Consider the following 55,045-nt stretch of genomic DNA (forward strand, 5'->3'; position numbering starts at 1 on the left):
TCGACCGATACGCCCGAGATGCGCGCCATGTGCTCGACCTCGGAGGCGCCCAGCGAGTGGATCACCAGCTGCGGGAACGCCTGCTTGATGGCCGAGAAGTGCTTCTCGTAGTACTCGACGCCGTAGTCCGGGTGGTGCCCGCCCTGGAACATGATCTGGGTGCCGCCCAGTTCGACGGTCTCGGCGCAGCGCCGCAGGATGTCGTCGAGGTCGCGGGTCCAGCCCTTGGCGGTGTCCTTGGGCGCGGCGTAGAACGCGCAGAACCGGCACGCCGTCACGCACACGTTGGTGTAGTTGATGTTCCGCTCGATGATGTACGTCGCGATGTGCTCGGTGCCCGCGTAGCGACGGCGGCGTACGGCGTCGGCGGCGGCGCCCAGGGCGTGCAACGGCGCGGACCGGTAGAGGTCGAGCGCCTCCTCCGGGGTGATGCGCCCCCCGGCGGCGGCGCGGTCGAGGACTGCCTGCAGCGTGGCGTGTGCGGTCACCGGGGCGTCCCTTTCGGAGGTGTACGGGCGGACCCGCCCAGGGTACGCCCCCGCCGGTCAGCGCAGTTTGCGCAGGGTGCCGGTCGGATCGCCCGCCTTCCGGTCCTTCGCGCGGTACTTCAGGGTGCCGTCGGAGGCGAGGGTGTACTGCTCGTCCGTCGAACTGTCGCTGCACCCCGCCTGGGGCTGGTCTCCCCGGAACTTGGCGTCGAGGTGCAGCTCCTTGGGCTTGGCGGAGAGCAGCTTCCAGGTGAAGTCGCAGCGCACCACGGAGAGCTTCACCCGGCCGCTCGCGACCTGCTGGCCGGTGGAGCCGCGCTGGAAGGTGATGGTCATGGTGCCGACGGGGATGCCGTTCTGGGAGGTGAGGTCGCCCTGCCAGGTGCCGAGGAACCCCTTGGGCACATCCGACGCGCCGGACGAGTCGGACGCCCCCGGGCTGGCCGGACCGGTGTGGGCGGGGCCGCCGTCGGCCGCCGAGTCGCCGCCCGAGTCGCCGGACATGTTCTGGACGAGCACCACGGCGGTCGTGGCGACCGCGAGCGCGCCCGCGACGGAGAGCACCAGGGAGCAACTCAGCGCCTTGGGCCGCTTCTTGCCGCTCTTGTCGCTCTTGCCGCCGAGAGCGGCGGAGAGCGAGAAGCCGCGGCCGCCCTGCTCGTTATCGCTCGATGGCTGACTGGGGGGCGGGGTCGCGGGGTCGCCCGGCCCGTGGCCCGACTGGTTGACGTACGACGGGGGCGGCGGGCCGAACGCGCCGAGCGCGGGGGCGGGCGTTCCCGGTACGGGCGTACTGGACGCGGGGGTTCCGGGTATCGGCGTACCGGACGCGGGGGTTCCGGGTACGGGCGTTCCGGACGCGGGCGTTCCCGGCACGGGCGTTCCCAGCACGGCCGGGGCGGCGGTGGGCGGAGTGACCGCCTCCGCCTCCAGGTCGAGCAGTTCGACCGCCTGTCGGCTCACCCGCTCGACCAGCGCCCCCGGCAGCCAGCCGGACCGTACGAGCCCCGAGGCCCCGTCCGCGGGGGCCATCCGGCGCGCGATCTGCTCGGGGGTGGGGCGGTCCGCCGGGTCCTTGGCCAGGCACTCGGCGACCAGGTCGCGCAGCTCACCGGTCAGTTCCGGGCCGAGCTTCGGCTCCTCGTGGACCACCTTGTAGAGCAGCGAGGCCGAGCTGTCGCCCGGGAAGGGCTGCTCACCGGTGGCCGCGTACGTCAGCACGGCGCCCAGCGAGAAGATGTCGGCCGGACCGCCCACCGGGTGGCCGAGGATCTGCTCGGGCGACATATAGCCGGGCGAGCCGACGGAGACGCCGGTGGTGGTCAGGGAGACGGTGCCCTCGGTGGCCCGGGCGATCCCGAAGTCGATCAGGCGCGGGCCGTCGAGGGCGAGCAGCACGTTGGACGGCTTGACGTCGCGGTGGACCAGGCCCAGCCCGTGGACGGCGCCCAGCGCCTCCGCCAGCCCGGCGGCCAGGGCCCGTACCGGGGACTCGGGCAGCGGGCCCTCGTCGCCGACGGCCTCGCTGAGCGAGGGGCCCGCCACATACCCGGTGGCCACCCACGGAACGCGTGCCTCCGGGTCGGCGTCGAGGACCGGCGCGGTCCAGGAGCCACCGACCCGGCGCGCGGCGTCCACCTCGCGCCGGAAGCGCGCGCGGAACTGCTCGTCGAGCGCGAACTGCGCGTGCACCACCTTCACCGCAACCGTGCGCCCGCCCGCGCTGCGGCCCAGATACACCACGCCCATGCCGCCGGAACCAAGCCGTCCGAGTAGCCGGTACGCCCCGATGACCTGCGGGTCCTCCGCTCCCAGCGGCTGCATGTGCCTCCCCCTCGACTGCGCCGCCCCAGCTTAGGCGGGCATGACAGCCGCAGCCCAGCCCGGTCCGCCAGCCGTTCCGGTCCGGTCCGCTAGCCGTTCACCGTGGGGCGTCCAGCAGATCCACCCGGACGTCCGCCGGGAAGCCGGTCGTCGGGCCGGTCAGCCGGGCGAACTCGGCGATGCCCGCCAGCTGCTTCGCCCCCAGGGAGAAGTCGAGGGTGGTGAAGTAGCGCTCCAGCACCGACGCCTCCAGGTCCTCCCAGCGCGCGGCGTGCTCGGCGACCTTGCCCGCCTCCTCAAGGGACAGGTTCCGGGACTCCAGGAACGCCCGGTGCACCTCGCGCACGATCTCCGGCTCGCGCTCCAGGTACTCACGGCGGGCGGCCCAGACGGCGAAGACGAACGGGAGCCCGGTCCACTCCTTCCACATCTGCCCCAGGTCATGGACCTGGAGGCCCAGCTTCGGGGCGTGGTGGAGGTTGGCCCGCAGCGCGGCGTCGCCGATCAGCACCCCCGCGTCGGCCTCCTGCATCATCAGGCTGAGGTCGGGCGGGCAGGTGTAGTAGTCGGGTTCGATCCCGTACCGCTCGGCGAGCAGCAGCTGGGCCAGGCGTACGGAGGTCCGCGAGGCCGAACCGAGCGCGACGCGCTCCTTGTCCAGCTGCTCCAGCGGCACCTTCGAGACGATCACGCACGACATCACGGGCCCGTCGCAGCCCACCGCGATATCGGGCAGCGCCACCAGGTCGTCGGCGTTGCGCAGATACTCGACGAGGCTGATCGGGCCGATGTCGAGGTCACCCGCGACCAACTGGTCGTTGAGCGCGTCGGGCGAGGCCTTGGTCAGCTCGAAGTCGAGGAGCGAGCCGGTCCTGGCGAGACCCCAATACAGGGGTACGCAATTGAGGTACTGGATGTGGCCGACCCTCGGTCGGTCGCGGCGTCCCAGGGAGCTGGGGATGACGCTTTCGGCGGCGTCCGGTGTACTCCGCGAGGGGGAACTCGGTGAATTGTCCACAACCGGAGGCTAGCCCCGCTCTTCCCGCGAACCGGCGGCGGGGGTGACCCGGATGGCCCGATATCTCGCGACGCCGAGGGCTCGACCTGCGTTCCTGTCCCGCTCGCGCGCTCCGGAAACCCTCCGTATTCGTGATCTTCGACTCTTTCCCCCTGGACACGGAGCGTGCTAGGCTCGCCGCAAGTTGCAGTTTGGTTTCCCTTGCAGTACAGAGCCTGCGGAGCATGTAACCGCAGGCTTTTGTAGTTTTCAGACTTCTTGCAGGTTCTGGAGCAGGGCAACCCTTTGGCCCAAGGAGGGCTTTATGGCTACCGGAACCGTCAAGTGGTTCAACGCCGAGAAGGGCTTCGGCTTCATCGCCCAGGACGGCGGCGGCCCCGATGTCTTCGTTCACTACTCCGCGATCAACGCGTCTGGCTTCCGCTCCCTGGAGGAGAACCAGGCCGTGACCTTCGACGTCACCCAGGGCCCGAAGGGCCCGCAGGCTGAGAACGTCAGCGCGGTCTGAGTTAGCAGTACCCAAGGAGCCCTGCTCCCCGCATCCGCGGGGCAGCGGGGCTCCTGCCTTTTCCGGCTTTTCTTATTCGCGAACCGTTCATTCTCTTTCGAAAGCGAAACCCCAAGCCTCACCGTGCGTGACCGAATAACGACGCACCGTCGACATCGCGCACCCGATCGGGCTACCGTTTCAGCCATGGGGTGGATCACGGGTCGGGGGCGGCGAACGGTCACGGTGCATCACGTACGGGCCGCGGTGAACGGCGCGCAGCGGCTGGGCGTGGACACCGCGCCGCTGCTCCAGCGGGCCCGGATACCGCCGCTGCTGCTCGGCGACGACCGCGCGCGCTTCTCCCCCGAGCAGTTCGCCCGGCTGGTGCGCGCCCTGCACCGGGCCACCGGGGACGAGTTCCTGGGGCTCGGCTCCGCGCGCAGCAGACCCGGCACGTTCGCCATGATGTGCTACGCCTCGATCGGCTGCCCCGACCTCGGCACCGCCCTGGAGCGCGGCGCGCGCTTCTACCGGCTCTTCCCCGGCGGACCCGACCTGGCGCTGGAGCGCGGCGGGGGCGGCCAGGGCAGCGAGGGCGGCGAGGGCGGCGAGGCGGTGTTCGGCATCCACGGGCGGTTACGCACCCGCCACGAGAGCCAGATCGTCGCCGAATGGCTGATGCTCATCTGGCACCGGCTCGCGGGCTGGCTGATCGGACGCCGGATCCCGCTGCTGTGGACCCAGTTCGCCCACCCCGCGCCCCCGCCCGCGGCGGCGTACGAGTACGAGCAGCTGTTCGACTGCGTCCCGCGCTTCGGCGGGGACCGTACGGCGGCCGGGTTCGATCCCCGCTGGCTGTCCGCGCCCGTCATACAGGACGAGGCGTCCCTCCAGGCGCTGTTGCGCCGCGCGCCCGTCGGGCTGCTCGGCCGCCCCGAGTACGGCACGACCGTCGCCGAGCAGGTGCGCCACGCGCTCGCCGGGGGCCTGCGGACCGGCGGCGGGCCGGGCGGCCGCCGCCCCGGACGGCTGCCGGACCTGCGCGAGGTCGCGGCCCGGCTCGCGGTCAGCCCCGCGACGCTGCGCCGGCGGCTGGACGAGGAGGGCACCTCCTTCCAGCGGCTCAAGGACCAGGTACGGCGGGACGCGGCGATCGGCGGCCTGCGGGAGACCGGGGAGCCGATCGAGGAACTGGCGGTGCGGCTGGGCTTCTCCGAAGGCGCCGCGTTCCACCGCGCGTTCCGGCGCTGGACGGGGATGACCCCGGGCGCCTACCGGCTGACGTACGGCCGCGCGGCCGGGTGCCAGACCCCGCGCCGGACCAGCCGGATGAGGCCTGGTGAGGCCTACCTGAGACCTCGTGAGACCTGATGAGGCATGAGGCCAGCGAATCTGAGCGCTCCGATCAGCAACATCCACCCCTTTTGTCTCTACGGTCCCCCTCACAGCACCGCAGCACCATCGCCCCGTTGGGAGAGCCGTATGCGCACCCGCACCACCGTGCTCGCCACCCTCGCCGCGCTGGCCCTGCCGGCCGCGCTGCCGACCGCACCGGCCATGGCCACGACCGACACCACCCGGACCGCCACCACCCAGGGCAGGCCCGGTGACATCGTCACCAAGTCCCCGACCTCGTTCCGCGCCGTGCCCGGCGCGCCCGTCACCACCCGCTCCTGGAAGATCACCTACCGCTCCACCACCGCCCGGGGAACGGCGAACACCGTCTCCGGCACCGTCATCGTCCCCGACGACGGCAAGACCGGCCCCCGCCCGCTCGTCACCTGGGGCATGGGCGCCGTGGGCCTCGCCGACGGCTGCGCGGCCTCCGGCCGCTTCCCGCAGGGCACCAGCTCCGAGGGCCAGCTGATCGACCTCGCGCTGCGCCGCGGCTGGGCCGTCGCCGTCAGCGACTACGAGGGCCTGGGCACCCCCGGCGACCACACCTACACGGTCGGCCGGTCCGAGGGGCACGCCCTGCTGGACATGGCGCGCGCCGCGCAGCGGCTCCCCGAGGCGGGCCTCGCACCGGACGGCCCGGTCGGGATCATGGGCTACTCGCAGGGCGGCCAGGCCGCCGGGTGGGCCGCCCAGCTGCGCTCCTCGTACGCACCCGAGCTGCGGGTGAAGGGCACGGTCGCCGGGGGCGTCCCCGCCGATCTGCCCGCCACCCTCGACTACAACGACGGCGGCGCGGGTGCCGGGCTCGCCCTGATGGCGCTCGCCGGACAGGACGCCGCCTTCCCCGAACTGGCGCTGGACTCCTACCTCAACCAGAAGGGCAAGGACGACGTCGCCTTCATGCGGAACAACTGCGCCTCCATCAGCACCATCGCCGGGCTCTTCACGAACCTGTCCGAGGTGACCGTCCGGGATCCGCTGGCCTCACCGCTCTGGCAGCTCGCGCTGCGCGCCTCCTATCTGGGCGACCGTGCCCCCGACCATCCGGTCTACCTCTACCAGGGCACGGCGGACGAGCTGATTCCGTACCAGGTCGGCGCGGAGCTGCGCACCCGGTGGTGCGAGAAGGGCGCGCCGGTGGAGTGGAAGAGCTATCCCGGCGACCATGTGACGACCGCGATCACCGGCATCCCGCCCGCCCTGGCATGGCTCGGCGCGCGGTTCGGCGACCAGCCCGCCGGCGGCAACTGCGGCACCTGAACCACGGGCCTGCGTAGGGGCCTCCGGTTCCCCCGGGAGGACCTGTGCACATGCGACGCCCCGCGGCCCCTCGTACGTTGAAGCTCTCGGGCCTCACACGAACGAGGGGTTTGCGGACGTGGGTCGATGTAATGGCGCCCGTTTCGCCCGGCGGTGTATACGCATCGCGGTGAGCGCGGCCCTGACCGCCGGGCTGTGCGCGGGGCTGCCCGCGCCCCCGGCCGTCGCCGCCGACTGTCCGGACGACCCGAACACGACCGGCTCCGTGGACGGTTCGGAGCTGACGTACAGCCTCCACACCAAGTACACCGCGGAGTGGACGCGGGCCCGGGACAGCTGGAACGCCCTGGGCAGGGTCGAGATCAAGCCGCACACCGGCACGGCGTACGCGGACGTCGACGCGACCGACGTCGACCGCGCCGACATCGGCTGGTCGGGGCTGTGGGAGTCCCATGAGCTGGGCTCCGACGACATCGTCCTCAACGACCACTTCCTCGGCGCGTACCCGGCCGACGTGAAGCGCGGCGTCGTCACCCATGAGCTGGGCCATGCCCTCCGGCTGGGCCACCGCTCCGCCCCCGGTGCCGTCATGTACTGCAACGACACCCGCACCGCCTTCGCCCCGGCGGCCTCCGACATCACCGCGTACCGGGCCGTGTGGGGCTCATGAGCCTCCGTACCGGGACGATCGCGCTGGTCACGGCCCTGGCGGCGGTGGGCGGCGCGGCGGCGGCCTGGTTCGAGGTCCCGTACGGCAGTACGCGGCTCCACCCCACCTACGCGGTCCGGCTGGACACGCCCGGGCTGGCCTCGGGCTGGGCGGATGACGTCTTCGTCGGCAAGGTCACCGCCCGCGAGGGGGTCCGGCGCACCGACGGCGACCGGCTGCTGTGGACGACGTACCGGGTCGAGGTCCAGTCCACCCTGAAGGGCGAGGTGTCCGGAAACGTAAGGGTCGCCCAGGAGGGCGGCGACGATCCGCTGCGGCGGCAGCGGGTGGTGGTGGGCGAGGCCCCGGCGCTGCTGCCCGGGCGTACGTACCTCCTGGCCACCCGGGTGGCACCGGACGGCTGGCACACCGCGCCGTCCAACTTCCTGCCGCTCGACCTGGCACCGGACAAGGCGGGCTCGGACAGCGGAACGGATCCGTCCGCGTCCTGGCGGGAGGGCGTCCGGCATCCGGAGTCCCAGCGGGACGTGCATCCCTCGGCGGTGTCCCGCGCGGCGGACCCGGCGGCGCTGTACGCGCGGGCGCGGATCGGCTGACCCCCGCGGCCCCGTAAGCGTCTACCGGGCGGGCGACCAGTCCTGTCCGTGCAGCAGGTTCCCCAGGCCCGCCCAGGCGAAGTTCATGAGGGTGGCCGCCGCCTCCTGGGCCGAGGGGCGGCCGTCCGGCCGCTCCGTGTCGCCCGCCCAGTCCGCCAGCGACTCGGCCGCCCCGACCAGCGCGTGGGCGAGCCCGGACACCTCGGCGGCCGCCAGCCGCCGCTCCCGCGCGCCCTTCCGGGCCGCCGCCGCGATCAGCTGGGTCACGAACGCCACGATCTCCGTGCGCATCGCCGCCACCTCGTGCGCGTAAGGGTGACCGTGCGTCCGCGCCTGCACGTGCAGCAGCGCCCATCCATCGGGGTGCCGGGAGGTGTGCGCGAAGAAGCCGCTCAGCCCGCTCCACAGCTGACGGTCCGGCGGCGCGCCCCGCTCGACCGCGCCCCGCACCGCGGCCACCAGCGACGCCGCCTCCCGCCGGAGGCACGCCGCGAACAGCTCTTCCTTCGAGTTGAGGTAGAGATAGACGAGCGGTTTGGACACCCCGGCCAGCTCGGCTATGTCGTCCATCGAGGCGTTCTGGTAGCCGCACCGCGCGAAGGCCCGCACCGCCGCGTCCAGCATCTGCTGCTCCCGCACCACCCGCGGTACGCGCTTGCTCCTCGTCACCCCGCCCACGCGGACCGCCCCCTTAAGCCAGTGCCCCCGCACACCTCTGACCCTCACCAGCCTACGGCGGGACACGACGAAGATCACGTGCTCGGCACCTCACTCTTGTCACGGCTCGCCGACCCCTTCACAGTGTCAACAGCGCACGCGCAACGCCCCGTTCAGCTCCGCACGCACCGAGCGAAGGAGATACGAACGATGCCCTCCCGCCGCCGCGCCGCCGCCGCGCTCGCCGCACTGGCCGCCGCGCCCCTGCTCCCCACCCCGGCCGAGGCCCGCTCCCGCCCGGCCGAGGCCCGCTCCCGCCCGGCCGAGGCCCGCTCCCGCAGCGCCGATACCGACCAGGCGCGCATCACCGCCGCCGACCGCGTCAGCGAACGCGTCCTCGACCTGACGATCCACTCCCCCGCCCTCGGCCGCGACGGCCACGCCCGGGTCCTGCTGCCCAGCGGCTACGACCGCCGCCCGCACCGCCGCTGGCCGGTCCTCTACCTGCTGCACGGCTGCTGCGACCCCGGTCCGGGCTGGCAGGCCTGGACCCTCAACACCGACGTCGAGGGGCTGACCGCGTCCCTCCCCGCCCTGGTGGTGTCCCCCGAGGGCGGCCCCTCCGGCTTCTACTCCAACTGGTGGAACGGCGGCGCGTACGGCCCGCCCGCCTGGGAGACCTTCCACCTCGGCGAGGTGCGCCCGCTGGTGGAGCGCACGCTGCGCGGCAACGGCCGCCGGGCGATCGCGGGCCTGTCCATGGGCGGCTTCGGCGCCCTGTCCTACGCGGCCCGTCACCCCCGCCTCTTCCGCGCGGCCGCCTCGTTCAGCGGCGTCATCCACCCCCTGCGGAGCCCGGCCGGCGTCCAGGGCATCGTGCAGCGGTACGGCGCCGACCCGACCGCCCTGTGGGGCGACCCCACGGCCCAGTCCGCGATCTGGGCGGCCCACGACCCGTACACCCAGCTGACCCGGCTCCCCCGCGGCTACCCGGTGTACGTCTCCTGCGGCGACGGCACCCCCGGGCCGCTGGACCCGGCGGACCGTCCCGTCGACACCACCGAGAAGAGCCTCTGGCCGATGGCCGAGGACTACGTACGCCGCGCCCGGGCCCACGGCCTGGCCCTCACCGCCCGGCTCTACGGCCCCGGCACCCACACCTGGCCGTACTGGGAGCGCGAACTGGACCGCGCGCTACCCCTGCTGACCCGCCCCCTCGCCCGCCTCTGAGCCGGGCTGCTGGGGTACGTCCTCCCAGGCCACCAGGCGCGGCGACGAGGGCGGGTTCCCGACCTCGCGACGCGCCCGCGCCGCGGCGGCCAGTTCGTCGCGGAGATCGGCGAGTTCGACCACGCGCCGCTCTCCACTGCGGGCCACGGCCGCCGCGGCGGCGGCCATGATGACGTTCACGATGTCGCCACCGGCCATGCCCTCCGATTCGGCCGCCAGGATGTCGGCGGTGACCTCGGGGTGCAGCGGCAGTTCCTTCGGGAGGAGCTTCGTCCACAGATCGCGCCGTGCGGCGAGGTCGGGGAGTTCCAGCCGGATATGGGCCAGGATCCGCCGGACGAACGCCACATCGTAGTTTTCCGGGAAGTTGGTCGTGAAGACGACGACACCGTCGAAATGGTCCAGTTCGGTGAGCATCACCGAGCGGGACACATTGACGCTGTGGTCGGCGCTCTGCGTGACCCGGCTCAGCCGCCGCCCGAGAATGGAGTCCGCCTCGTCGAAGATGAGCACGGCGTCGTGCCGACGGGCCTCGGCGAAACAGCGCACGATGTTCTTCGGCGTCTCCCCGACATAACGGGATTCGATCTGGGCGTAGCTGACCCGGAGATACGGGCGGCCGAGCCGGTGGGCGATGGCCTCCGCGCACGCGGATTTCCCCGTACCGGGCGGGCCGTACAGGCTCACCACCGCGCCGCCGCGGTGCGGGGAAATCGCGGCCAGGTTCCATTCCTTGAACAGCACGTCCCGGTGCGCGACCACGTTCAGCGCGGTGTCGACGCGGCGGCGCACCACCTCCGCGAGGACGAGATCGCCGAACGTACGGGCGGGCTGCTCCACCCGGAAGTCGACCGCTTCCGGCGATCCCGTCTCCGGGGATTCCCCGGCCCGTTCAGTACGCCGTGCGGTCACGGTCCTGGTGGTCGTCGTGGTCTTCGTCGCGGTCGCGGTCGCCGATCCGGCTGCCCCGCCGCCGGAATCGGTGAACGCCCAGCTCCGCGGCACCGTGTTCCGTCCCTCGTCCATGCACTGCCCCCCGTATCAGTGTGTGTCAGCTCGCCACGGTCCAGCGGCGGCTGACCTCGTCGGCTTCCTGACGGATGAATTCCGCGCGGACATCGTCGGGGATGTCGTCCCAGCCGGTGACGGTCTCGGTCACCAGAGCGCTTTCGGGATTCCCGAATACGCAGCGGACGACGGTGTGCGCGTCCGACCGCCCGGTAGCGGGCCTGATGAACACGACCTCCACCTCCCGCACTTCCGACCCGAGCCGGGCGCCCAGCCCGGCCGATCCGGAGCCGAGAACGGCGGCCCGGATGTCATCGGGGTGCGCGTCCATGCGCGCCGCCCAGTCCTCGGCCAGGGCGGCCAGCACGACGGCGGTGAGACGGCCGCCCCGCACGCGCCCGGCGGACCGCGGCCATAGCCGCGACACGACCAGGGCCACCGCCACCACCACTACACCGACGCCCGTCCACCACCACAGCGACATATGCCCGTTTCTTCCTCTGCGGGTCATTCTTCGAGTTCCTGGTCGCGCATCCTGGTCACGTCCATGCGGTAACTCCCGCCGTCGCCCGCCACCAGCGACTGACGGTATTTCTCGGGAAGGTCGTCCCAGGCGACGTCCTCCTCGACCACGATCCGCCTGACCGGCGCGTCACTGCTCAGCTGGCTCTTCATCAGCGCGGTCATGCGCCGGAGATAGGTGTTCGGGGCCGTCCCCTTCTCGAACTCGACGACCTGTTCGAGCAGATAGGACCGCAGTTCCTTCCAGGCCGCCTTCACATTTCTGCGGATGGCGGTGGCGTACTTGTCCAGCGCGGTGAATGCGAGCTTCACCGTGTCGGACATCCAGGGAACGTGCTCGTTCACCCAGGGAAAGAGCTGATCCCGGGCCCAGACCATGATCCGATTCCACATGACCAGCCCGATGGCCATGATGATCAGAGGAATGAAGAAAACCATCAAGCCCTCCCCAAAGGAAGACTCAGGGTGACGCCCTCGTCATCGTCACGAATGATCCGCGCGCGCACTTCCTCGGGTATGTCGCCCCAGTCGATCTCCTGCTTGATGCGCTTGCGCCGCACCTTCTGCCGATCGGCGCCGTACAGCATCTCGATGATCCGCACCCCCGTCTCCCCGGGCCGCGCCCGGTATTCGACGGTCACCGCGACGATCTCCCGGCGAAGCGTCTCGATCACCGACGGCTTCGCCCGGGGCAGTTCCGGCCGGATGGCCGACCCGTGCGGCTCACCGCACAACTCGACCAGCGCGCTGAAGACATCACTCGACGGCAGCCCCAGAACGGGCTCGCACTCCTCGGCGAGGATCCCGTACACGACGATCGAGTCGGATTCCGGCGGCGCATCCATGGCCGCGATCGCGACATCGATCATCTTCAGGATGTGGCGCAGCGCGATTTTGCCGACAACGCCCTTCTCGGCGCCGGGTTTCGGCAGTACGCCCTTGTCCGCCATCTCCCGGATCGCTTTTTCGATCATGTCACGCGCGGATCGCAGTGATTTCCCCGCTGTGGTGTCAGGCATGCGCGTTCCCCCCGTATGACCGCATGTACACGAATCACATATTAGCGCCGTAACACTGGATAACACATAGCGTGAAAGAAATTGACAGCAATGCAGCACTCTGCGATCAAAAAAGTGTCCCCGGAGCCTCATTGAGGCTCCGGGGACACAGGCGTACCGGCCTACAGTGGCGGCGCGCCGCCACCGAGGGCTACACGGTGGCGAGTTGACGCTCCGGCTCGGTGGCCGTCGGCTCGTCGCGGTCGTCGCCCAGGGGGGACGAGGTGGCGTGGGCGTAGGCGTCGTGGTCGAGGATCTTCTCGCGGGCCGAGACCAGGACCGGGACCAGGGCCTGTCCGGCGACGTTCGTGGCCGTCCGCATCATGTCCAGGACCGGGTCGATGGCCATCAGCAGGCCGACGCCCTCCAGGGGGAGGCCGAGGGTGGAGAGGGTCAGGGTGAGCATGACCGTCGCGCCCGTGAGACCGGCGGTGGCGGCGGAGCCGATGACTGAGACGAAGGCGATCAGCAGGTAGTCGCCGATGCCGAGGTGCACGCCGAAGATCTCGGCGATGAAGATCGCGGCGAGCGCCGGGTAGATGGAGGCGCAGCCGTCCATCTTGGTGGTCGAGCCGAAGGGCACCGCGAAGGACGCGTACTCCTTGGGCACGCCGAGGCGTTCGGTGACCCGCTGGGTGACCGGCATGGTGCCCACCGAGGAGCGGGAGACGAAGGCCAGCTGGATCGCGGGCCAGGCGCCCTTGAAGAAGCTCAGCGGGTTGACCTTGGCGACGGTCGCCAGCAGCAGCGGGTAGACGCCGAACATCACCAGCGCGCAGCCGATGTAGACGTCGGCGGTGAAGGTCGCGTACTTGCCGATGAGGTTCCAGCCGTACTCGGCGATGGCGGAGCCGATGAGCCCCACGGTGCCCAGCGGGGCCAGCCGGATGACCCACCACAGGGCCTTCTGCAGCAGCTCCAGCACCGACTGGCTCAGGGTGAGGATCGGCTGCGCCCTCTCGCCGAGCTGCAGGGCGGCGACGCCCGCGACGGCGGCCATGAAGACGATCTGCAGCACCTGCAGCTCGGTGAACGGCGTGATGACGTCCGTCGGCACGATGCCGGTGAGGAAGTCCAGCCAGGACCCGGCGTGGTCCGGCTTGGAGCCGTCCTTGGCGGTCAGGCCGGTGCCCGCGCCCGGGTTGGTGAGCAGGCCGATGGCCAGACCGATGGCGACCGCGATGAGCGAGGTGGCCATGAACCACAGCAGGGTGCGGGTGGCCAGCCGGGCGGCGTTGCTGACGTTCCGCAGGTTCGTGATCGATATCAGGATCGCGAAGAAGACCAGCGGGGCGACGGCGAGCTTCAGCAGCTGGACGAAGGTCGAGCCGACCTTGTCGAGCGTGGTGACCAGCCAGCCGACGTCGCCGCTGCGGGCGACCCAGCCGAGCACCACACCGAGGACGAGACCCAGCAGGATCTGCGCCCAGAACGGCACCTTGGGCAGGCGGAAGGACGACGTCCTCTCGGACGTCTCGGGGAGGGACGACAACGGACACACTCCGGGGGAGGTAAGAGGGCGAGAAAAAGCCAGGAGTCCGTACGGGATCTCCGGCCGCTGTACGAGAGAAGGTCAGCGGCGTTGACAGGCCGCGGACCGACAGCGGCAAAGATCGATGTGCAGGCGCGCCACGAGCGGAACGCTCGCTGCGATACGGGGCGCGGCTGCTGTCTTCATGACAAGTACATTAACACCGCGTCTTTGGGGAACCCAAAGAAAATCTTTGACCTTTCGGACCCGCCCCGAGGCCGCCCAGGATGGCCGTGGTGGCCGGAAACAGCTCAACGCCCCCTGTGCCAGCGGCTGCTGGCCCAAGGGGCGTCGGAAACGTGTGTGAGGTGTGAGGAGGCTTACACGCCGTCCTGCGCGGGCTTCTGTGCGCTGTCCTCCTGGCTCTGGCTGGCCGCCAGCCGCTCCTTGGCCCGGTCCACCCGGTCGGCGACCTGCGCCGCCATCGCCTCGCGCTGCTTGCGCAGCAGGATGAAGCTGAGCGGGGCGGAGACGATCAGCGCGAGCAGCACGACCCAGAACAGGTTGGAGGCGCCGAGGCCCGCGGGGACCACGCCGAAGTAGACCAGGGCCCACATGACCAGAAAGCAGCCGACGAAGATCCCCAGGCGCATGCTGGTGTAGCGGAACGTGGCGCTCGGCTTGAGGGACACGGCGGGGTCCTCTTTCTCCTGGAAGTTCCTGCCCTCCCAGTGAATCACGCCCGGTTTCTGATCAATTCAGCGGCGGTCGGTTCCGCGGCGATCAGTGCAGCGGTAGCCACATGGTGACGTCGTCGCGGTAGTCGTCGTCCGCGACCTTGATCGCCCCCGGCACCCGGCCGACCTCCTTGTAGCCGCACCCCGCGTAGAAACGGTCCACGCCGGTGCCGCCCCGGCAGGTGAGCCGTATCCCCCGGATGCCGTCCATCCCCCGCGCGGCGTCCTCCGCGGCGGCCATCAGCTCGCGGCCGTACCCCTTGCCCTGGTGGGAGGGGTGCACCATCACGGTGTAGAGCCAGCACCAGTGCCGCATCAGCCGGTGGGTGTTGAAGGTGAAGAAGGCGGTCGCGGCCACCGCGCCGCTCTCGTCCCGGCCGACGAGCAGCCGGGTGCGCCCCTCCGTCATCGCGGCGAGGTGCTTGATCAGCTCGGGACGGATGTCCTCCGCGGTCACCGGCGGTACGAAGCCGACCGCGCCGCCCGCGTTCGAGACGTCGGCCCAGACCGTACGGACGGAGTCCAGCAGCTCAGGGGTGGTCTCGGGGTCGAGGTCGAAGGTCAGCGGCATGATGCGGTCACACCCGCATCGGCTGCGGCGACTCGCGCCGGGCCGGGTCCGGGCCCTCGTACTCGCGGATCGTCTCGTACCGCGTGTTGCGCTCGATCGGCTTGAAGCCCGCGTCCCGGATCAGGTCGAGCAGATCGTCACGGGTCAGCTTGTTCGGCGTGCCGTAGTTGTCCGCGTCGTGCGTGATCTTGTACTCGACGACCGAGCCGTCCATGTCGTCCGCGCCGTGGTTGAGGGCGAGCTGCGCGGTCTGCACCCCGTGCATCACCCAGAAGACCTTGACGTGCGGGACGTTGTCGAACAGCAGCCGGGAGACCGCGAAGGTCTTCAGCGCCTCCGCGCCGGTCGCCATGGAGGTGCGCGCCTGCAGCCGGTTGCGGACCTTGCCGTCCTGCATGTCCACGAAGTCGTGCTGGTAGCGCAGCGGGATGAAGACCTGGAAACCGCCGGTCTCGTCCTGCAGCTCACGCAGCCGCAGCACGTGGTCCACCCGGTGCCGGGGCTCCTCGATGTGCCCGTACAGCATGGTGCACGGGGTCTTGAGGCCCTTCTCGTGCGCCAGCCGGTGGATGCGCGACCAGTCCTCCCAGTGGGTGTCGTGGTCGACGATGTGCTGCCGGACCTCCCAGTCGAAGATCTCCGCGCCGCCACCGGTCAGCGACTCCAGACCGGCGTCGATCAGCTCGTCCAGGATCTCGGACGCGGACATGCCGGAGATCTTCTCGAAGTGGTGGATCTCGGTGGCGGTGAAGGCCTTCAGCGACACCTCCGGGGGCAGCGCCTCCTTGAGCGCCTTCAGCGACCGCGGGTAGTAGCGCCACGGCAGGGTGGGGTGCAGCCCGTTGACGATGTGCAGCTCGGTGAGCTTGTCGTTCTCCATCGCCTTGGCGAGACGGACGGCCTCCTCGATGCGCATCGTGTAGGCGTCCTTCTCCCCCGGCTTGCGCTGGAAGGAGCAGTAGGCGCAGGACGCGGTGCACACGTTCGTCATGTTGAGGTGACGGTTGACGTTGAAGTGGACGACGTCGCCGTTCTTGCGGGTGCGCACCTCATGGGCGAGTCCGCCCAGCCAGGCCAGGTCGTCGGACTCGTACAGGGCGAGACCGTCCTCACGGGTGAGCCGCTCGCCCGCGAGAACCTTCTGCTCCAACTCCCGCTTGAAACCCACATCGTGTGTCGCTGCGCTCATGCGACGGCCGCCTCCCATGCGTCTGGCCCTACGTCGTCGTGCCGGTGTCGGCCTTCGCCGAGACTACGCCTCGACGTCCTCGGGAAGTTCCCCGACCCGGTTCTCCCACTTCGTGGAGAGCACGATCGTGCTACGCGTCCGGGCCACGCCCTTGGTCCCGGAGAGTCTGCGGATCGTGCGCTCCAGACCGTCCACGTTCGAGGCGCGCACCTTGAGCATGTACGAGTCATCGCCCGCGATGAACCAGCAGTCCTCGATCTCGGCGAGGTCGCGCAGCCGCTGCGCCACGTCCTCGTGGTCGGCGGCGTCGGAGAGCTGGAGGCCGATCAGGGCGGTGACTCCGAGGCCCAGGGAGGCCGCGTCCACGGTCGCGCGATAGCCGGTGATCACACCGGCCGCCTCCAGGCGGTTGATCCGGTCCGTAACGCTCGGCCCGGAGAGGCCGACGAGCCTGCCCAGCTCCGCGTACGAGGCCCTGCCGTTCTCCCGCAGGGCCTGGATGAGCTGCCTGTCCACCGCGTCCATATGCCGTGCGCCTTCCATTATTCAGGGTTAGAGCGACTTTACATGTAGAATCTAAGGCATCAGGACCACAAGTCCTGTAAATCATCTAGGCGTTGGGCCTGTTACCTCAGGAGATGAGAACTCACCGTGTACACGATCGAAGGTCTTGAAGCCCGCATGCTGGAGCTGCGGGAACTGGCCAGCCGCTCGCGTGCCGTGGTCCGCAACCCCGACCGTCCCGTGTCCCGGACGGCCCGCCGCGCGGCCGTCGTCGCGGCGCGCGCCGCCCGCGCCAGGAAGCGCTGGACGCGCTAGCCACTCCCCTAGCCGGTCTCCGGTCCCCGGTCTCCACCGAGCTCCCCCTCCCACCGGCGGTACAGCTTGTGCGGCACCCCCGCCGCGTCCAGCGCCCGCCCCGCGACGAAGTCCACCAGATCCTGGATGTGCGTCGCGCCCGCGTAGAACGCCGGCGAGGCGGGCAGCACCACGGCGCCCGCCTCGTCCAGCGTCACCAGATGCCGCAGCGTCTGCCCGTTCAGCGGGGTCTCCCGCACCGCCACCACGAGCCTGCGCCGCTCCTTGAGCGTCACGCTCGCGGCTCGCTGCAGCAGATCCTTCGAGAGCCCCAGCGCGACCCCCGCCACACACGCGGTGCTCGCGGGGACGATCAGCATCCCCTTGACGTCGTAGCTGCCTGAGGACGGCCCGGCGGCCAGGTCCCCGGCCGCCCAGTGGCGGACGTCCGCCGAGTCCACAGGGACGTCGAAGGCGTCGGGCGTACCGTCCGCGCCGCGCGCCAGCCAGCGCCGCAGATCCTCCCGCCAGTGCGCGTCCCGGAATCCGATCCCCGTCTCATCGAGCAGCGTCAGCCGCGAGGCCCGGCTGATCACCAGGTCCACGGCCTCCCCCGCGTACAGCAGCGCGCGTAGAACCGAGGCAGCGTACGGCGTCCCGGACGCGCCGGACACACCGACCACCCAGGGCCGGCGTCTGCTCACTTCTTCGTGCGGCCTGTTCGGCCCGGGCGGCGGCTCCACACACCGAGCCTATCCGGCGGGTCTCACGGGCCGAGGCCCCGCACCACCAGGTCGAGCAGAGCGCAGCAGAACAGGGCGATTCCGATGAAGCCGTTCACCGTGAAGAAGGCGCGGTTCAGGCGGGAGAGATCGTCCGGGCGCACGATCGTGTGCTCGTACGCGAACGCCGCCGCCACGATCACCAGACCCAGCCAGAAGAAGGCACCGGCGCCGGTGGCCAGCGCGTACCAGACCAGCAGCAGCGTGGTGATCACATGGCAGGCGCGCGCCCCGTGGAGCGCCCCCGCGATGCCGAAACGCGCCGGTACGGACCGCACCCCGTGCTCCCGGTCGGCGGCCACGTCCTGGCAGGCGTAGATCAGGTCGAACCCGCCGATCCAGATGCCGATCGCGAGGCCCAGGATCACCGCGTCCCACGACCACTCCCCGGTGACGCCGATCCAGGCGCCGATGGGGCCCATGGCCTGGGCCAGGCCCAGGATGGCGTGCGGGAAGTCGGTGAACCGCTTGCCGTACGGATAGACCACCATCGGGACGACGGCGACCGGCGCCAGCGCCAGGCACAGCGGATTGAGCAGCGCGGCGGCGCCCAGGAAGACGACGAGCGCGACCAGCGCCCCCGTCCAGGCGGTGCGCACCGAGACCGCGCCGGTGACCAGCTCGCGGGAGGCGGTCCGGGGGTTCCGCGCGTCGATCTCGCGGTCGATGATCCGGTTGGCGGCCATCGCGAAGGTCCGCAGGCCCACCATCGCGACGGTGATCAGCAGCAGCTCGATCCAGTGGACGCGCTCGTCCCACAGCAGCATCGCGGTCAGCGCGGCGGTGTACGCGAAGGGCAGCGCGAAGACCGAATGCTCGATCATCACCAGGCGCAGAAACGCCCTGGTGCGGCCGGGCTGAGGGACGGCGGCAGCAGCGGCGGTCACAGCCCGTACTCCGGTTCACCTCCGCGGTGGCGGAGAAAGCCCGCCTCCGCGCTGCTGTCTCCCAGCATGACATCGGACCTCACAGCCCGTACTCCTTCCAGCGTCGCGTCACCCGATCGGCCGTATCCGGATCGGACTCGACCATGTGCGGCCAGCCGCCGTCGCGGGTGTAGCCCTCCTCGGGCCACTTGGCGGTGGCGTCGATGCCCGCCTTGCCGCCCCAGAACTGCTGGTACGAGGCGTGGTCCAGATGGTCGACGGGCCCTTCGACCACGCTCAGATCGCGGGCGTAGTCGGTGTTCCCCAAGGCGCGCCAGGACACCTCGTGCAGATCGTGTACGTCACAGTCGGCGTCGACCACGACGATCAGCTTGGTCAGCGACATCATGTGGGCACCCCAGATGGCGTGCATGACCTTCTGCGCGTGCTTGGGGTACTTCTTGTCGATCGAGACGATCGCGCAGTTGTGGAACCCGCCCGACTCGGGGAGGTGGTAGTCCACGATATCCGGAATGATGATCTTGAGGAGCGGGAGGAAGAACCGCTCGGTCGCCCGCCCCAGCGGCCCGTCCTCGGTCGGCGGGCGGCCCACCACGATCGACTGGAGCAGCGGGCGGGAGCGCATCGTCACACAGTCGATGGTCAGCGCCGGGAACGGCTCCTGGGGCGTGTAGAAGCCCGTGTGGTCGCCGAACGGGCCCTCCGGCAGCATCTCCCCGGGCTCCAGCCAGCCCTCGATGACGACCTCGGCGGCGGCCGGGACCTGGAGCGGCACGGTCTTGCAGTCGACCATCTCGATCCGGCGGCCCTGTACGAACCCCGCGAACAGGTACTCGTCGATGTCACCGGGGAGCGGCGCGGTCGACGCGTACGTCACCGCGGGCGGCGCCCCGAAGGCGATAGCGACCGGCAGCTTCTCACCGCGCCGGGCCGCGACTTGGTAGTGGTTGCGGCTGTCCTTGTGGATCTGCCAGTGCATGCCGATGGTGCGGCGGTCATGGCGCTGGAGGCGGTAGAGGCCGAGGTTGCGCACCCCGGTCTCGGGGTGCTTGGTGTGGGTGAGGCCGAGGTTGAAGAACGAGCCGCCGTCCTCGGGCCAGGTGAACAGCGCCGGGAGCGCGTCGAGATCGACGTCGTCGCCGGTCAGCACCACCTCTTGGACCGGGGCGTCCTTCACCTTCCGCGGCGGTACGTGCGCCATGGAGCCGAGCTTGCCGAACGCCTCGCGCAGCCCGCCGAAGCCCTGTGGCAGCTCGGGTTTGACCAGTCCGCCGATCTTCTCGCTGATCTCGTCGTACGAGCGCAGCCCCAGGGCCTTGAGGAGTCGGCGGTCCGTGCCGAAGACGTTCATGGCCAGCGGCATCGCCGCGCCCTTGACGTTCTCGAAGAGCAGCGCGGGACCGCCCGCCTTGTTGACGCGGTCGACGATCTCGCCGATCTCCAGATACGGATCGACTTCGGCCTTGACGCGCTTGAGGTCGCCTTCCCTGTCGAGCGCCCGCAGAAAGGAACGAAGATCGTCATAAGCCATGCGTCCCAGTATCCGGTACGCACTACCCTGGTCCCGTAACTGGGGGCCGCCTGGCCGGTCCCCGAACACCACACGCAGGGGGATCGCCTCATGCTCCGGGTGCTGATGATTCTGGTGCCGCTGGCACTCAGCATCTACGCGTTCATCGACTGCATCACCACCGAAGAGCGGGACGTCCGCTACATCCCCAAGCCACTGTGGGCGATCCTCGTCCTGCTGTTCCCGGTGGTGGGATCGATCTCCTGGCTGCTGGTGGGCCGCAAGCGGGCCGCGGCGACCGAGGTGCGGCGCCGCGAGTGGGTCGCCCCGGACGACAACCCCGAGTTCCTGAAGTCGCTGGGCGAGCGGGGTCAGCGCAATGAGCAGCCCGAGCCGGATGAGCGGCCTGAGCAGCACGAGCGGCCTGAGCAGCGCGAGCGGCCGGAGGACGGCGACGAGCTGGGCCGCAAGGCCGAGGGCCCGGACGACACACCGCCGCCCGCGGCGTCCTGACTTCCGACGGCGCGGGCGGCGGGGGCGGTGTGAACCGGCGGCTCAGACTCCGGCGTAGGAGTGCTTGCCGGTGACGAAGATGTTCACGCCGTAGTAGTTGAACAGGTAGCAGGCGAAGGCGATCAGCGCGAGGTACGCGGCCTTGCGGCCCTTCCACCCGGCGGTGGCCCGGGCGTGCAGGTAGCAGGCGTAGGCGACCCAGGTGATGAACGACCAGACCTCCTTGGGGTCCCAGCCCCAGTAGCGGCCCCAGGCCGCCTCGGCCCAGATCGCGCCCGCGATGATCGTGAAGGTCCACAGCGGGAAGACCGTGGCGTTGATGCGGTACGCGAACTTGTCCAGCGACGCCGCCGACGGCACCCGCGCCAGCACGGACTTGACGCCCTGGCGGTACTGCTTGCGCTCGGGGTCTTCGAGCTGCGCCTCGTAGCGGTCGCGGAAGAGGTAGAGCAGCGTGGAGACGGCCCCCATGTACAGCGAGGCGCCGGAGATGATCGCGCAGCTGACGTGGATCCACAGCCAGTACGAGTGCAGGGCGGGAACCAACTGGTCGCTGTCGGTGTACAAGACAGAGACAGCGAGTCCGAGGTCGAGGAGGATCGTGGTGACCAGGGGCAGACCGATCCAGCCGACGTTCTTCTTCAGCGCGAGCAGCACGAGGTATGTGGCGACCGCGACCATGCCGAAGGTCGTGGAGAACTCGTACATGTTGCCCCAGGGCGCCCGCTCCACGGACAGCGCGCGGGTGAGGACACCACCGGCATGAGTGAGGAACGCCAGCACGGTGAGGCCCACCGCGATCCGGCCGTAGACGTCGCCCTGCTCGCTGCCGCCCGCGGCGCCCGGCCCGTCCGGGACGTCGCGGCTGCCCGGGGCGGACCGGGTGATGACCTTCGGGCGCTCAAGGACGGCGGTGCCGCCGCCCTTCTCGGCGGTCTGGACCGTCACCGAGGCGCGGTCGGCGGCCGCGGTCTCGGGGGTGATCGCGGCGGCGGTGCGGCCCACGGCGCTGCGGCTGCCGAAGACCCACTCGGCGATATGGGCGAGGAAGGCGAGGGTGTAGACCGCCATCGCCGTGTAGATCAGCACATTGCTGTAGTGGGCGAGAGTTTCGTTGGCTGCGGCCGCGAGGTTCACGCGCGCGCTCCTTCTGCGGGATCTGCGGGATCTGCGGGTTCTGCAGGATCTGCGGTGTCTCCGGATTCCGGTTCTGCCGCCGGGGGCGCGTCCGTCTGGAGCCGGACGGCCAGATCGGCCAGCTCTTCGGGGAGCTTGGCGTATTCACTGCGGCCGAGCCCGGCCATCTCGACGACGGTCGCGCCGTCGGCCCCCCGCACCGCGCGGACCCAGACCCGGCGGCGCTGGATGAACAGCGAGCCGACCAGGCCCACCAGGGCCGCCACGGCGCCCAGCAGGGCGGTCTGGTCACCCGGCTTGTGCGAGATCTGGAAGCTGGCCCAGCTCTTGACGCCGTCGAAGGTGAGCGTGCCCTCGCCGTTCGGCAGCTTCATGGTGTCGCCCGGCGCCAGCGCCCGGGCGAACTTGGTCTTCCCGTCCGGCTCCAGATACTGCTTCATCCGCGACTTGTCGAGCTGGTACACGCTCTGCGGCGTACCGCCGTCGATGCCGAGGCTGCCGTGGTAGGCCGTCAGCACCAGTGCCGGATTGTCCAGCGCCGGGAACTGGGAGAACATGCCCTTGCTGCGCACCCAGGTCGGCAGGAACTGCCCCTGGTACGCGACCTGGTCGCGCTTGCCGCTCTTGTCGCGGTAGTCACCGAGCTTGATCACCATGCTCTCGGTGAGGTTGGCCCCGTCGATCGGCAGCCCGACCACCGGCCCCTGGTGCACCACCTCGCCCTGCCCGTCCCGGACCGTGACGACCGGCGAGTAGCCGTGGTTCAGCAGGAAGACCTTGTAATTCTGGATCTCCAGCGGCTCGTTGACCTTGATCGAGGACTTGCGGGCCTTCCCGTCGACGCCGTCCCAGTAGGTGACATCGGCGCGGAAGGTGCGCGGCGTGCGCATCTGGGGTCCGCTGCGCTCGTACGTCGCGTTGAAGCGGTCCAGCTGGAAGCTGAACGGTGCCAGGTCCTCGCTCTGGAACAGCTGCCCCGTCTTGATGTCGTCGTACTGGGTCAGGCTGTTGGAGAAGCCGCCGCCCTCGGTGATCAGGCTGCTGCCCTCGGTCTTCCACAGCTGGCCCGCGGCGAAGGAGACCAGCAGCACGATCAGCGCGGTGTGGAACAGGAGATTGCCGACCTCGCGCAGGTAGCCCTTCTCGGCGGCGACCGCGTTCCCCGTGAGCTGGCTGCGGAAGCGCCTCCGCTTCATGATCCGCTGCGCCGCCTCCAGCACCTTCTCCGGCTCGGCGTCGCTGCGCCAGGTGGTGTAGGCGGGAAGCCGGGTGAGCTTGCGCGGGGCGCCCGGCGGGCGGCTGCGCAGCTGGCCCACGAACTGCCAGGTGCGCGGCACGATGCAGCCGATGAGCGAGATGAACAGCAGGATGTAGATCGCCGAGAACCACACCGAGCTGTAGACGTGGAACAGCTGGAGCTTCTCGTAGATCGGGGTGACCGTCGGGTGCTTGTCCTTGAAGTCCTGCACCTTGAGCTGGTCGATGCTGGTCTGCGGGATCAGCGAGCCCGGGATCGCGCCCAGGGAGAGCAGGAAGAGCAGCAGCAGCGCGACCCGCATCGAGGTCAGCTGACGCCAGAACCACCTGGCCCAGCCGAGCGGCCCCAGCGAGGGGACGTTGATCTCCTCGGCGGGGGCGGTGGACAGCTGCGACCCCGCGGCGCCCAGCTCGCGGTCCTCGGCGCCCTTGCCGCGGTCGGCCGACGTGTCAGCCGCTTTGTCGGCCGCCTCGGCCGCCTTCTCGGCCGCGGAGTCGGTATCGGTGGTGGACATGGATCAGATCCCAACGTTGAAGCTCTGAGCCCAGCTCTGCGTATCGCTCATGATGCTGTCCCAGACACCTGTGAGCAGCAGCACCCCCAGGGCGATGAGCAGACCGCCACCGGTCCGCATCACCCACACGTAGTGCTGTTTGACCCAAGCGAAGGCGCCCAGCGCGCGCCGGTAGGCCACCGCGACGGCGACGAACGGCAGCCCGAGCCCGACGCAGTACGCGACGGTCAGCAGAGCGCCGCGACCCGCGCTCCCCTCATTGAACGCCAGCGCCTGGACGGCGGTGAGGGTGGGCCCCAGGCACGGCGTCCAGCCGACGCCGAACAGGGCGCCCAGCACCGGCGCGCCCGCCAGCCCCATGGTGGGGGTGATGTGGAAGCGGAACTCCCGCTGTCCGAAGCCCTTCAGCAGCCCCATGAAGGCCAGGCCCATCAGGATCGTGACGGCCCCGAGGATCTTGGAGAGGGTCTCCTTGTGCTCCTGGAGCGTCCAGCCGAAGTGGCCGAACAGCGCGCCGCCGGAGACGAAGACGGCGGTGAAGCCGAGTACGAAGAGCGAGGCGCCCGCGACCATCCGGCCGCGTCTGGCCTCCGCCAGATCCGTACCGGTGATCCCGGTGACGTACGACATGTAGCCCGGTACCAGGGGCAGCACGCAGGGAGAGAAGAAGGAGACCAGTCCACCGAGAACGGCGATCGGCAGCGCGAGCAGCAGCGCCCCGGTCATCACCGTCTCATTCGCACCGGTGGCGGCGAGCGTAGTCACAAGAGGTCACTTCTCCGCGATGAGCGGGTCGACCATCTCGCGCATCTTTTCCTCACTGAGCGGAGTGAGCGCGCGGGCCGCGATCTTGCCTTCCCGGTCCAGGACGATGGTCGACGGGATGGCCTGCGGGTTGAGGCTTCCCTTGGGGAAGCGCAGCATCAGCTTGCCGATCGGGTCGTACAGGCTGGGGTAGTCGACCTTGAACGACTTCTCGAACCTGAGCGCGGGGGCTCGGTTGCTGTCGCGGGTGTTGATCCCGATGAACTGGACACCCTTGGCCTTGGTGTCCGTGGCGACCTTGGCGAGGTTCGGAGCCTCGGCCCGGCAGGGCGCGCACCAGGATCCCCAGACGTTCAGGACGACGATCTTGCCCTTGTAGTCGGCCACATCGAGCGGCTTGCCCTCGAGGGTCTTGCCGGACAGCTCGGGAGCCTCCTGGCGGTCCCCCTTGGCCACGGTGTCGATGCCGCCCTTGCCCTGCACGAACTTGGTATCGGCCGATCCGCCCGAGGCGCCGCCGCTACCGCAGGCGGAAAGGGACAGCGCGGCAACCGCGGCCCCGGTGGCCAGCACGGTTGCGCGACGGAGGGTCGCGAGGCGCCGAGGGGCGCGGCAGGCACTCATGTGAAAAGTTTCGCATGGCCCATTTGCCGATCTTCGCCACCCCCCTCGGCCCCCGGGGGAGGGCGGTCAGCGGCCGCTCGCGCTCCACGCCTCGCCCACGCCGAACCCCTGAAGATCGGCGAGCACCGCCGGGTCCTGCGCGTCCATCCAGTCCGTGAGCTGCTTGAAGGACACCAGCCGCACGTCCTTCCGCTTCTCGTCGGCCATGTGCTTGAGCGCTTCCTCGACGGCGTCCATATAAATCCCGCCGTTCCACTTCTCGAAGTGGTTGCCGATGAAGAACGGGGCGCGATTGGTCTCGTACGCACGCTGGAAACCGGCGATGTACGCGTCGGTGGCCTGCTTGCGCCAGCCCGGGTAGTTGGCGGGCGGCGCGTTCGTGGAATTCTGCGACTGGTTGGCCAGGATGTTGTAATCCATCGACAGCACTTCAAAGGAATGCCCGGGGAAGGGCATTTGCTGCAGCGGATAGTCCCACAGCCCCAGCTTCTTCGACGGCCATACCTGACGCCCGCCGGGCGAACTGGCGTCATAGCGCCAGCCGAGCTTACGGGCGGTCGGCAGCAGATTCTGCTGTCCGAGCAGACACGGAGTGCGCCCGCCGATCAGTTCCTCGCGGTAATCGAAGGGCAGCGGCTCGACGTCCGTGAATCCGGTGTTCGTGCGCCACTGCGTCACAAACGACACCGCCTGCTCGATCTCCGACTCCCACTGGGCGGACGTCCAGTTGGCGCCGCTGCCGCGACCGGAGCAGAAGTGGCCGTTGAAGTGGGTGCCTATCTCATGCCCCTCCAACCAGGCACGACGCACGTTCTTCAGGGTCGCCTTGATGTGGTCGTCGGTGAGGTAGCCGATGTCGGAGGCGCCCACCGGGTTGTTCGGCGGCTTGTAGAGCGACTTCTTCGACTCCGGCAGGCAGTAAAGGCCGGAGAGGAAGAACGTCATGGTCGCGCCGTGATCCTCGGCGAGCTTCAGGAAACGCGGGAAGAGGCCGTTGCCGACCTCTCCCGCACCGTCCCAGGAGAACACCACGAACTGCGGCGGCTTCTGCCCCCGCTCAAGACGCTCCGGCTTGGGATCCTTCGGCCGGCCCACTCCACGGGAAGTTGAACCATCACCGATCGGCTTCGCCTGCGCCGTCCTCTTCGGGGCCGCCTTATCCGACCCCGACGATGAACAGCCGACAGCGGTCAGTGACGCGACCGCCCCCATACCAAGGCCGAGGATCCCCCTCCGGCTGACCTCACGCATAGCGTCCTCAATTCGCACTCGCCGTACTGGTTGCCCGGGTCACGGACGACCTTTGAGATGGCGAGACGAATAGCGGGGTTCCGAACGAACGCGGCCAATTACCGTTCCGGAACATAACCCCGGGAACGATTACCCCATGCGATGAGGCGCCTACAGCGCGCTGATTACGCGCCGACCCCCTTGGAGGCCCCCTTCACCTTCTTGGCGCCCGCGAGGAGATGGGCGGGGACGAGATCACGGGCCGGTTCGCTGTAGCCGACCGACACGATCTTGTCGCCGCGGTAGGTGAAGGAGGTGAGACTGGCCAGGGTGCACTGCCGCTTGCGCGGGTCGTGCCACAGCCGCCGCCGCTCCGCGAAGCTGCGCACGATCCAGATCGGCAGCTGATGGCTGACGCAGACCGCCTCATGCCCGCGGGCGGCGTCGCGCGCCGCACCCAGCGCCCCCATCATCCGGACCACCTGGTCGATGTACGGCTCGCCCCAGGAGGGGCGGAAGGGGTTGGTGAGATGACGCCAGTTGGCCGGCCTGCGCAGCGCGCCGTCGCCCACCCCGAAGGTCTTCCCCTGGAAGGCGTTCGCCGCCTCGATCAGCCGCTCGTCCACGGCCACGTCCAGACCGTGCGCCTTGCCGATCGGCGCGGCCGTCTCCTGGGCCCGCTCCAGCGGGGAGGCGACCACATGGGTGATGTCGCGCTCAGCGAGGTGCTCGGCGACCCGGTCGGCCATGCGGCGGCCCAGCTCGGAGAGGTGGTACCCGGGCAGGCGCCCGTACAGCACGCCCTCCGGGTTCTCCACCTCGCCGTGGCGCATCACATGGACGACGGTGATGTCGTTCTCGCTCGTTGTCATGTCACCCATCATTCAGTCGCCTCGGCGGCGGCCCGCGCCGCCCCCGGCAGAGCCTCCGCCACCCGCTCCAGCGCCCGCTCGTCATGGGTCGTCGAGACGAACCACGACTCGAAGGCGGACGGCGGCAGATAGACGCCCTGGGACAGCATCGAGTGGAAGAAGGGGGTGAAGCGGAACGCCTGCTGCGCCTTCGCCTTGGCGTAGTCCGTGACGTCCTCGTCGGTGAAGAAGACGGAGAACATGTTGCCCGCGGTCTGCAGCCGGTGCGCCACGCCCGCCTTGTCCAGCGCCTCGGTCACCAGCGCCCGCAGCCGCGCGGAGGCCGCGTCGACCTTTTCGTACGCCGCGTCGTCCAGCAGCCGCAGCTGGGCCACACCGGCGGCCGTCGCGATCGGGTTCCCGGAGAGCGTGCCCGCCTGGTAGACGGGCCCGGCCGGGGCGAGCTGCGCCATGACGTCGGCGCGGCCGCCGAAGGCCGCGGCCGGGAAGCCGCCACCCATGACCTTTCCGAAGGTCATCAGATCGGGTACGACTCCGTCGAGCCCGAACCAGCCCGCCTTGGAGACCCGGAAACCGGTCATGACCTCGTCGGAGATGTAGAGCGCGCCGTTGTCGGCGCACAGCTCCTTCAGGCCCGCGTTGAACCCCGGCAGCGGCGGCACCACGCCCATGTTGCCGGGCGACGCCTCGGTGATCACGCAGGCGATCTCGCCCGGGTGCGCGGCGAACGCCGCCCGCACCGCGTCCAGGTCGTTGTACGGGAGCACGACGGTCTCCCCCGCCTGCGCGCCCGTCACTCCGGGGGTGTCCGGCAGCCCGAAGGTCGCCACCCCGGACCCGGCCGCGGCCAGCAGGGCGTCCACATGGCCGTGGTAACAGCCCGCGAACTTGATCACCTTGGGGCGGCCGGTGAAGCCACGGGCCAGCCGGATCGCCGACATCGTCGCCTCGGTGCCGGACGACACCAGGCGCACCTGCTCGACGGGGCCGATCCGGGCCACGATCTCCTCGGCGAGTTCGACCTCGCCCTCGCCCGGCGTGCCGAACGACGTACCACGTGCGACGGCGGCCTGCACGGCCGAGATGACCTCGGGGTGCGAATGGCCGAGGATCATCGGTCCCCACGAACACACGAGGTCGACGTACTCGCGACCATCGGCGTCGGTGAGGTACGGACCGTCACCGGACACCATAAAGCGGGGCGTACCTCCGACGGCGCGGAAAGCCCGGACCGGAGAGTTCACGCCGCCGGGCGTCACGACGGCCGCGCGATCGAAAAGCGTCTGCGAAACTGGGGCTGCGTACGGATAGCTCACGCAAGCCATGTTGTCAGAGGGTGACGGAGTCCTGCCGTCGGGAGTTTCATAACGCCGACTCGGGGGAGGTCTCAGTCATATTGATCAGTTTGATCAGTCGCAATGATCGGGTTGCGCGGCGGCGGCCGCGAGTGGTCGGGTGGAGATATGCATCGCAGTGGCGAACTGGGTGAGGGGACTGACGATCGAGGCCCCGAGCGTCCCCGCCCCGGACGCCATCGGCGAGAAGACGCGGGCAGGGCAAGCAGGAGCGGGGGCCGCATGGGGGTGACCTACAAGTACTTCGGCGCGCCCGACGGGGCCACCGCTGCCCGGGTCCCCATCTCCATGCGCCCCGAGGAGCTGGGCGGTGACGAGCTGGGCCACGGCATGTTCACCAAGATCAAGCCGGAGACGGTGGCCGCGATGGTCCTCACCGGCATCGAGGGCGTCCCCCTGCACAAGGTGCCCCCGCTCGAACTCGTCGTCCTGCACCCGGACTACGCCGTCGTCAAGCTGCCGATGACCGCCGTCGACCCGCTGCGCGGCGTCGGCGAGGAGGCGGTGGGCGCGGCCGCGTTCATCTGGTCCACGGTCCCGGACCGCGGCGGCCCGCGCGACGCCTTCCTGGTCTACCAACTGCTCCACGAGTGGCAGGACTTCAGCCACCGGCTGCACGAGGCGGGCCATCAGCCGTACTGCCTCGTCTGGCCCTAACCCTGGCCTTCCCCCCATGCTCATCGCACGCTCCGTCATCCTGTTCGTCCTGGCCGCCCTCCTGGAAATCGGAGGCGCCTGGCTGGTCTGGCAGGGTGTGCGCGAGCACAGGGGATGGGCCTGGATCGGCGCCGGGATCGTGGCTCTCGGCGCCTACGGTTTCGTGGCCACGCTCCAGCCGGACGCGAACTTCGGCCGCATCCTCGCGGCGTACGGCGGCGTCTTCGTCGCCGGTTCACTCGCCTGGGGCATGGTCGCGGACGGCTACCGGCCCGACCGTTTCGATGTGATCGGTGCGCTGATCTGCCTGGCCGGTGTCGTCGTGATCATGTACGTGCCTAGAAGGTGAGCGGGCGGCCGTGGTGAGCGTGGTCGCCGTTGTCCTGCTTCTTGGTTGAGTCGAGGACGCAGCCGGTCTCCGGGTCGATCAGCACCCGGGTGATGGAGTGGTCGCACTCGACGTCCACGGCCCACACCTGGTGCGCGTCGCCGTTCTTGTGCTCCGGGTCCTTCTGCTTGTGGTGCGGGTCCTGCTGCTTGTGGTCGCCGCGGTGCTTGTCCTGCTTGTCCTGCTTGTCCGCGTGGTGCGGCTTCTCGGCGCGCTGCTTGTCGTTGTGGTGCGGGTCCCGGTGCTGGTCCTTGCGCTGACCGTCCTTGCGGTGCCCGTCCTTGCGGGGGTCGGCCTTGCGCGGGTCGTCCTTGTGGTGGTTCTTGTGCCGCGGGTCGTCCTCGGGGCAGTCGTCCACCAGCTCGGCGCTGACGGCTTTGCCGCCGACCTCGCACTCGGCGATCTCCACGGCCCGCTGGAGCGTCACCGGGCCCTCAGCGCTCTGCGCGTCGGCGGCGGTGGCCTCGCGCTTCTGGTGGGCGTGGGGGTCCTGGGCCGCGTGGTCGTCCTTGCGGGCGTGGTCGTCCTTGCGGGCGTCCTTGTGGTCGTCCTTGTGGTCGTCGTGGGCGGCCGGGGCGCCGTAACGGTCCTGCGGCTGCGGCATGGCGTCGGCGGCCTGCGGAGCCGCCTGCGGAGCCGCCTGCGGCTGCGGGGCGGCCTGCGGCTGCGGAGCGGCCTGCGGCTGCGGGGCGGCCTGCGGCTGCGGAGCCGCTTGGGGCTGCGGGGCCGCTTGGGGCTGCGGGGCCGCTTGGGGCTGCGGGGCGGCCTGCGGCTGCGGGGCCGCCTCGGGCTGGGCCTGGGCCGACTCGCCGTACTGCGCCATGCCGCGCTGCTGATAGCCGTGCCCCTGCGGGGCGTGGTTCTCGCGCTGCGGGCGCTGCGGGCGCTGCGGACGCTGCGGGCGCTGCGGGCGGCTGTTCTGGCGCTCGGCGGTGGCCTGGCCATTGGCGGCCGCTTGGCCATTGGCGGCCTGGCCGTTCCCGTGCCAGCCATTGCCTGACTGACCGTTCGCCGCCTGGCCGTTGGCGGACTGCCCGTTCGCAGCCCCGTTGGCGTGGTGGCCGTTGCCGTGCCAACCGTTGGAGGACTGGCCGTTGGCGGACTGCTCGTTGGCGTGGTGGCCGTTCTCGTGACGACCGTTGTCGTGACGGCCGTTCTCGTGACGACTGTCCTCGTGACCACCGTTGTCGTGACGGCCGTTCTCGTGACGACTGTCCTCGTGACCACCGTTGTCGTGACGGCCGTTCTCGTCATGGCCGTTGTCGTGACGACTGTCCTCGTGACGACTGTCCTCGTGACGGCCGTCCTCGTGACGACCATTCTCGTCGTGGCCGTTCTCGTCGTGGCCGTTCTCGCGCTTGCCGTCGGCGTGGTGCCCGTTCTCGTGCTGCTTGTGGTTGTTGTCGGCGTGCTGATGGCCATCCCCATGGCTGCGGTCCCCGTGCCGCTCCTGGTCCTGGGGGCATGCGGAGGCCGACGACGGCTGGGAGCCCAGCGCGCTGCCCGCAGCCCACGCGACCGACGGAGCGCCCGCCACCAGCGCCGCCGCCGCGAGGGCGCCCGCGGAGGCGACCCCCCAGCGGCGGAAGGACCGACGGGACCGGTGCAGCGTTCTGTTCTGATGGGTCATGACCTGAATTCACTCCTTGGGCGTGGGACGTCCGAGACCGGCGGCGCGCCGGACGCAGTGCACCCTTCCCCGGGGCCATGAGCGGATAGCGGTTTCCGATCTTCAGTCCCCCGATCGGCCGCAGATCAGAAGGTCATATCCTGCGTATGGATCACGGTGCGCTTTCCGTACCGGATCACGCGCATGCCACGTCGCCACAGGAGGGCCGATGACCACCCGTACCGCAGTCATCACCGGTGCCAGCAGTGGGATCGGGGCGGCGACCGCCCGCAGGCTCGCCGCCGCCGGATTCCGCGTCGTCCTCGCCGCCCGCCGCAAGGAGCGGATCGAGGCGCTGGCCGCGGAGCTGACGGAGGCGGGGTACGAGGCCCTGCCGTACGTCCTGGACGTCACCGACCGGGACGCCGTCACCGCCTTCGCCGAACAGGTCGACCGCTGTGACGTACTGGTCAACAACGCGGGCGGGGCCATCGGCGCCGAGACCGTCGCGGCCTCCGACCCGGCCGACTGGCGGGCGATGTACGAGGTCAACGTCATGGGCGTGCTCCATGTGACGCAGGCCCTGCTGCCCGCCCTCACCGCCTCCGGCGACGGCACGATCGTGGTGCTGTCCTCCACGGCGGGCCACATCCAGTACGAGGGCGGCGGCGGTTACGTGGCCGCCAAGCACGGCGCGCACGCGATCGCGGGCACGCTGCGGCTGGAGCTGTGCGGCGAGCCGGTGCGGGTGATCGAGATCGCGCCGGGCATGGTCATGACGGACGAGTTCGCGGTGAACCGGTTCCGCGGGGACGAGGGCAAGGCCGCCGCCGTCTACGACGGTGTCGCCGAGCCGCTGACCGCCGACGACGTCGCCGACACCGTCGCCTGGACGGTCACCCGGCCCTCCCACGTCAACGTCGACCTGATGGTGATCCGCCCCCGTGCCCAGGCCGCCCAGCACAAGGTCCACCGGGAGCGCTGAGGAGGCGGGGCCGCTCACCAGCGGCCCCGCGCGTTCACCCCTTCACACACACGACCTGCTTGAGCCGGGCCACCACCTCGACGAGGTCCCGCTGCTGCTCGATGACCTTCTCGATCGGCTTGTACGCACCCGGGATCTCGTCCACGACACCGGAGTCCTTACGGCACTCCACGCCCCGCGTCTGCGCCTCCAGGTCCTGCGTCGAGAAACGCTTCTTCGCCTGGTTCCGGCTCATCTTCCGCCCGGCGCCGTGCGAGGCCGAGTTGAAGGACGACTCGTTCCCCAGACCCCGGACGATGTACGAACCGGTGCCCATCGAACCGGGGATGATCCCGTAGTCCCCACGGCCCGCGCGGATGGCGCCCTTGCGGGTCACCAGCAGGTCCATGTCCTCGTACCGCTCCTCGGCCACGTAGTTGTGGTGACACGAGATGACCGGCTCGAAGACCGGCCGGGCCTTCGCGAACTCCTTGCGCACGACGTCCTGGAAGAGCGACATCATGATCGCGCGGTTGTACTTGGCGTACTCCTGCGCCCAGAACAGATCGTGCCGGTAGGCGGCCATCTGCGGGGTGTCCGCGATGAAGACGGCCAGGTCGCGGTCGATCAGACCCTGGTTGTGCGGCAGTCCGCGGGCCTGGCCGATGTGGTACTCGGCCAGCTCCTTGCCGATGTTCCGGGAGCCGGAGTGCAGCATCAGCCACACCGAACCCTCGTCATCGAGACAGAATTCGATGAAGTGATTGCCAGAGCCGAGCGACCCCATCTGCTTCGTGGCCCGCTCCTGGCGGAACTTGACCGCCTCGGCCACTCCCCCGAACCGGCTCCAGAAGTCGTCCCATCCGGCGGTCCCGAACCCGTGCAGCCGCCCCGGGTCGACCGGGTCGTCGTGCATCCCCCGGCCCACCGGAATCGCCTGCTCGATCTTGGACCGCAGCCGCGACAGATCGCCCGGCAGGTCGTCCGCGGTGAGCGACGACTTGACCGCCGACATCCCGCAGCCGATGTCCACGCCGACCGCCGCCGGGCACACGGCCCCGTGCATCGCGATCACCGAACCGACGGTGGCGCCCTTTCCGTAGTGCACGTCCGGCATCACGGCCAGGCCCTTGATCCACGGCAGGGTGGCCACGTTCCGCAGCTGCTGCATGGCCACGCCCTCGACCGTCGCGGGGTCCGCCCACATACGGATCGGGACGTTCGCCCCGGGCACCTCGACATACGACATGTTTTACTCATTCCCCCGCGAAAGTCGGAAAACGCAAAAGCCGGGCCCAAGGCCCATTCGCGACAGCCGACCGGCAGACGCGGCGGCCCGTGCGGTACACATTGTCTGCAGCCATCGCCTACGGGCGGCAAGCAGTTTTCGCTCGAAGGGACACGGATAGTGCAGCCAGCGCAGCGAACGGCTCGTGGACGGCGCGCCGCCCCGGCCGCCGCCCTGCTCATCGCCGTGCTCGCCACCGCGGGACTCAGCGGATGCACCGGCTCCGACTCCAAGCCCGGAGCGGACGACAGCGCCTCCGACGACTCCGGTACGGGGGTCTCGGCCGAGCCGGGCCGCTACGACACCCTCCCCGAGGCGTGCGGCGCCGTGAGCGCCAAGACGCTGCACCGGCTACTGCCCGGCGGCACCGAGGCCGACAAGTCGTACGACGGCCAGGCGACCGTGACGTACGACATAGACCGGCGCGACGGCTGCCGCTGGAAGGTCTCGACGCCGAGCGGCACCCGCTATCTGACGCTGGACTTCGAGCGCGTCGTCTCGTACGACCCGTCCGTGAGCGATGACGACCGGGCGCTGGAGCTGTACGAGAAGAAGGCGACCGCGGCCGACATCCCGGACACCCCGACCCCGACCTCGCCCTCCACCGGCGCCTCCGACGAGAGCGAGGACGAGGACGCGGACCAGCCGGGCGGCGACACGTCCGCCTCCTCATCGCCCGGCTCGGAGGCGAGCGCGTCCAGCGGATCGAGCGCCTCCAGCGGGTCCGGCGACGAGGGCGGGACGGGCGAGACCGGCAGCTCCGCCGGGAGTGAGAAGGGCAACAGCGGCGAGAACGGCGGCACGGGCAGTCCGAGCGCGGGCGACGATGAGGGCACCGCAAGCGACGGGAGCACCCCGGAGAACCCGGACGCCACCGCCCCGCGCCGCCTCGACGACCTCGCCGACGACGCGTTCCTCAATGACCAGCTGATCACCAAGGACTCCGGGATCCACCGCGACATCACGGTCGTCTTCCGGTCCTCGAATGTGATCGCCACCATTGAGTACGACGAGTGGTCGACCAACAAAAAGGACATTCCCGAAAGCGAAGAACTCCAGGGGAACGCCGAAGACTTGGCCCAGGAGCTGACCGGGCGTCTCACCGAATAGCGAGCCGGGCCGCCCCCGGGCGGAAGACCTCGGGGATTGGGCCGCCCGCGATCGGCCGCGTACCGTGCCGGTAATGACGCGGGCGGTACCACCGCCCATCGACAGAGATTGAGCGAAGGAACCATGCACCGTTCAGCCCCGCGACTCGCCCGAATACTCGCCTGCGCGACCGTCCCGGCCCTGCTCGTCGCCGGCTGCTCCTCCGGCTCCGATGACAAAAAGGACGCGGAGGGCTCGTCGAGACCCTCCTCACCCAGTGCCTCGCCGTCCGTCGCGGCGGCAAAGTTCAGCAAGCTTCCCGATGTGTGTACGTCCCTGTCGGGCGACACCGTCGACAAGCTGGTCCCCAAGGCGAAGACCAAGAAGGGCAAGGCCCTTCCCTCGGGTGACACCAACACCTCCGCCACCTGCCTGTGGAACGGCCTCGACGGCTTCAAGTACCGCTCGCTGTCCCTCTCGCTGAAGCTCTTCAAGTCCGACGCGGGGCTCGGCACCGGCGACAAGCGCGCCCAGGAGTACGCCACCCAGCAGGCCGAGAAGGCCTCCTCCGGGGAGGGGCTGAAGAGCCCCAAGACCGAGCAGACGGCCATCGGTGACGCGGCGACCACCGTCCGTACCGAGGAGAAGCGCGACGGCGACGACTTCCGGAACCAGACGGTCGTCGCCCGGACCGCGAACGTCGTGGTGACCATCGAGTACGACGGCGCGGGCTACGAGACCGAGAAGACGCCGGACGCCACCAAGCTGATGGAGGACGCCAAGTCCGCCGCCAAGGAGGTCGTCGAATCCGTCGCGAAGGGCACCGGCGGCGCCGGTGGCGGCAAGGATGCGCCGGGTTCCGGCGGTTCCAAGTCCGCCGACAAGCCCAAGGCCTCGGAGGGCTCGAAGGACTCCTAGAGCGGCGCCTAGCCGCCTCCGCCACCCCCTTCCCGTCCGTGGCGATTGACGTGTATGCGACCCTGGGCGCGCTGCATGCCAAGGCTTATCGCCAAGGACGGGGAGGGATCGCGGGTGGCCGCGATGCAACTGACAAGAACGCATCGAATACTGATCGGCGTGGTCGTGGCCGGGGCGGTGGTGATCGCCGCGATCGGCTTCGCGGGGTCCTACTCCGCGGTCCGCGACCTCGCCGAGAAGAAGGGCTTCGGCGCCTTCGCCAACGTCTTCCCCATCGGGATCGACGCCGGGATCTGCGTCCTGCTGGCGCTGGATCTGCTGCTGACCTGGATCCGCATCCCCTTCCCGCTGCTGCGCCAGACCGCGTGGATGCTGACGGCGGCCACGATCGCCTTCAACGGCGCCGCCGCCTGGCCGGATCCGATCGGCGTCGGCATGCACGGCGTCATCCCGGTGCTCTTCGTGGTCTCCGTGGAGGCCGCTCGGCACGCGATCGGCCGCATCGCCGACATCACCGCCGACCGGCACATGGAGTCGGTCCGCATCGTCCGCTGGCTGCTGGCGCCGATTCCGACCTTCCGGCTGTGGCGCCGGATGAAGCTGTGGGAGCTGCGCAGCTACGACGAGGTCATCCAGCTGGAGCAGGACCGGCTGGTCTACCAGACCCGGCTGCAGGCCCGCTACGGCCGGAACTGGCGCCGTAAGGCCCCGGTGGAGGCGCTGATGCCGCTGCGGCTGGCGCGCTACGGGGTACCGCTGTCCGACACCGCACCCGCGGGCCTGGAGGCGGCCGGGCTGGAACCGGGCGCCTTCTCCCCGTCCGCGCTGCCCTCGGGCACGGGCGCGTCGGGTACGGGCACGCCGGGCGCCGCGGGGGGCGGGGCCTGGCAGGCGCCGGGCGCGGCGTACCCGGGGATGCGGCAGGGCGTCTACGGCCCGGCCAACGGCACCGGCTTCGCCGCCGCTCCCGGACAGCAGCAGCCGCAGCAGCTGCCCCTCTCGCTGCCGCTGCCGGTGTACCAGCAGCAGACGGGAGCGGACCACGACGGCCGGGGCGCCGTCCCGTTCGACCCGGCCGCCGCCCATCCGGCGCAGGCCGAGCACCCGGTGCAGCCCGAACATCAGGCCCAGCAGATGCAGCAGGCCCAGCAGGCGCAGCAGATGCAGCCGGGCGTGCCGCAGCAGCCCGGGCAGCCGCAGGTCACCGTGCCCGTAGGACCGAACCGGGTCCGCCAGCTCGGCGGCCAGGGCCCGGGCAACGCCCAGGGCGCGTACGTCCCGGAGCAGCGCGGCCAGGAGCAGGCGTACGCCGAGTACGAGCAGCCGGGGGCGCCCGTCGCCACGGCGACCATGCCGGACGACGTCCCGCGCGACGAGGTGTTCTACGCGACCTACCGGCAGTACCTCGCCGACAACGGGCGCTTCCCCTCGGCGTACCAGTTCGGGCAGCGGCTGCGGGAGGCGTACGGCGTCGCCGACCTCAGCAACGACGAGCTGACCGGCTATGTGAACGACTACAAGGACCGCTACCGCACGGAGATGCAGGCGGAGCACATCCCGTAACCGTCAGGCTCCGCCTTTCCCTCGGGCGCCGGGCGGACCCGGCGCCCGCCCGGCTCAGGGGCCTACCGGCTCAGGCCGCGAGCAGCTTGCGCACCCGGTCCGCCCCCACCGCGAGCAGCAGGGTGGGCAGCCTCGGACCGGTGTCCCGCCCGACCAGCAGCTGGTAGAGCAGCGCGAAGAACGCCCGCTGCGCGACCTTCAGCTCCGGCGTCGGCTTGGCGTCCGCCGACAGCCCGGCCTGGAGCTTCGGCACGCCGTAGACCAGCGTCGTCAGCCCGTCGAGCGACCAGTGCTCGTCCAGCCCGTCGAGCAGCAGCCGCAGCGACGCGCGCTCGGTCTCGCCGAGCGAGGCCAGCAGCTCGGTGTCCGGCTCGTCCCGGACCCGGGTGCGCTGCTCGGCCGGGACCTGGGTGGTGATCCAGCGCTCGGCCCGGTCGAGCCGCGGCCGCGTCTCGTCCAGGGACTTCACCGGGTTCGCCGGGTCCAGCTCGCCGAGGATGCGCAGCGTCTGCTCGTCGTGCCCGGTGGTGATGTCCACCACGGAGGCGAGCATCCGGTACGGCAGCGGGCGCGGGGTGCGGGGCAGCTCACCGGTGGCGGTGCGGGTCGCCCGGCTGTGCGCGGCGGCGTCCGCGGGCTGCGCCGAACCGTCGCCGATCTTGCGCTCCAGGGCGTCCCACTCGTCGTAGGTGCGCTGGATCTCCTGATCGAAGGCGATCTTGAAGGACTGGTTCGGCCGACGGCGCGCGTACAGCCAGCGCAGCAGCGGCGCCTCCATGATCTCCAGCGCGTCGGCCGGGGTCGGCACGCCGCCCTTGGAGGAGGACATCTTGGCCATGCCGCTGATGCCGACGAACGCGTACATCGGGCCGATCGGCTGGTCGCCGCCGAAGACCTCGCGGACGATCTGCCCGCCGACCACGAACGAGGAGCCGGGCGAGGAGTGATCGACGCCGGACGGCTCGAAGACGACGCCCTCGTACGCCCAGCGCATCGGCCAGTCGACCTTCCAGACCAGCTTGCCCCGGTCGTGCTCGCTGAGCAGCACGGTCTCGCCGTGGCCGCAGGCGCAGGTGTACGCCAGCTCCGTGGTCTCGTCGTCGTACGAGGTCACGGTCGTCAGATCGCGCTCGCAGACCGAGCAGTACGGCTTGTACGGGAAGTACCCGGCGCCGCCCGCGCTGCCGTCGTCCTCGGCGGCCGCGCCGGAGCCCTCGGCGGCCTCCAGCTCGGCCTCGTCGACCGGCTTCTGCTGCTTCTGCTGCGGCTTCTTCGCCGCCTGCTTGTCCTTGTCCTTGTCCTTGTCCTTCGTGCGGTACCGGTCGAGCACGGCGTCGATCTGCCCGCGGTGGCGCATCGCGTGCAGGATCTGCTCGCGGTAGGCACCCGAGGTGTACTTCTCCGTCTGGCTGATGCCGTGGAACTCGATGCCCATCGCACCCAGCGCCTCGATCATCGGCGCCTTGAAGTGCTCGGCCCAGTTCGGGTACGCGGAGCCGGGCGGGGCCGGGACCGAGGTCAGCGGCTTGCCGATGTGCTCGGACCAGGACGGGTCGATCCCGGCCGGAACCTTCCGGTACCGGTCGTAGTCGTCCCAGGACACGATGTGGACGCATTCGTACCCGCGGCGCCGGATCTCGTCGGCCACCAGGTGCGGCGTCATGACCTCGCGCAGATTGCCGAGGTGGATCGGGCCGGACGGGCTGAGTCCCGAGGCGCAGACGATGGGTTTGCCGGGCGCGCGTCGCTCCGCCTCGGCAATGACCTCGTCCGCGAAACGGGAGACCCAGTCGGTCTCGGTGCTCTGAGCCACGGTCGGCACTTCCTTCCTTGCGGTCATGGCACCGACCATTGTCCCAGACGGAGAGGGAGCCTTCGGGGTTGCCCACAGGTTGTCGGCGTTATCCACAGCGCGGGCACGCCGAGGGCACGTCGGGAGTTATCCACAGCTGTCCACAGCCCGCCGAAAGGGTTGGACGGGCCATGAAATACTGGTGTGGCCAGATTGGTAACCCAGCCCTCTATAGGAACGGCACCTCACCCATGGCCTCGGTCCCCTCCCTTGCCGCTTCGGTCCACCAGCGCGTCGCGGACGCCCTCATGGCTGCCCTGCCGGAGGCCGGTTCCGCGGACCCGCTGCTGCGACGAAGCGACCGGGCCGACTTCCAGGCCAACGGGATGCTGGCGCTGGCGAAGCAGCTCAAGGGCAATCCGCGCGAGCTGGCGGCGCAGGTCGTGGAGCGCCTTCCGGTCGCCCCGACCTCCGCCGACCCCGACTCGGTGATCGCCGACATCGAGGTCTCCGGCCCCGGCTTCCTCAACATCACCGTCGCGGACTCCGCCATCACCGCGACCCTCGCCGCGCGCGCCGCCGACGACCGGCTCGGCATCCCGTTCGCGGCGGACGCGGGCACGACCGTGATCGACTACGCCCAGCCGAACGTGGCGAAGGAGATGCACGTCGGCCATCTGCGCTCGGCCGTGATCGGCGACGCGGTGGTCAGGATCCTGGAGTTCAGCGGCGAGAAGGTGGTCCGCCGCCACCACATCGGCGACTGGGGCACCCAGTTCGGCATGCTCATCCAGTACCTGATCGAGCACCCCCACGAGCTGGACCACAAGGACGCCGCCTCCGGCGAAGAGGCGATGTCCAATCTGAACCGGCTCTACAAGGCGGCGCGCGCGCTCTTCGACGCCGACCCGGAGTTCAAGGAGCGGTCCCGGCGGCGGGTGGTGGACCTGCAGGCCGGGGACGAGGAGACGATCGCCCTGTGGCGGAAGTTCGTCGACGAGTCGAAGATCTACTTCTACTCGGTCTTCGACAAGCTCGACATCGAGGTCCATGACCCCGATGTGGTCGGCGAGTCGGGCTACAACGACATGCTGGTGGAGACCTGCCGCCTGCTGGAGGAGTCCGGCGTCGCCGTCCGCTCCGAGGGCGCCCTCTGCGTCTTCTTCGACGACGTCAAGGGCCCGGACGGCAACCCGGTGCCGCTGATCGTCCAGAAGTCCGACGGCGGCTTCGGATACGCGGCCACCGACCTGTCCGCGATCCGCGACCGGGTGCAGAACCTTGAGGCCGACACCCTGCTGTATGTGGTGGACGCCCGGCAGTCGCTGCACTTCAAGATGGTCTTCGAGACCGCCCGCCGGATCGGCTGGCTGAATGAGAAGGTGCGCGCCGTCCAGCTCGCCTTCGGCACGGTCCTCGGCAAGGACGGCAAGCCGTTCAAGACCCGTGAGGGCGAGACGGTCCGGCTGGAGGACCTGCTGGACGAGGCGAGCGAGCGGGCGGCGGCCGTGGTCCGGGAGAAGAGCGAGAAGCTCGGCCTCACGGACGCGGAGATCGCCGAGCGCGGCGCACAGGTCGGCATCGGCGCCGTGAAGTACGCCGACCTGTCCACCTCCGCCTCCCGCGACTACAAGTTCGACCTCGACCAGATGGTCTCGCTCAACGGCGACACCTCGGTCTACCTCCAGTACGCGTACGCCCGCATCCAGTCGATCCTGCGCCGCGCCGACGAGACGCAGCGTCCGCTGGCCCACCCGGAGCTGCCGCTGGCCCCCGCCGAGCGGGCACTGGGCCTGCACGTGGACCAGTTCGCGGAGACGCTGGCCGAGGTCGCCGGTTCGTACGAGCCGCACAAGCTGGCCGCGTACCTCTACCAGCTGGCCTCGCTCTTCACGACCTTCTACGACCAGTGCCCGGTCCTGAAGGCGGAGGGCGGCCCGGCCGAGGTCGAGAACCGGCTCTTCCTGTCCGACCTGACCGGCCGCACCCTGCGGCAGGGCATGTCCCTGCTGGGCATCCGGACCCCCGAGCGCCTCTGAGCGCTCACCGCTCCCGGGAGCCCGCCCCTCAGGAGCCCGCCCCTCAGGAACCCGCCTCCCGGGAGCCCTGTGCGTCCGGCGCGCAGGACACATCGCGCGCCGGTCGCACGCCGCCGACCAGGTAGTCCGTCACCGCACGGTCCGCGCAGGAGCTGCCGTACGGCGCGGGGACATACGCCGCGCCATGGCCCGTGGTGTCGACGGTGACCATCCGCGCCCGGTCCCCGAAGGCACGCCGCAGGTTCAGCGCCCCGCTGTACGGGGTGGCGACGTCGTAGCGGTTCTGCACCATCAGGACGTTGGACGGGCCCCGGTCGGTGATGCGGACCGGCTTGTCCTGGGGCTCGTACCGCCAGAACGAGCACGGCGTGATGTTCACCGGCATGCCCGCGGTCAGCGGGTGGGAGACGCGGCTGGCGGCGACGGCGCGGGCGTGGCCGGGGACCGACGTCGGCCACTCCACGTCGTTGCAGATCGTCGCGAAGGCCACCGCCGCCGTGTCCTGCGGCAGATCCGGCGGCGCCGCGCCGGGCACCCTGCCCTGCTCCGCGTCCCTGACGAGCCGGGCCAGTCCCTCGAACTGGCTCCGGGAGTACAGGGCGGTGAGGACGCTCTGGCGGAACACATTGCCGTTCAGCTCCGGCGGGTTGGCGCCCTCCCAGGGCAGCGGCTCGGCGTCCAGCCGGGCGGCCAGGTCCAGGACGAGGCGGCGCACCCCGGCCGGGGTGTCCGCGAGCCGCACCGGACTGCCGGGGTCCGAGGCCCACTTGGCGAAGGCGGGGAAGCTGTCCTCCGTGCCGACCGCGAAGTTGGCCAGCCAGCGGCGCTCCACCTGCTCCGGGTCCGGGTCGTCGTTGCTGTCCAGCACCCAGCGGTCGGTGCGCTCCGGGTACAGCTGCGCGTAGACGGAACCCACGTACGTCCCGTACGACCTGCCCCAGGCCGACAGCTTCCGCTCGCCGAGCGCCCGGCGGACGCTGTCGATGTCGCGGGCCTCGTTGACGGTGCTGAGAGTGGGCAGCAGATCGCCGCCGTTGCGGGCGCAGGTGTCGGCGACGCGGCGGGCAGTGGCCACGTTCTCCGTGATGTCGCCGTCGGCCGCGGGCCAGGGGCGGGTCGTGGCCAAGGACCGGTCCCCGGCCGCCAGATCACAGCTCGCGGGGGTGGACCGGCCCGTTCCGCGCGGATCGAAGCTGATGAGGTCGTACGCGTCCCGGACCGACTGCGGCAGCCGCTTGCCCACGGTGGACGGCCTGTTCAGGCCCGGCTCCCCCGGACCGCCGGGGATCAGCAGCAGGGTGCCGCGGCGGGCCTCGGGCCGCTCGCTGCGGACGCGGGAGACCGTGAGCGTGATCGACTTCCCGTCCGGGCCGCGGTAGTTCAGGGGGACGTCGAGCGTGGCGCATTCCTGGCGGGCGTCATGGCCGTCCCCGGCGCACGCCCCCCAGTTGAGCGCGCTGGTCGCCTCGGCGGAGGACACCGTGGTCAGGGCGGAGGCGATGGTGGCGGTGGCGAGGGCCAGCGCGGTGGTCTTGCCGGTCGTCAGTGGCATGGGGACGAGCCTGTCCGAACCGGAAGTGCGTGCCCATCCGGTCACCCGGCCGGTGGGCGCTGAGGGTAACCCCACCCTGAGGGGTTAACCCCGACCATACCTTTCGCGACAAGATGCGCCCCTCGGGACAACCTCGCGCCTCTCCAACCCGTCAAACCCCATGAATCACTGGCCAATCGACACCTTGGGGATTGATCATGCGACGGTGGGGTACAGCGCTCGCGGCGATCGTGCTGGCAGGCGCCGGACTGGCGGGGACGGCGGGAACCGCGGGCGCGGCGCAGACCGCCACCGCGGGTACGGCCGCGGCCTGCGCGACCGGCTGGGGCAGCGGCGACAAGACGGCGCCCTCGGGGAACTACAAGCCGCTGGAGAACATCAGGACCGGTCAGCACGAGTGCTTCGACCGCATGGTCTTCGACGTGAAGGGCGCCACCGCCGCCGACCAGGTGCGGTTCGACGTGCGCTACGTCGACGCGCTGCACCAGGACGGCTCCGGCGACCCGATCCCGGTGAACGGCGGCGCCATCCTGGACATCCGGGTGGGCGCGCCCAGCTACGACGTCGAGTCGGGCCGGAGCACGTACCCGGGCAAGGCCAGGCAGCCGCTGCCGGGCGTGAACGTCACCGGCTACAAGACCTTCCGCGACACCCGCTACGCCGCCAGCTTCGAGGGCGACACCCAGGTCGGGCTGGGCGTGCGGGCACGGCTGCCGTTCCGCGTCTTCCAGTCGGACGGCAAGGTCATCGTGGACGTCGCCCACTCCTGGACGGCCACCCGCTGAGCCCGCGCCAGTCCGGACCGCCGCCCGCTGAGCGACCCCGGAATCAGCGCAACCGCGCGTCGATGGCCGCCGGGTCGAAGAGGGCGTCGGCGACCATGTGAGCCGCGCCGGTGACGCCCGCGCGCGTACCCAGCGGGGACAGGACGACGCGCAGATCGCGGGTGGCCAGCGGCAGTGACCGCCGGTAAGTGACCTCCCGGATCCCCGCGATCAGGTGCTCCTGGGCATGGGCGAGCCCGCCGCCGATGACCAGGATCGACGGGTTGAGAAGGCTGACCGCGTCGGCGACGCCCTGGCCGAGCAGCCGCCCGGCCTGCCGGAGCAGCCGTACGGCGTCGCCGTTGCCGGACCGGACGAGGGCCACGACGTCGTCGGTGGTGGCGATGTCGTGGCCCGCCGCGGTGAGATCGCGGACCAGCGCCCAGCCACCGGCCAGGGCCTCCAGACAGCCGGAGTTGCCGCAGCGGCACAGCGCGGCGTCGGGGGAGGTCTCGTCGAGCCCGGGGGCGGGGATGTGGCCGATGTCGCCCGCCGCGCCCTGGGAACCGTGGTGGAGCGCGCCGCCGAGGACCAGGCCGGAGCCGATGCCGGTGCCCGCCTTGACGAAGAGCAGATGGCGGCGGTCGGGCCAGTTGACCCGGTGTTCGCCGAGCGCCATCAGATTGGTGTCCTTGTCGGCGAGGACCGGGCAGTCGTAGCCGCCGCGGAAGAAGTCCGGCACCGTGTAGCCGTCCCAGCCGGTCATGATGGGCGGGCTGACGACGCGTCCGGTGCCCGCCTCCACCGGGCCGGGCACCCCGATGCCGATGCCGCGCACGCGCTCGGCGGGCTCGTCCGCTTCCCTCAACAGCCGCTGGAAGTCGGCGGCGACCTGCCCGAGGACCACGTCCGGCCCATCGGCCACGTTCTGATCGCGGCGGTGCGAGACGAGGACATCGCAGGCCATGTCGGCGAGCGCGGTGCGCACATGGCTGCCGCCGATGTCGGCGAGGAGCAGCACTCCGGCGTCGCGGCGCAGCCGGAAGGAGCCCGCGGGGCGCCCCCCGGTGGAGTCGGCCGCGCCGGACACCTCCAGATAACCGGCCTCGCCCAGCGCCTCCAGCCGGGTGGCCATGGTGGAGCGGGAGAGGCCGGTCGCGGCCATGAGCTGGGCCCGGGTCGTGGCCCGGCCGCCGCGGATGAGCGCCAGCACCGCCCCTGGGCCCGTCGGATGCGCCTGACCTGCCGAGACCGCCTCCGCCACTGAGCCCTGTCCTCCATGTTCACGCTGTGTTCGGTACCGCCCACACCGTACCGCCCTTTACGACCGAACCCAAGCACACTTATGTATTGTCCTCACGCAAAAGATGCGTAGCATCGAGCAGGCATCACCCACGCAACGACGCGGAAGGACCTCGATGAACGACCTCGGAGTGCACGCACTGGTGTGGACCGGCGACTGGACGCCCGAAGGCGCCCGGACCGCCGCGGCCCGCAGCCGCGAGGCCGGATACGACCTGGTCGAGATCTCGCTCCACGACCCGGAGCTGGTGGACGTCAAGGACACCCGCACCGTCCTCGCCGACCACGGCCTGCGCGTGGCCTGCTCCCGCGGCCTCTCCTTCGACTCCGACGTCTCCTCCGACGACCCGGACACCGCCGCCCGCGGCGAGGCGCTGCTGCGCCAGGCCCTGCGCATCACCCATGACCTCGGCGGCGACTACTTCGGCGGGGTCCTCTACAGCGCGCTGGGCAAGTACGGCCGCCCCGCCACCGCCCGGGGGCGCGAGCACGCCGTCCGGGCGCTGCGCCGGCTGGCCTCCGAGGCGGACGGCCTCGGCGTGACGCTCGGCCTGGAGGTGGTCAACCGGTACGAGACCAACGTCGTCAACACCGCCCGCCAGTGCCTGGACCTGATCGACGAGATCGGCGCCGGCAACGTCCTGGTCCACCTGGACACGTACCACATGAACATCGAGGAGCAGGACTTCGCCCGCCCCGTCCGCGCCTGCGGCGACCGCCTCGGCTACGTCCACATCGGCGAATCCCACCGCGGCTACCTCGGCTCCGGCACCATCGACTTCCCCGCCTTCTTCCACGCCCTCGCCGACATCGGCTATCAAGGCCCGATCACCTTCGAGAGCTTCTCGTCGGCCGTCGTCGCCCCCGGCCTCTCCCACGACCTCGCCGTCTGGCGGAACCTGTGGTCCGAAGGACCGGACCTCGCCGCGCACGCCCGCTCGTACATCGCCGCCCAGATCAAGGCCGCGCACGCCCACACGGCGGCCTGAGCACCCCCGGACACCACGAAAGCGTCGCCATGACTCCTCAGCAACTCCTGGAGCGCGCCGAGCGCCTGGCCGCCTCCGGCGCCGACTCGGGCCGCCGCCGGCTGCTCGGCATCGCCGGACCGCCCGGGGCGGGCAAGACGACCCTCGCCGAGTACCTGGTCGGCGCGCTCGGCCCCGAGCGCGCGGTCCTGGTCCCCATGGACGGTTTCCACCTCGCCGACGTCGAGCTGCGCCGCCTCGGCTTGCTGGGCCGCAAGGGCGCCCCGGAGACCTTCGACCCGTACGGCTACACCGCGCTGCTGCGGCGCCTCAAGGAGCCGCGCCCCGGGGAGACCGTGTACGCGCCGGGCTTCGAACGCGAGCTGGAGCAGCCCATCGCGGGCTCCCTCCCGGTCCCGCCCGAGATCCCGCTCGTCATCACCGAGGGGAACTACCTGCTGCTGGACGACGCGCCCTGGCACCCGGTCCGCGCGCTGCTCGACGAGACCTGGTGGGTCGAGCTGGACACCGAGGAGCGGGTACGGCGGCTGATCGACCGCCACGAGCGGTTCGGCAAGGCGCCCGCCGAGGCCGAACGCTGGGTCCTCACCACGGACGAGGCCAACGCCCGCCGCGTCGCCCCGGGCCGCGAGGCCGCCGACCTCGTCATCACCGGCTCGGGGGAGACACGGACATGACCGGCACCCTGAGCCTCGGCGCCGTCGACTGGTTCCTGCTCGCCGTCTACTTCGGCGCGATCATCGCCATCGGCCTCTACACCAAGCGCGCCGTCCGTACCACCGGCGACTTCTTCCTCGCCGGGCGCTCCATGCCCGCCTGGATCACCGGCCTCGCCTTCATATCCGCCAACCTCGGCGCCCTGGAGATCATCGGCGGCGCGGCCAACGGCGCCCAGTACGGGGCCGCCGCGGTCCACTTCTACTGGCTCGGCGCGATCCCCGCGATGGTCTTCCTGGGCGTCGTGATGATGCCGTTCTACTACTCGACGCGGGTGCACAGCGTCTCCGAGTATCTGCGCCGCCGCTTCAACAACCAGACCCATCTGCTCAACAGCGTGGTCTTCGCCGTCGCGCAGATGCTGCTCGCGGGCGTGAACCTCTTCGCGCTCGCGCTGATCGTCAAGCTGCTGATCGGCTGGCCGCTGTGGCTGTCCATCGTGCTGTCGGCGGTCTTCGTCCTCGCGTACATCACCCTGGGCGGGCTCGCGGGCGCGATCTACGGCGAGGTGCTGCAGTTCTTCGTCATCCTCGCCGGGCTGATCCCCATCGTCGTCATCGGGCTGCACGCCGTCGGCGGCTTCGGCGGCCTCAGGGACGCCGTCCAGGACCCCACCCTGCTGCACACCTGGCAGGGCACCACCCCCGGCCACTGGACCAACCCGCTCGGCGACTGGATCGGACTCGCCATGGGCGAGGGCTTCGTCCTCGCCTTCGGCTACTGGACCACCAACTTCGCCGAGGTGCAGCGCTCACTCGCCGCCAAGGACCTCAACGCGGCCCGCCGCACCCCGCTGATCGCGGCCTTCCCCAAGATGGCGCTGCCGCTGTTCACGGTGGTCCCCGGCATGATCGCCCTGGTCATCATCCCCAAGCTGGGCCAGCCCGGCGGGCCCACGTACAACGACGTCATCCCCGAGATGATGCAGCGCTTCCTGCCCACCGGCGTCCTCGGCATCGCCCTCACCGGCCTGCTCGCCGCCTTCATGGCGGGCATGGCCGCCAACATCTCCGGCTTCAACACCGTCTTCACGTACGACATCTGGAAGCCCTACGTGGTGCGCGGCCGCGACGACCGCTACTACCTCACGGCCGGGCGCTACGCCACTGTCGCGGGCATCGCGGTCAGCGTCGCGGCGGCCTTCCTCGCCTCCGAGTACAACAACATCCAGAACTACATCCAGCTCCTCTTCTCCTTCTTCAACTCGCCGCTCTTCGCGACCTTCCTGCTGGCCATGTTCTGGAAGCGGGTCACCCCGTGGGCGGGCTTCTGGGGCATGCTCTCCGGCACCGCGGCCGCCGCCGTGGCCCACCTCTCCAGCTACCACATCGGCTGGTTCTACCCCGGCGGCGAAGTCGGCCCGCACGACACCATCAACGCCCAGATGGCCAACTTCTACGGCGCCCTCTTCGCCTTCGTCGTGGACGCCGTCGTCACGATCGCGGTCACCTTCATCACCCAGCCCAAGCCCGAATCCGAACTCCGCGGCCTGGTCTGGGGCCTCCCCGACCCCGACTCCCCCGACGCCCACGAGGCGGCGGTGCGCCAGCCCTGGTGGAAGTCCCCGCCGGTCCTCGGCGGCATCATCCTGGCCCTGACGGCGGCCCTGAGCGTCTGGCTGGTCGTCGCGGTATGAACGGAGAGAACCCCATGCCCCCGCCCCCGGGAAAGACCTTCGACGTCCGCTGGCTCATCGCCGGCCTCCTCGGCCTGTACGGCGCCGTCCTCACCGTCCTGGGCGTAACGGACGGCCCCGCCGAACTCGCCAAGGCAGACGGCATCCGCATCAACCTCTGGATCGGCCTGGGCCTCCTGACCGTGGCGGCGGCGTTCGCCGCCTGGGCAAAGCTCGCCCCGCAGCGCCGCGACGAGGGCTGATCTGCTCCTCCACGTGCGGCTCAGGCGCGTACACCGCGCCTGAGCCGCACCCGCATTTACTCAAGAGCTGATGAGTCGGCTGTCGAATCCCGAGCGCCGGAGACGTTCGTAGGCAGTCCGCACATCGTCCGGTACTTCCTGCTCGATGGCGAAGCCCGATTTCGGATACTCGATCACTCGCTGCAAGTCGCCGACCATCGTGTCGATGACCAACTTCTCGTCGCCGATGCTCTTGACGTAATCGGCAAGGTCCGCAGGGTCAGAAGTGCACACGACTTCAACCTCGGGCCACACCTTGCGGCACGTCGCATACGCGCGCCGCTCCATGCACGGCATAGCGATCAGCATCACGGACTCGGCAACGGTGACTGCCTCCCGCAGCACCTCACGCGAGAACGCGATGTTCTGCCCGGTGTTTCCGGCCTTGGGCTCAAGGAGGATCGCGTCGACAGGCACGCCGAGGCCAAGCGCGTGCTCACGGAAATGCACGGCTTCGCCGCGAGGGTAGAGGCCAGCGGTCGTCGGGCTGCCGCCGCCGCTGAACACCAGCAAGGGGAACAGACCGGCGTGGTACTGCCTGGCCGCGAATGTCGCGGCTCCGAGATCATGGCTGCCTAGGCAGATCCCTACCGAGCAGGGGCGCGCCTCGTGCCCCATGCGCTGGTAGTCCCAGACCAGCTCTGCATCGCGCCACTGCGCCTCGGTGATCACACGCTGTCCACCGCAGTGAGCTGAAGGATGTAGTCCCGGATGTGGGGCGGCATGGGCTCAGGCAATCGGTCGAGCGGAACCAGCCGGAGCGCCTGGCCTTCCCCGAGGACGAGTTCGCTCTCCTCACCGTCCCACGTGCCCAGGAACACATGAGGCGGAGCCTTGCGGGGGCCGTACGGGGTCACCATGGCCTCCTCGATCGTGTCCGGCACGATGCCGGTCTCCTCCTTGATCTCGCGGAGGATGGTGTCGATCGGCCTCTCGCCCGGTTCCCGTCCACCACCGGGGAGGGACCAGTGCCCCGGCCACCCGATTCCGGGCTTGTCGTCCCGGAGTTGCAGGATGATTTCCCCGCGGCCGGTGAGGATCACGGCCAAGCACCCAGGGATCTTCTTCGGCGGAACCTCAGCCACAACGTCCTCCCCGACGACCTGCGCGCAGCGACGGCCCCCACCGTAGCGGCAGGGGCCACCGGCTTCTTATGATTGCCCGGCTTCTTCACCCCAAGTGAGGGGAAAGGCGCGCCCAGACGGTCTTGCCGATGGGGTCGCGGGGGCGGTGACCGGTCTCCTTGGCTAAGGCTGCGACAAGCTGGAGACCACGACCGTGCTCGTCGTCCTCAGTGGCCCTCGTACGACAGGGCAGACGACCGCTGGCCGCATCGGAAACTTCGACAAGGCAACTGGTGTCCTCGTGGGTCAGGCGCACCTCGAGGAGGTGACCACGCTTGTGGCCGTGCTGCACGGCGTTGGTGGCCAACTCGCCGCAGACAAGGACCATCCGGTCGATGTCATCCTCTCGGTAGCCCCACTTACGAAGCGTTTTGCCGACCTGCCTTCGAGCAAGGCGGACGCACCCGGGCGTGGACGTGAACTGCATCTTCCATTGCTGCGTGGCGGGCTGCTGTGGATTTGGGGGTGGTCATCGGGAGCATCGCGTCCCCTCGTGGCGGGTGGTTCCAAGGGGGCAAGCTCATCCGATCAGCGACTACGGAAACAGGCCACGATGATTACCCAACGTGGGTAAAATCCTCGACGGTTCACTGCCCAGACCGCCCACCGCCGTGGGACGAGGAAGAGGGGCACGACTGCCCGGATCACAGCCTCACCACGGGCTTCCGCCCGCGTTGCTGGCCAGCCAGGAGTGGCTGAACGCATGCCGGAGGCGCGACTTCGCCCGTATCTTCCGGGGTCAAGCTCAAGGCAGGGATCTACCGTTCCTAAAGACTGAGCGGGAGTGAGTCCTGATGCCAGGCCCCACACTCAGCCGCGTGCTCCGAACGGTGTTGGGCACGCTGGTCGCCCGCGTTCGCTCCGCTGCCGGGCGGCACGGATCTTGTCCGTGGTCCGGGAAGGCGGGGGCGGGGTCCCTCACGCCGTCGGGTCTCCGGTCGGGCCTGGACGGTCCGATGCCCCGCACGATCTTCCCCAAGCTCTCGGCTTCGCTCGAGCAGGGGAGACCCCATCGGTCGTGTGGGGGCGGTGTCGTCCGTCGCCGGATCGGATGCCCGAGGGCGCGTCGCCCGATCGCGATGCTCGCCGCATCGTGCCGGGAAACCTTGCGGTTGCTGCTGATCAGGGGCTGCTGCCAGTGCTGGGCACCCCAACGGGAGGTATAGGCAGGGTCGACCGCGACGATCGCGATGTCCTGCTCGGCGGCCATGGCCACCAGCCGTGCCTTCAGCTTCGCGGTGGGGAAGCGGGAGATCAGGCGGCGGAAGCGTTTGTTGCGGCCCCATTTCTCCCGGCACCGGCCGTCGGTGAAGTCCAGGTCCTCGATCGCGATCGCCCCTGCCCCGGTGGCGTGGGTGTGGTGCAGCAGCCTGGTGAGCGCGTGCCGGATCTGGGCGTCCCGGTGCTGGGCGCTGCCCGACAGGTCGTAGGAGAAGCGGTGGGGTTCACCGACCGGGTTGCCGTGCCGGTCCAGGCGCCAGGCGGCCATGTGATCGTCGTTCATGTCGAAGGCGACCACACCCCGGGCCAGCGCGGCTTCCAGGGACAGGACGGGGGCGGGGGTGCGCTGCCAGGAGGCGGTCACATACCAGCGGCCCCGGGCCACATCGTGGTGGATACGGTAGGCCACCGCCCGGTCCGCGGTGATGCGGTCCCGCCACTCCTCACGCCGGTGGCGGAACGCCACGGTCGCCTCCAGCACATACCGGCCATGCGAGGCGTTGGCCAGATGAGCCAGCGCGGCCGGGAGCTTGACCGAGAGCTGTCCGGTATCGGTGACGCGGATCGTCTCGTTGCCCAGACGTTTACCGGACTCCCCGTCCGCGGACAGGAACATCCGCGCCGCCTCCCACTGCGCCCGCCATGCCTGCTCGCTCAGTCCGGCCTGGTCCAGGTGGTGGCGCAGGTGCGCGAGTTTCTTCCCGCCGCGCACCACCCGCACGCGCCCCGCAGCCCAGCCCGCCTCCAGCCTGGCCAGCCGGGCCCGCAGCGCGTGCAGGCGCCGGGACTTGGCTTGCCACTCGGCCCGCGAACCGTACCCGCGCGGCAGTCCTTCGCGCTTGTCCGCCTTCGCCCCCAGCGGACGCGCCAGCCTCGCCTCGATCGACGCGATCTGCTTGCGCAGCCACGCCATCTCGGCTGTCTGTCCGCGCCGGGCCAGGGCCCACTGATCGTGGGTGGCCTTGGTGATACTGCCCGCCCACCTGGCCGAGGCCACCTGGGTCAGCTCCCGCTTGCGCACCGCCCAGGTCTTGCTGCCGTGCTCCAGGCCCTGCCGGGAACGCACCGCGAGATCACCCGCGGCCAGTCCACCGAGGAACACACCGACCTCGGCCAGTACCGCCGCATCGGTCTCCGACACGCGTAACCGGGCCCGGACCGCCACCCCCGAAGGGCCGGGCACCACGAACGGCGCCGCCACCTCCCGCACCCCGCCCAAACCCCTCACCCCCAGCCGCCATCGAAGCCCCTCTCACCCCGTCCAACGACACCCACCCGCAAAGGTCACGCATTCGACAGACACACTTCCGTTCCCATGGGCCCGACGCTCGCCCATACGCCTCGGCAGTCGAGTACCAGCGCTCACTCACGCTCACACAAGCACACTCGTACACGGTCAAGCGGCAGCAGCTCCGCACCCCTCACGCATCGCCGCACTCTGCGGCATGACGCCCAGCAGGGTTGGCGAAATCATGACCGAGCGCCGCACCCTGGCGCACATCGATGTCATCGAGCGAGTCGCCGACGGGCTGCGAATCCCCGGTGCGATGCTCGGCCTCGCCCATCGTCCCTGGGAGATCCCGCCACCGGACCATGTACGGGAACGCGCCCCGCGACGAGAGCCAGAGCCTGCCCCGACTCCGGCGCCCTCCGGACCTGCTCCCAGTGACAATCTTGAAGACCTTTTGGCCCTGGCTGACGGGCGGGTCACCCGCTCCACCCTGACGGCACTGCACTCCTCAGTGGAGGACTACTGGCGTCGCGACGACCAGCACGGCGGCGCATCGCTTCGCCCCGCCATCGTGGGCCACCTCAAGTACGTCACCCAGATGATGCGGACCGCCCACGACCCGCTCCAGCGCGACCTGCAGTCCCTCGCCGCCGAACTGGCACGCCTCGCCGGGTGGGCATACTTCGACGCCCGCCAGTTCAGCACCGCGCGCACCTACTTCACCCAGGCCCTCGGCCTCTCCCACGGGCTGAACGATCGCCTTTTCATGGCCAACGTGCTCTCCTGCATGAGTCTGCAGGCCACCTATGAAGGCAACGCGGTGGACGCCATCGCCCTCGCTTGCAAGGCGCAGGACGCTGTGCGGCCCGCCGGTGACCAGCCGCTGGTGATGTCCATGCTCCACATGCGCGAAGCGTTCGCCCATGCCACCCTGGGCGACGCATCCTCGTGCCACCAGGCCATCGAACGCTCCCGCGATGCGTACGAGTTGACACGCGGCCGAGAGGACAAGGCCCCGGCCTGGGTCCGCTACTTCGACGAGACCAAGCTCATCGTTGACACCGGCATCGCCTATGCCCGTCTCGGCGAGGCACCGCGTGGCGAACCGCTGATCGCCGAGGGCCTGCGGCGGGAGGCGGCCGGGCGTCAGCGTGGCCGAGCCCTCCACGCCTACTGGCTCGCCACAGCCCAGTTCCAGCAGGGAAAACTCGACGCCGCCTGCCTCAGCGCCGCACTTGCGCTCGACCTGACGGCGGCCATCGACTCGCCCCGGGTCGCTGGGCACCTCCAGGAGTTTCGCCGCCGTCTCACTCCGTACGCCCGCGAGACGCCAGTAATCAGGTTCGAGCAGCGGATGCGAGAGGCACTGCGCTAGCCGGTGGCCTTGGTGGCCTCGTCCAGGAGCAGGTACAACAAGCCCACCAGGCTGCCGCTGCTGACGATCTCACGGCGGTCGATCATTCCGCGGATCTCGGCGAGCGGAATCCACTCGATGCGGTCCGATTCGTTCTGCTCGGTCGGCGGACCGGCGTACGTGGCGCCGTCGGCTCGGAAGACGTGGTGTTCGGAATCGGTGATGCCGTTCGCGGGCTGGGCATACACCAACGGCTTCACCGCCTCCACCCGCCAACCGGTCTCCTCCTCGACCTCGCGGACGGCGGCTTGCTCCGGGGTCTCGTCGGGCTCGATGAGCCCCATGGGCAGCTCCCAGCCCCAGGTGTCGGTGACGAACCGGTGCCGCCACATCATGAGCACCCGCTTCTGCTCATCGACCACGGCTGCGACGGCGAGATGGCGCATCCGCACCACATGGTGTTCCCAGCGATGGCCGTCCGGCTGCTGGACGTCCACGAGCCACAGGTTCACCCACGGATTGCTGTAGATCTGCCGCTCACCATGGACGGTCCACCGCATGAGCCACTCCCCTTTGCCGACGCGGCTCCCAGCATGTCACCCGGGCGAAACGCCGACGGGCCGGAAGCGCATCGCGCGCTTCCGGCTCGTTCAGCAGAGCAAGAAAGAACTACTCGCCGCGGTTCAGTCGCTGTGCGACCTCCGTGGCCCAGTACGTGAGGATCATCCCCGCGCCCGCGCGGCGGATGGAGGTCAGGGACTCCATGATGGCGCGGTCGCGGTCGATCCAGCCGTTGGCGGCGGCCGCCTCGACCATCGCGTACTCGCCGGAGACCTGGTACGCGGCCACCGGGACGTCCACCGCTTCGGCGATGCGGTGGAGGATGTCCAGGTACGGCAGGGCGGGCTTGACCATGACCATGTCGGCGCCCTCGGCCAGGTCCAGCTCCAGCTCGCGCAGCGATTCGCGGGCGTTGGGCGGGTCCTGCTGGTACGTCTTGCGGTCGCCCTTGAGGGACGAGCCGACCGCCTCGCGGAACGGGCCGAAGAAGGCGGAGGCGTACTTGGCGGTGTAGGCCAGGATCGACACGTCCTGGTGACCGGCGCCGTCCAGGGCCTCGCGGATGACGGCGACCTGGCCGTCCATCATGCCGCTCGGGCCGACCGTGTGGGCGCCCGCGTCGGCCTGGGCGCGGGCCATCTCGGCGTAGCGCTCCAGGGTGGCGTCGTTGTCGATCCGGCCCTCGGCGTCCAGGACGCCGCAGTGGCCGTGGTCGGTGTGCTCGTCCAGGCACAGGTCCGACATGATCACGATGTCGTCGCCGACCTCGGCGCGCACATCGCGCAGGGCGACCTGGAGGATGCCGTCCGGGTCGGTGCCGGGCGTGCCGACGGCGTCCTTCTTGGACTCCTCCGGCACCCCGTACAGCATGAACCCGCCGACGCCCGCCTCGACCGCCTCGACCGCGGCCTTCCGCAGGGAGTCCCGGGTGTGCTGGAGGGCACCCGGCATCGACTGCAGCGGCACCGGCTCGCTGAGGTCCTCCCGCACGAACGCGGGCAGGATCAGGTCGGCCGGGTGCAGCCGGGTCTCGGCGACCATGCGCCGCATCGCCGGGGTCGTACGCAGCCGACGGGGACGGGCCCCGGGGAAACCGCCGTAGCGCGTGCTCAAGAGCGTGCCCTCCTTCGCGATCCGGGCCGTCGCTCGCTCGGGCGCGTGACCGGGTCCCCGGCCTCGACCGCGGCCTGGCGCCGCGCCGCGCCGAAGTCCGCGAGCGCCTCGGCCAGCTTGAGCACCGAGGGCTCGGGCGACAGCACGTCCACCCGCAGGCCGTGCTCCTCCGCGGTCTTCGCGGTGGCCGGGCCGATACAGGCGATGACAGTGACATTGTGCGGCTTGCCCGCGATGCCGACGAGGTTCCGCACGGTGGACGACGAGGTGAAGAGCACCGCGTCGAACCCGCCGCCCTTGATGGCCTCACGGGTCTCGGCGGGCGGCGGCGAGGCGCGCACGGTGCGGTACGCGGTGACGTCGTCGACCTCCCAGCCCAGCTCGATCAGCCCGGCGACCAGGGTCTCGGTGGCGATGTCGGCGCGCGGCAGGAACACCCGGTCGATCGGGTCGAAGACCGG

56 protein-coding genes and 1 pseudogene (2 of these 57 cut by a window edge) are annotated in these 55,045 nt (G+C 70.3%); 21 read left to right on the forward strand and 36 right to left on the reverse strand.

Annotated elements, in window-relative coordinates:
- The 3 genes from mqnC to ACWC5C_RS33705 form a co-directional block, all read right to left on the reverse strand.
- On the reverse strand, nt 1-488 hold the 5' end (the start) of the coding sequence (gene mqnC / locus ACWC5C_RS33695; RefSeq protein WP_385440729.1) for a cyclic dehypoxanthinyl futalosine synthase. The gene continues 712 nt to the left of window position 1, outside the view; only the first 488 of its 1,200 coding nucleotides appear in the window; it begins with the start codon at nt 486-488; the stop codon falls past the left edge of the window.
- Nucleotides 489-545: 57 nt separating this feature from the next.
- Nucleotides 546-2,312, reverse strand: a complete 1,767-nt coding sequence (locus ACWC5C_RS33700; RefSeq protein ID WP_450881713.1) for a serine/threonine protein kinase — start codon at nt 2,310-2,312, stop codon at nt 546-548.
- A gap of 97 nt (nt 2,313-2,409) precedes the next feature.
- On the reverse strand, nt 2,410-3,273 hold the full coding sequence (locus tag ACWC5C_RS33705; RefSeq protein ID WP_450881823.1) for a menaquinone biosynthetic enzyme MqnA/MqnD family protein: 864 nt from the start codon (nt 3,271-3,273) through the stop codon (nt 2,410-2,412).
- 361 nt (nt 3,274-3,634) lie between these two features.
- Between ACWC5C_RS33705 and ACWC5C_RS33710 the strand changes: the two genes are divergently transcribed.
- The 5 genes from ACWC5C_RS33710 (at nt 3,635) to ACWC5C_RS33730 (ending at nt 7,744) form a co-directional block, all read left to right on the forward strand.
- Nucleotides 3,635-3,838 carry a cold-shock protein gene (locus tag ACWC5C_RS33710; RefSeq protein WP_009715975.1) on the forward strand — a complete coding sequence of 68 codons (204 nt, stop codon included), beginning with the start codon at nt 3,635-3,637 and terminating at the stop codon, nt 3,836-3,838.
- Between the two features lie 186 nt (nt 3,839-4,024).
- Entirely contained in the window at nt 4,025-5,191 is a 1,167-nt protein-coding gene (locus ACWC5C_RS33715) for an AraC family transcriptional regulator (RefSeq protein WP_450881716.1), read from the forward strand.
- Nucleotides 5,192-5,302: 111 nt separating this feature from the next.
- Nucleotides 5,303-6,478 (forward strand): lipase family protein, encoded by a 1,176-nt coding sequence (locus tag ACWC5C_RS33720; RefSeq protein WP_450881718.1) that lies wholly within the window; start codon nt 5,303-5,305, stop codon nt 6,476-6,478.
- A gap of 169 nt (nt 6,479-6,647) precedes the next feature.
- Nucleotides 6,648-7,148 carry a matrixin family metalloprotease gene (locus tag ACWC5C_RS33725; RefSeq protein WP_450881720.1) on the forward strand — a complete coding sequence of 167 codons (501 nt, stop codon included), beginning with the start codon at nt 6,648-6,650 and terminating at the stop codon, nt 7,146-7,148.
- Nucleotides 7,145-7,744, forward strand: a complete 600-nt coding sequence (locus tag ACWC5C_RS33730) for a hypothetical protein (protein WP_450881722.1) — start codon at nt 7,145-7,147, stop codon at nt 7,742-7,744. The genes ACWC5C_RS33725 and ACWC5C_RS33730 overlap by 4 nt, the downstream gene beginning before the upstream one ends.
- 21 nt (nt 7,745-7,765) lie before the next feature.
- Here the strand turns inward: ACWC5C_RS33730 and ACWC5C_RS33735 are convergent, their stop codons facing one another.
- Nucleotides 7,766-8,368, reverse strand: coding sequence for a TetR/AcrR family transcriptional regulator (locus tag ACWC5C_RS33735; protein ID WP_450881825.1), 603 nt, complete (start codon nt 8,366-8,368; stop codon nt 7,766-7,768).
- A 243-nt stretch (nt 8,369-8,611) separates the two neighbouring features.
- Between ACWC5C_RS33735 and ACWC5C_RS33740 the strand changes: the two genes are divergently transcribed.
- Entirely contained in the window at nt 8,612-9,631 is a 1,020-nt protein-coding gene (locus ACWC5C_RS33740) for an alpha/beta hydrolase (protein WP_450881724.1), read from the forward strand.
- Here the strand turns inward: ACWC5C_RS33740 and ACWC5C_RS33745 are convergent.
- The 9 genes from ACWC5C_RS33745 to ACWC5C_RS33785 all read right to left on the reverse strand — a co-directional run bounded on the left by ACWC5C_RS33745 (nt 9,596) and on the right by ACWC5C_RS33785 (nt 16,712).
- On the reverse strand, nt 9,596-10,657 hold the full coding sequence (locus ACWC5C_RS33745) for an ATP-binding protein (RefSeq protein WP_450881726.1): 1,062 nt from the start codon (nt 10,655-10,657) through the stop codon (nt 9,596-9,598). The two genes, ACWC5C_RS33740 and ACWC5C_RS33745, sit on opposite strands and share 36 nt — an antisense overlap.
- A gap of 25 nt (nt 10,658-10,682) precedes the next feature.
- Nucleotides 10,683-11,150, reverse strand: a complete 468-nt coding sequence (locus ACWC5C_RS33750) for a hypothetical protein (RefSeq protein ID WP_450881728.1) — start codon at nt 11,148-11,150, stop codon at nt 10,683-10,685.
- Nucleotides 11,147-11,599, reverse strand: a complete 453-nt coding sequence (locus ACWC5C_RS33755; RefSeq protein WP_450881730.1) for a hypothetical protein — start codon at nt 11,597-11,599, stop codon at nt 11,147-11,149. The genes ACWC5C_RS33750 and ACWC5C_RS33755 overlap by 4 nt, the downstream gene beginning before the upstream one ends.
- The gene (locus ACWC5C_RS33760) at nt 11,599-12,180 is read right to left on the reverse strand and encodes a hypothetical protein (protein ID WP_450881732.1); all 582 of its coding nucleotides are present in this window, start codon (nt 12,178-12,180) and stop codon (nt 11,599-11,601) included. The genes ACWC5C_RS33755 and ACWC5C_RS33760 overlap by 1 nt, the downstream gene beginning before the upstream one ends.
- Nucleotides 12,181-12,370: 190 nt before the next feature.
- Complete coding sequence (locus ACWC5C_RS33765; protein WP_450881734.1) at nt 12,371-13,711, reverse strand: dicarboxylate/amino acid:cation symporter; 1,341 nt, start codon at nt 13,709-13,711, stop codon at nt 12,371-12,373.
- A 359-nt stretch (nt 13,712-14,070) separates the two neighbouring features.
- Nucleotides 14,071-14,430, reverse strand: coding sequence for a DUF4229 domain-containing protein (locus ACWC5C_RS33770; RefSeq protein WP_450881736.1), 360 nt, complete (start codon nt 14,428-14,430; stop codon nt 14,071-14,073).
- Nucleotides 14,431-14,473: 43 nt separating this feature from the next.
- Complete coding sequence (locus ACWC5C_RS33775) at nt 14,474-14,998, reverse strand: N-acetyltransferase family protein (protein ID WP_450881738.1); 525 nt, start codon at nt 14,996-14,998, stop codon at nt 14,474-14,476.
- 7 nt (nt 14,999-15,005) lie between these two features.
- Nucleotides 15,006-16,187 (reverse strand): aminofutalosine synthase MqnE, encoded by a 1,182-nt coding sequence (mqnE, locus tag ACWC5C_RS33780; protein ID WP_450881740.1) that lies wholly within the window; start codon nt 16,185-16,187, stop codon nt 15,006-15,008.
- Between the two features lie 63 nt (nt 16,188-16,250).
- A complete protein-coding gene (locus ACWC5C_RS33785) occupies nt 16,251-16,712 on the reverse strand; it encodes an Lrp/AsnC family transcriptional regulator (protein WP_450881741.1) in 462 nt (153 codons plus the stop codon).
- Between the two features lie 126 nt (nt 16,713-16,838).
- Between ACWC5C_RS33785 and ACWC5C_RS33790 the strand changes: the two genes are divergently transcribed.
- Entirely contained in the window at nt 16,839-17,006 is a 168-nt protein-coding gene (locus tag ACWC5C_RS33790) for a hypothetical protein (RefSeq protein ID WP_385440764.1), read from the forward strand.
- Between the two features lie 8 nt (nt 17,007-17,014).
- Here ACWC5C_RS33790 and ACWC5C_RS33795 read toward each other — a convergent pair whose 3' ends face one another.
- The 3 genes from ACWC5C_RS33795 to ACWC5C_RS33805 form a co-directional block, all read right to left on the reverse strand.
- Nucleotides 17,015-17,689 (reverse strand): UbiX family flavin prenyltransferase, encoded by a 675-nt coding sequence (locus ACWC5C_RS33795; RefSeq protein ID WP_450881743.1) that lies wholly within the window; start codon nt 17,687-17,689, stop codon nt 17,015-17,017.
- A 62-nt stretch (nt 17,690-17,751) separates the two neighbouring features.
- On the reverse strand, nt 17,752-18,654 hold the full coding sequence (gene mqnP / locus ACWC5C_RS33800; RefSeq protein ID WP_450881745.1) for a menaquinone biosynthesis prenyltransferase MqnP: 903 nt from the start codon (nt 18,652-18,654) through the stop codon (nt 17,752-17,754).
- Between the two features lie 79 nt (nt 18,655-18,733).
- Nucleotides 18,734-20,185: a menaquinone biosynthesis decarboxylase gene (locus tag ACWC5C_RS33805; protein WP_450881747.1), complete on the reverse strand. Its 1,452-nt coding sequence runs from the start codon at nt 20,183-20,185 to the stop codon at nt 18,734-18,736.
- Between the two features lie 90 nt (nt 20,186-20,275).
- Here ACWC5C_RS33805 and ACWC5C_RS33810 point away from each other — a divergent pair, with 90 nt between their 5' ends.
- Nucleotides 20,276-20,677, forward strand: a complete 402-nt coding sequence (locus ACWC5C_RS33810; RefSeq protein ID WP_450881749.1) for a PLD nuclease N-terminal domain-containing protein — start codon at nt 20,276-20,278, stop codon at nt 20,675-20,677.
- Nucleotides 20,678-20,719: 42 nt separating this feature from the next.
- Here the strand turns inward: ACWC5C_RS33810 and ccsB are convergent, their stop codons facing one another.
- The 7 genes from ccsB to hemL form a co-directional block, all read right to left on the reverse strand.
- Nucleotides 20,720-21,814 carry a c-type cytochrome biogenesis protein CcsB gene (ccsB, locus tag ACWC5C_RS33815; protein ID WP_450881751.1) on the reverse strand — a complete coding sequence of 365 codons (1,095 nt, stop codon included), beginning with the start codon at nt 21,812-21,814 and terminating at the stop codon, nt 20,720-20,722.
- Nucleotides 21,811-23,586, reverse strand: coding sequence for a cytochrome c biogenesis protein ResB (gene resB, locus ACWC5C_RS33820; RefSeq protein WP_450881752.1), 1,776 nt, complete (start codon nt 23,584-23,586; stop codon nt 21,811-21,813). The genes ccsB and resB overlap by 4 nt, the downstream gene beginning before the upstream one ends.
- Nucleotides 23,587-23,589: 3 nt before the next feature.
- Nucleotides 23,590-24,351 (reverse strand): cytochrome c biogenesis CcdA family protein, encoded by a 762-nt coding sequence (locus ACWC5C_RS33825; protein ID WP_385440780.1) that lies wholly within the window; start codon nt 24,349-24,351, stop codon nt 23,590-23,592.
- A 6-nt stretch (nt 24,352-24,357) separates the two neighbouring features.
- Complete coding sequence (locus tag ACWC5C_RS33830) at nt 24,358-24,975, reverse strand: TlpA family protein disulfide reductase (protein ID WP_450881754.1); 618 nt, start codon at nt 24,973-24,975, stop codon at nt 24,358-24,360.
- Between the two features lie 66 nt (nt 24,976-25,041).
- On the reverse strand, nt 25,042-26,226 hold the full coding sequence (locus ACWC5C_RS33835; protein ID WP_450881756.1) for a hypothetical protein: 1,185 nt from the start codon (nt 26,224-26,226) through the stop codon (nt 25,042-25,044).
- A 164-nt stretch (nt 26,227-26,390) separates the two neighbouring features.
- Nucleotides 26,391-27,077: a histidine phosphatase family protein gene (locus ACWC5C_RS33840; protein ID WP_450881758.1), complete on the reverse strand. Its 687-nt coding sequence runs from the start codon at nt 27,075-27,077 to the stop codon at nt 26,391-26,393.
- Nucleotides 27,078-27,085: 8 nt separating this feature from the next.
- Entirely contained in the window at nt 27,086-28,402 is a 1,317-nt protein-coding gene (hemL, locus tag ACWC5C_RS33845; RefSeq protein WP_385440791.1) for a glutamate-1-semialdehyde 2,1-aminomutase, read from the reverse strand.
- 138 nt (nt 28,403-28,540) lie between these two features.
- Between hemL and ACWC5C_RS33850 the strand changes: the two genes are divergently transcribed.
- A complete protein-coding gene (locus tag ACWC5C_RS33850) occupies nt 28,541-29,089 on the forward strand; it encodes a hypothetical protein (RefSeq protein WP_358628016.1) in 549 nt (182 codons plus the stop codon).
- Between the two features lie 16 nt (nt 29,090-29,105).
- Nucleotides 29,106-29,438 (forward strand): YnfA family protein, encoded by a 333-nt coding sequence (locus ACWC5C_RS33855; RefSeq protein WP_385440793.1) that lies wholly within the window; start codon nt 29,106-29,108, stop codon nt 29,436-29,438.
- Here the strand turns inward: ACWC5C_RS33855 and ACWC5C_RS33860 are convergent.
- Nucleotides 29,428-31,107 carry a hypothetical protein gene (locus ACWC5C_RS33860; protein WP_450881761.1) on the reverse strand — a complete coding sequence of 560 codons (1,680 nt, stop codon included), beginning with the start codon at nt 31,105-31,107 and terminating at the stop codon, nt 29,428-29,430. The genes ACWC5C_RS33855 and ACWC5C_RS33860 overlap by 11 nt on opposite strands.
- Before the next feature lie 208 nt (nt 31,108-31,315).
- Between ACWC5C_RS33860 and ACWC5C_RS33865 the strand changes: the two genes are divergently transcribed.
- Entirely contained in the window at nt 31,316-32,071 is a 756-nt protein-coding gene (locus ACWC5C_RS33865) for an SDR family oxidoreductase (RefSeq protein WP_450881763.1), read from the forward strand.
- Between the two features lie 34 nt (nt 32,072-32,105).
- Here ACWC5C_RS33865 and ACWC5C_RS33870 read toward each other — a convergent pair whose 3' ends face one another.
- On the reverse strand, nt 32,106-33,299 hold the full coding sequence (locus ACWC5C_RS33870; protein ID WP_450881765.1) for an RtcB family protein: 1,194 nt from the start codon (nt 33,297-33,299) through the stop codon (nt 32,106-32,108).
- Nucleotides 33,300-33,458: 159 nt separating this feature from the next.
- Here ACWC5C_RS33870 and ACWC5C_RS33875 point away from each other — a divergent pair, with 159 nt between their 5' ends.
- From ACWC5C_RS33875 to ACWC5C_RS33885, 3 genes are all read left to right on the forward strand, one after another.
- The gene (locus ACWC5C_RS33875; protein WP_450881767.1) at nt 33,459-34,448 is read left to right on the forward strand and encodes a DUF3558 domain-containing protein; all 990 of its coding nucleotides are present in this window, start codon (nt 33,459-33,461) and stop codon (nt 34,446-34,448) included.
- A 123-nt stretch (nt 34,449-34,571) separates the two neighbouring features.
- Nucleotides 34,572-35,345 (forward strand): hypothetical protein, encoded by a 774-nt coding sequence (locus ACWC5C_RS33880; protein WP_450881769.1) that lies wholly within the window; start codon nt 34,572-34,574, stop codon nt 35,343-35,345.
- Nucleotides 35,346-35,459: 114 nt separating this feature from the next.
- Entirely contained in the window at nt 35,460-36,908 is a 1,449-nt protein-coding gene (locus ACWC5C_RS33885) for a DUF2637 domain-containing protein (RefSeq protein ID WP_450881771.1), read from the forward strand.
- 70 nt (nt 36,909-36,978) lie between these two features.
- Here the strand turns inward: ACWC5C_RS33885 and lysS are convergent, their stop codons facing one another.
- Complete coding sequence (gene lysS, locus ACWC5C_RS33890) at nt 36,979-38,748, reverse strand: lysine--tRNA ligase (protein ID WP_450881773.1); 1,770 nt, start codon at nt 38,746-38,748, stop codon at nt 36,979-36,981.
- A 203-nt stretch (nt 38,749-38,951) separates the two neighbouring features.
- On the opposite strand from lysS, the gene argS reads away from it, so the two are divergent.
- Entirely contained in the window at nt 38,952-40,739 is a 1,788-nt protein-coding gene (gene argS / locus ACWC5C_RS33895; protein WP_450881775.1) for an arginine--tRNA ligase, read from the forward strand.
- Between the two features lie 43 nt (nt 40,740-40,782).
- On the opposite strand, the gene ACWC5C_RS33900 is transcribed toward argS, so the two are convergent.
- Nucleotides 40,783-42,291, reverse strand: coding sequence for an alpha/beta hydrolase (locus tag ACWC5C_RS33900; protein ID WP_450881777.1), 1,509 nt, complete (start codon nt 42,289-42,291; stop codon nt 40,783-40,785).
- Between the two features lie 197 nt (nt 42,292-42,488).
- Between ACWC5C_RS33900 and ACWC5C_RS33905 the strand changes: the two genes are divergently transcribed.
- Entirely contained in the window at nt 42,489-43,076 is a 588-nt protein-coding gene (locus ACWC5C_RS33905) for an AMIN-like domain-containing (lipo)protein (RefSeq protein WP_450881779.1), read from the forward strand.
- A 43-nt stretch (nt 43,077-43,119) separates the two neighbouring features.
- Here the strand turns inward: ACWC5C_RS33905 and ACWC5C_RS33910 are convergent, their stop codons facing one another.
- The gene (locus tag ACWC5C_RS33910) at nt 43,120-44,319 is read right to left on the reverse strand and encodes an ROK family transcriptional regulator (protein ID WP_385440818.1); all 1,200 of its coding nucleotides are present in this window, start codon (nt 44,317-44,319) and stop codon (nt 43,120-43,122) included.
- Nucleotides 44,320-44,473: 154 nt separating this feature from the next.
- Between ACWC5C_RS33910 and ACWC5C_RS33915 the strand changes: the two genes are divergently transcribed.
- The 4 genes from ACWC5C_RS33915 to ACWC5C_RS33930 are packed head-to-tail and all read left to right on the forward strand — an operon-like array spanning nt 44,474 to nt 47,941.
- Nucleotides 44,474-45,346 carry a sugar phosphate isomerase/epimerase family protein gene (locus ACWC5C_RS33915; RefSeq protein ID WP_450881781.1) on the forward strand — a complete coding sequence of 291 codons (873 nt, stop codon included), beginning with the start codon at nt 44,474-44,476 and terminating at the stop codon, nt 45,344-45,346.
- Nucleotides 45,347-45,375: 29 nt separating this feature from the next.
- Complete coding sequence (locus ACWC5C_RS33920; RefSeq protein WP_385440821.1) at nt 45,376-46,023, forward strand: nucleoside/nucleotide kinase family protein; 648 nt, start codon at nt 45,376-45,378, stop codon at nt 46,021-46,023.
- Nucleotides 46,020-47,699, forward strand: a complete 1,680-nt coding sequence (locus ACWC5C_RS33925; RefSeq protein WP_385440824.1) for a sodium:solute symporter family protein — start codon at nt 46,020-46,022, stop codon at nt 47,697-47,699. Before ACWC5C_RS33920 ends, ACWC5C_RS33925 begins: the two co-directional genes overlap by 4 nt.
- 14 nt (nt 47,700-47,713) lie before the next feature.
- A complete protein-coding gene (locus tag ACWC5C_RS33930) occupies nt 47,714-47,941 on the forward strand; it encodes a hypothetical protein (protein ID WP_450881784.1) in 228 nt (75 codons plus the stop codon).
- A gap of 60 nt (nt 47,942-48,001) precedes the next feature.
- Here the strand turns inward: ACWC5C_RS33930 and ACWC5C_RS33935 are convergent, their stop codons facing one another.
- The 5 genes and pseudogenes from ACWC5C_RS33935 to ACWC5C_RS33955 all read right to left on the reverse strand — a co-directional run bounded on the left by ACWC5C_RS33935 (nt 48,002) and on the right by ACWC5C_RS33955 (nt 51,890).
- Nucleotides 48,002-48,598 (reverse strand): YdcF family protein, encoded by a 597-nt coding sequence (locus ACWC5C_RS33935; protein ID WP_450881827.1) that lies wholly within the window; start codon nt 48,596-48,598, stop codon nt 48,002-48,004.
- Nucleotides 48,599-48,648: 50 nt separating this feature from the next.
- On the reverse strand, nt 48,649-49,065 hold the full coding sequence (locus ACWC5C_RS33940) for an NUDIX domain-containing protein (protein ID WP_450881786.1): 417 nt from the start codon (nt 49,063-49,065) through the stop codon (nt 48,649-48,651).
- Nucleotides 49,066-49,150: 85 nt separating this feature from the next.
- Nucleotides 49,151-49,531 carry an ATP-binding protein gene (locus tag ACWC5C_RS33945; RefSeq protein ID WP_450881788.1) on the reverse strand — a complete coding sequence of 127 codons (381 nt, stop codon included), beginning with the start codon at nt 49,529-49,531 and terminating at the stop codon, nt 49,151-49,153.
- Nucleotides 49,532-49,871: 340 nt separating this feature from the next.
- A pseudogene (locus ACWC5C_RS33950) lies at nt 49,872-51,544 on the reverse strand (IS200/IS605 family accessory protein TnpB-related protein).
- A gap of 202 nt (nt 51,545-51,746) precedes the next feature.
- Nucleotides 51,747-51,890, reverse strand: a complete 144-nt coding sequence (locus ACWC5C_RS33955; protein WP_450881790.1) for a hypothetical protein — start codon at nt 51,888-51,890, stop codon at nt 51,747-51,749.
- Nucleotides 51,891-52,010: 120 nt separating this feature from the next.
- Here ACWC5C_RS33955 and ACWC5C_RS33960 point away from each other — a divergent pair, with 120 nt between their 5' ends.
- On the forward strand, nt 52,011-52,931 hold the full coding sequence (locus ACWC5C_RS33960) for a hypothetical protein (RefSeq protein WP_450881791.1): 921 nt from the start codon (nt 52,011-52,013) through the stop codon (nt 52,929-52,931).
- On the opposite strand, the gene ACWC5C_RS33965 is transcribed toward ACWC5C_RS33960, so the two are convergent.
- From ACWC5C_RS33965 to ACWC5C_RS33975, 3 genes are all read right to left on the reverse strand, one after another.
- Nucleotides 52,928-53,470, reverse strand: a complete 543-nt coding sequence (locus ACWC5C_RS33965; protein WP_450881793.1) for an NUDIX hydrolase — start codon at nt 53,468-53,470, stop codon at nt 52,928-52,930. The genes ACWC5C_RS33960 and ACWC5C_RS33965 overlap by 4 nt on opposite strands.
- Before the next feature lie 109 nt (nt 53,471-53,579).
- Nucleotides 53,580-54,584, reverse strand: coding sequence for a porphobilinogen synthase (gene hemB / locus ACWC5C_RS33970; protein ID WP_450881795.1), 1,005 nt, complete (start codon nt 54,582-54,584; stop codon nt 53,580-53,582).
- Nucleotides 54,581-55,045, reverse strand: partial view of a uroporphyrinogen-III synthase gene (locus tag ACWC5C_RS33975; protein WP_450881797.1) — the end only. It continues 1,200 nt past the right edge of the window; 465 of the gene's 1,665 nt are visible here — the last part of the coding sequence; the start codon falls outside the window, past its right edge; it ends in the stop codon at nt 54,581-54,583. The genes hemB and ACWC5C_RS33975 overlap by 4 nt, the downstream gene beginning before the upstream one ends.

The sequence above is a fragment of the Streptomyces sp. NPDC001700 genome (assembly GCF_053596435.1).

What these genes read in the sequence shown, in the direction of transcription:
- resB (WP_450881752.1), bottom strand. Translation starts at nt 23,586, where the DNA reads ATGTCCACCACCGATACCGACTCCGCGGCCGAGAAGGCGGCCGAGGCG.
- ACWC5C_RS33830 (WP_450881754.1), bottom strand. Translation starts at nt 24,975, where the DNA reads ATGAGTGCCTGCCGCGCCCCTCGGCGCCTCGCGACCCTCCGTCGCGCA.
- ACWC5C_RS33965 (WP_450881793.1), bottom strand. Translation starts at nt 53,470, where the DNA reads ATGCGGTGGACCGTCCATGGTGAGCGGCAGATCTACAGCAATCCGTGG.
- ACWC5C_RS33850 (WP_358628016.1), top strand. Translation starts at nt 28,541, where the DNA reads ATGCATCGCAGTGGCGAACTGGGTGAGGGGACTGACGATCGAGGCCCC.
- lysS (WP_450881773.1), bottom strand. Translation starts at nt 38,748, where the DNA reads ATGACCGCAAGGAAGGAAGTGCCGACCGTGGCTCAGAGCACCGAGACC.
- ACWC5C_RS33935 (WP_450881827.1), bottom strand. Translation starts at nt 48,598, where the DNA reads ATGGGGCACGAGGCGCGCCCCTGCTCGGTAGGGATCTGCCTAGGCAGC.
- ACWC5C_RS33745 (WP_450881726.1), bottom strand. Translation starts at nt 10,657, where the DNA reads ATGGACGAGGGACGGAACACGGTGCCGCGGAGCTGGGCGTTCACCGAT.
- mqnE (WP_450881740.1), bottom strand. Translation starts at nt 16,187, where the DNA reads ATGAGCGCAGCGACACACGATGTGGGTTTCAAGCGGGAGTTGGAGCAG.
- ACWC5C_RS33855 (WP_385440793.1), top strand. Translation starts at nt 29,106, where the DNA reads ATGCTCATCGCACGCTCCGTCATCCTGTTCGTCCTGGCCGCCCTCCTG.
- ACWC5C_RS33865 (WP_450881763.1), top strand. Translation starts at nt 31,316, where the DNA reads ATGACCACCCGTACCGCAGTCATCACCGGTGCCAGCAGTGGGATCGGG.
- ACWC5C_RS33930 (WP_450881784.1), top strand. Translation starts at nt 47,714, where the DNA reads ATGCCCCCGCCCCCGGGAAAGACCTTCGACGTCCGCTGGCTCATCGCC.
- ACWC5C_RS33955 (WP_450881790.1), bottom strand. Translation starts at nt 51,890, where the DNA reads ATGGGCGAGGCCGAGCATCGCACCGGGGATTCGCAGCCCGTCGGCGAC.
- ACWC5C_RS33860 (WP_450881761.1), bottom strand. Translation starts at nt 31,107, where the DNA reads ATGACCCATCAGAACAGAACGCTGCACCGGTCCCGTCGGTCCTTCCGC.
- ACWC5C_RS33840 (WP_450881758.1), bottom strand. Translation starts at nt 27,077, where the DNA reads ATGACAACGAGCGAGAACGACATCACCGTCGTCCATGTGATGCGCCAC.
- ACWC5C_RS33710 (WP_009715975.1), top strand. Translation starts at nt 3,635, where the DNA reads ATGGCTACCGGAACCGTCAAGTGGTTCAACGCCGAGAAGGGCTTCGGC.
- ACWC5C_RS33715 (WP_450881716.1), top strand. Translation starts at nt 4,025, where the DNA reads ATGGGGTGGATCACGGGTCGGGGGCGGCGAACGGTCACGGTGCATCAC.
- ACWC5C_RS33810 (WP_450881749.1), top strand. Translation starts at nt 20,276, where the DNA reads ATGCTCCGGGTGCTGATGATTCTGGTGCCGCTGGCACTCAGCATCTAC.
- ACWC5C_RS33880 (WP_450881769.1), top strand. Translation starts at nt 34,572, where the DNA reads ATGCACCGTTCAGCCCCGCGACTCGCCCGAATACTCGCCTGCGCGACC.
- hemL (WP_385440791.1), bottom strand. Translation starts at nt 28,402, where the DNA reads ATGGCTTGCGTGAGCTATCCGTACGCAGCCCCAGTTTCGCAGACGCTT.
- ACWC5C_RS33730 (WP_450881722.1), top strand. Translation starts at nt 7,145, where the DNA reads ATGAGCCTCCGTACCGGGACGATCGCGCTGGTCACGGCCCTGGCGGCG.
- ACWC5C_RS33775 (WP_450881738.1), bottom strand. Translation starts at nt 14,998, where the DNA reads ATGCCGCTGACCTTCGACCTCGACCCCGAGACCACCCCTGAGCTGCTG.
- ACWC5C_RS33915 (WP_450881781.1), top strand. Translation starts at nt 44,474, where the DNA reads ATGAACGACCTCGGAGTGCACGCACTGGTGTGGACCGGCGACTGGACG.
- ACWC5C_RS33925 (WP_385440824.1), top strand. Translation starts at nt 46,020, where the DNA reads ATGACCGGCACCCTGAGCCTCGGCGCCGTCGACTGGTTCCTGCTCGCC.
- ACWC5C_RS33750 (WP_450881728.1), bottom strand. Translation starts at nt 11,150, where the DNA reads ATGACCCGCAGAGGAAGAAACGGGCATATGTCGCTGTGGTGGTGGACG.
- ACWC5C_RS33835 (WP_450881756.1), bottom strand. Translation starts at nt 26,226, where the DNA reads ATGCGTGAGGTCAGCCGGAGGGGGATCCTCGGCCTTGGTATGGGGGCG.
- ACWC5C_RS33735 (WP_450881825.1), bottom strand. Translation starts at nt 8,368, where the DNA reads ATGCTGGACGCGGCGGTGCGGGCCTTCGCGCGGTGCGGCTACCAGAAC.
- ACWC5C_RS33945 (WP_450881788.1), bottom strand. Translation starts at nt 49,531, where the DNA reads ATGCAGTTCACGTCCACGCCCGGGTGCGTCCGCCTTGCTCGAAGGCAG.
- ACWC5C_RS33920 (WP_385440821.1), top strand. Translation starts at nt 45,376, where the DNA reads ATGACTCCTCAGCAACTCCTGGAGCGCGCCGAGCGCCTGGCCGCCTCC.
- argS (WP_450881775.1), top strand. Translation starts at nt 38,952, where the DNA reads ATGGCCTCGGTCCCCTCCCTTGCCGCTTCGGTCCACCAGCGCGTCGCG.
- ACWC5C_RS33905 (WP_450881779.1), top strand. Translation starts at nt 42,489, where the DNA reads ATGCGACGGTGGGGTACAGCGCTCGCGGCGATCGTGCTGGCAGGCGCC.
- ACWC5C_RS33740 (WP_450881724.1), top strand. Translation starts at nt 8,612, where the DNA reads ATGCCCTCCCGCCGCCGCGCCGCCGCCGCGCTCGCCGCACTGGCCGCC.
- ACWC5C_RS33805 (WP_450881747.1), bottom strand. Translation starts at nt 20,185, where the DNA reads ATGGCTTATGACGATCTTCGTTCCTTTCTGCGGGCGCTCGACAGGGAA.
- ACWC5C_RS33785 (WP_450881741.1), bottom strand. Translation starts at nt 16,712, where the DNA reads ATGGACGCGGTGGACAGGCAGCTCATCCAGGCCCTGCGGGAGAACGGC.
- ACWC5C_RS33720 (WP_450881718.1), top strand. Translation starts at nt 5,303, where the DNA reads ATGCGCACCCGCACCACCGTGCTCGCCACCCTCGCCGCGCTGGCCCTG.
- ACWC5C_RS33755 (WP_450881730.1), bottom strand. Translation starts at nt 11,599, where the DNA reads ATGGTTTTCTTCATTCCTCTGATCATCATGGCCATCGGGCTGGTCATG.
- ACWC5C_RS33870 (WP_450881765.1), bottom strand. Translation starts at nt 33,299, where the DNA reads ATGTCGTATGTCGAGGTGCCCGGGGCGAACGTCCCGATCCGTATGTGG.
- ACWC5C_RS33760 (WP_450881732.1), bottom strand. Translation starts at nt 12,180, where the DNA reads ATGCCTGACACCACAGCGGGGAAATCACTGCGATCCGCGCGTGACATG.
- ACWC5C_RS33900 (WP_450881777.1), bottom strand. Translation starts at nt 42,291, where the DNA reads ATGCCACTGACGACCGGCAAGACCACCGCGCTGGCCCTCGCCACCGCC.
- ACWC5C_RS33700 (WP_450881713.1), bottom strand. Translation starts at nt 2,312, where the DNA reads ATGCAGCCGCTGGGAGCGGAGGACCCGCAGGTCATCGGGGCGTACCGG.